Source organism: Staphylococcus nepalensis, from assembly GCF_014635045.1.
Classification (GTDB): domain Bacteria; phylum Bacillota; class Bacilli; order Staphylococcales; family Staphylococcaceae; genus Staphylococcus; species Staphylococcus nepalensis.
This window is the reverse complement of record NZ_BMCF01000003.1, coordinates 1-57,671: the sequence shown is the minus strand read 5'-3', so window position 1 is coordinate 57,671 and position 57,671 is coordinate 1. Positions and strand designations below refer to the sequence as shown.

Below are 57,671 nucleotides of genomic sequence, written 5' to 3'. Positions count from 1 at the left end.
GTATGAAGGTGGTACGCATGAAGAAGGTTTTAAACGTGCGCTTTCTCGAGTATTAAATAACTATGGGATTAATAGTAAAATTATGAAAGAAGATAAAGAAAGACTTTCAGGTGAAGATACACGTGAAGGTTTAACAGCTGTTGTTTCAATTAAACACAGTGACCCACAATTTGAAGGACAAACTAAAACAAAACTTGGTAACTCTGAAGTACGTCAAGTCGTAGACCGTATATTTTCTGAACTTTTTGAACGCTTCTTATACGAAAACCCGCAAGTGGGTCGCACAATAATAGAAAAAGGCATTATGGCATCCCAAGCGCGCCTTGCAGCTAAAAAAGCGCGTGAAGTGACACGCCGTAAGTCTGCTTTAGAAGTCTCTAGTTTACCTGGTAAACTAGCCGATTGTTCTAGTAAAGACCCTTCTCGCAGTGAAATATTTATTGTCGAGGGTGATTCTGCCGGGGGGTCTACTAAGTCTGGACGTGACTCGGAAACACAGGCAATTTTACCGTTACGTGGTAAGATATTAAACGTTGAAAAAGCACGATTAGATAGAATTTTAAACAATAATGAAATTCGTTCTATGATTACTGCTTTTGGTACTGGTATTGGTGGAGAATTTGATCTCAGTAAAGCACGTTACCATAAAATTATCTTGATGACGGATGCTGACGTAGACGGTGCGCATATTAGAACATTGTTATTAACATTCTTCTATCGCTTTATGAGACCATTAATTGAAGCAGGATACGTTTATATCGCACAACCACCATTATTCAAGTTGACACAAGGAAAACAAAAATACTATGTGTTTAATGAACGTGAGTTAGAAAAACTTAAAGGGCAATTAGACCCAAGTCCAAAATGGTCTATTGCACGTTACAAAGGTCTTGGTGAAATGAACGCCGATCAATTATGGGAGACTACAATGAACCCTGAGAATAGAGCGATGCTGCAAGTATCGTTAGATGATGCTATAGAAGCTGACCAAGTTTTCGAGATGTTAATGGGCGATGTTGTTGAGAATCGTAGACAGTTTATTGAAGACAATGCAGTCTATGCAAACTTAGATTTCTAAGACAATGAACTGAATTTTTGAAGGAGGATATCTTGATGGCTGAATTACCTGAATCAAGAATTAATGAACGAAATATAACAAATGAGATGCGTGAGTCGTTCCTAGATTATGCGATGAGCGTTATCGTCTCACGTGCGCTACCAGATGTTAGAGATGGTTTGAAACCAGTACATCGACGTATACTTTACGGCTTACACGAGCAAGGTATGACACCTGATAAATCATATAAGAAATCTGCACGTATTGTTGGGGACGTCATGGGTAAATATCACCCTCACGGAGACTCATCAATATACGAAGCCATGGTAAGAATGGCACAGGACTTCAGCTATCGATACCCTTTAATTGATGGCCAAGGTAACTTTGGTTCCATGGATGGCGATGGAGCAGCGGCAATGCGTTACACTGAAGCGCGCATGTCTAAAATCACACTTGAAATGCTGAGAGATATAAATAAAGATACGATTGATTTTGTTGATAACTACGATGGTAATGAAAGAGAGCCGTCAGTCTTACCATCCAGGTTCCCTAACATACTAGTAAACGGTGCTTCAGGTATCGCGGTTGGTATGGCTACTAATATCCCACCACATAATTTAACTGAAGTTATAAATGGTGTATTAAGCTTAAGTTATAATCCGGATATTACTATTGCAGAGTTAATGGAAGATATTCAAGGACCGGATTTCCCTACAGCAGGTATCATTCTTGGTAGAAGTGGCGTACGTCGGGCGTTTGAAACTGGACGTGGTTCAGTCCAAATGCGTGCAAGAGCTGAGATTGAAGAACGTGGTGGCGGCCGTCAACGTATCGTTGTGACTGAGGTGCCTTACCAAGTCAATAAAGCACGTATGATTGAAAAAATCGCTGAATTAGCACGTGATAAGAAAATTGAAGGCATTACAGATTTACGTGATGAAACAAGTTTACGTACTGGTGTACGTGTGGTTATTGATATACGTAAAGATGCAAACGCGAGTGTTGTATTAAATAACTTGTATAAACAAACGCCATTACAAACGTCCTTTGGCGTGAATATGATTGCTTTAGTGAATGGTAGGCCAAGATTAATTAACCTTAAAGAAGCATTAGTTGAATATCTTGAACATCAAAAAGTAGTCGTTAGAAGAAGAACAGAATACAACTTGAAAAAAGCACAAGACCGAGCTCATATCTTAGAGGGTTTGAGAATCGCTTTAGATCATATTGATGAAATTATTCGTGTGATTCGTGAATCTGACACTGATAAGGTTGCAATGGCAAACTTACAAGAACAATTCAAATTAACTGAACGACAAGCGCAAGCAATACTAGATATGCGTTTAAGACGTTTAACAGGTTTAGAAAGAGATAAAATTGAATCTGAATATAACGAATTAATTGCTTATATAGACGAGTTAAAAGCAATTCTTGCAGATGAAGAAAAATTATTACAACTTGTACGTGACGAATTAATTGATGTACGTGAACGTTTCGGTGATGAACGTAAGACGGAAATCCAATTGGGTGGTCTAGATAACATTGAAGATGAAGACCTTATACCAGAAGAACAAATTGTTATTACGTTAAGCCACAATAACTATATTAAGCGTCTACCAGTTTCAACATATAGAGCACAACATCGTGGTGGTCGTGGCGTACAAGGTATGCAAACGCTAGAAGAAGACTTTGTAAGTCAGCTTGTAACATTGAGCACCCATGATCATGTCCTATTCTTCACAAATAAAGGTAGAGTTTATAAACTAAAAGGATACGAAGTTCCTGAACTCTCACGTCAGTCTAAAGGTATTCCAGTAGTCAATGCAATAGAACTCGATAATGACGAAACAATTAGCACAATGATTGCTGTTAAAGATTTAGAAAGTGAAGAAGATTATTTAGTGTTTGCAACATTGAATGGTATTGTTAAACGTTCAGCGTTGAGTAACTTCTCACATATTAACAAAAACGGTAAGATTGCTATTGGTTTCAAAGAGGACGATGAATTGATAGCAGTACGATTAACAGACGGGGATGAAGATATTCTCATCGGTACATCGCATGGTTCGCTCATCCGCTTTAATGAAACAGCATTACGTCCATTAGGGCGTACAGCTGCAGGTGTTAAAGGTATTACGCTCAGAGATGGCGATAGTGTCGTAGGACTAGACGTTACTAAAGCAGAAACAGATGACGAAATCCTTGTAGTAACAGAAAATGGTTACGGTAAACGTACGCCAGTAAGTGAATATCGTTTATCAAACCGTGGCGGCAAAGGAATTAAAACTGCAACAATCACAGAACGTAATGGTAAAGTAGTATGTATTACTTCAGTTGAAGGTAAAGAAGACTTGATGATTGTTACAAATGCAGGCGTCATTATCCGTATAGGCGTAGAAGATATTTCACAAAATGGCCGTGCTGCACAAGGTGTGAGATTGATTAAATTAAACGAAGATCAATTTGTTTCTACGGTAGCTAAAGTAGATGAAGAAGAAAAAGAAGCTGAAGAAAACGAGCTACAAGAAACAGATGATGAAGTAATTGAAAGTACTGATAATGCAAGTGAAAATCAACAATCAGAATCAGTAGTAAATGATCATTTATCAGAGGATATTGTCCACACAGAAACAGAAGATGAGGATGAAACAGATGAAGACGGTCGCCAAGAAGTAAGAGAAGACTTTATGGACCGTATCAACGAAGACATTGATAACGAAGATAATGATGAAACGTAAATTTAAATGATGTAATCCAAGAAATGAGCCTGAGGCATATATTGAAATGTCTCAGGCTCATATAATATTGGTAGCATATGACTAGGGTTGAAAATATATATTTTCAACCCTAGTCATTTTAGTAAGGAGCGAGACAATGCATTCTTTTTAGAAAAATAGATTTTTGTCTCACTCTTTTTGTATTATTTAATTTTCTAATGATTTCATTGCATATGGAATTTCACTTATCAGTTGAGATGGCGGTACAACATACATTTTATCAGACAATGTTTCACCAATATAACTATGCGTATAAGTTGCACTTGTGACTGCTTCCTTGAGGTCATTAAATTGTCCCACAAAGCTTGTAATCATACCAGCAAGTGTATCGCCCATGCCACCTGTAGCCATTGCTGGCGTACCAATTGGAAGCTTGCATTCACTATCTTTAAAATAGATTTCAGTGCCGTGCATTTTTAACACAATTGTTGCGCCAATGTTATCAACCGCTTCACGATTACGTTCGTGAGTTTGTTCTTCTATTGGAATACCACTTAAACGTTCCCACTCTTTTTGATGGGGCGTAAAAATAACTTTACAGGTTGGAATATCTGGCTTCAATTTACTAAATATAGTGATTGCATCTCCGTCCACGATAAGTGTTTGATGTGGTTGGATATTTTGTAATAAGAACGTGATGGCATTGTTTCCTTTAAAATCACATCCTAACCCAGGCCCAATCAAGATACAATCTGTGTTCTCAATCATTTTAGTGAGCATTTTTGTATCATTGATGTCAATGACCATTGCTTCAGGGCAACGTGAATGTAACGCTGCATGGTTGGTTGGATGTGTAGCTACTGTGATTAAACCACTACCACTGTACACACAAGCACGTGCAGCAAGCATAATTGCCCCACCTAAGTTTGCGTTGCCTCCGATTAACAGAATTTTGCCATAATCCCCTTTATGTGTCTCGTCTTTACGCTTAGGAATACTTACGGATGAAATTGTTTCCAACATTGAAACCTCCTTTAGAGATATAAATTATGATCAATTTAGCTTATTTTAATGATTTGATTTTTTTATGAGTAAGTTTATTATTTTCGATAAAATAATACGTGGTTTTAAGCATTATCAAAGTGTAGTCTATTCTTATATTTACCCTAGTTACTTATTTTATAAATACAATAGAAAATATTATACCTGGTTTGCATTTTAGTCAATAGTTAGAAGTATTAAGCGTGGATTTGTTTTTAGAAAATATAAAATCACTTACTTTGCCTTATTAAAATACTAATTTAATACCATGTTACGGATATGCGTTAACCTATTGTCCTTAAAATTTTGTAAGCGTATACTCAAATTAATTGAAACACATTAAAAGCAAGGAGATGAAAATATGACATTGCAACTTAATGGAGAAAGTTTAACGATTAATAAAATAAAGGAATTACTATATCAAAGCGATGAAGTTAGTGTGACGGATGATGCATACCAGCGTGTAAAACAAAGCCGAGCAACCGTAGAGAAGATTATAGAGAATAAAGAAACGATTTATGGTATAACGACAGGGTTCGGGTTATTCAGTGACGTACGGGTTGATGAAGGAGAATACAATCAATTACAAGTGAATTTAATTCGTTCGCATGCTTGTGGGATAGGAAAACCTTTTTCACAAGACGTTGCATTAGTGATGATGGTATTACGTCTAAATACATTACTTAAAGGTCATTCTGGTGTGACCGTCGATTTAGTAGATCAACTCATATACTTTATTAACAATAGAATCATTCCTGTTATTCCTCAACAAGGATCACTGGGTGCTTCTGGAGATTTAGCGCCACTTTCACATCTAGCTTTAGCGCTAATCGGAGAAGGCAGCGTATATTATAAAAACGAGGAAGTAGACAGCCGGTATGTCTTAAATCTATTAAATCGTACCCCTTTAAGATTACAGGCTAAAGAAGGCTTAGCTTTAATTAATGGCACGCAAGCCATGACTGCTCAAGGTGTGATTAATTATATAGAAGCGGAAGATATAGGTTATCAAGCAGAATGGATTGCTGCACTCACACATCAAGCATTAAATGGTATAACAGACGCATACCATGAAAACGTACATAAAGTACGTCATTTCAAAGAACAAATCGATGTTGCAGCACGTATGTTAGATTGGCTTGAAGGTTCAAAATTAACTACATCACAAGGAGACATTCGTGTACAAGACGCTTATACATTGCGTTGTATCCCGCAAATACATGGCGCAAGCTTCCAGGTATTTAATTATGTGAAAGAAAAACTTGAATTTGAAATGAATGCAGCTAATGATAACCCATTAATATTTGATGAAGATGATGAAACGTTCGTTATTTCTGGCGGGAACTTTCACGGACAACCAATTGCTTTTGCACTGGATTTCTTAAAACTGGGTGTTAGCGAATTAGCTAATGTTTCAGAAAGAAGACTAGAAAGACTTGTTAATCCGCAATTAAACAATGGCTTGCCAGCATTCTTAAGCCCACAACCAGGACTACAAAGCGGTGCGATGATTATGCAATACGCAGCAGCGAGTTTGGTTTCAGAAAATAAGACACTTGCACATCCAGCGAGTGTAGATTCCATTCCATCATCAGCTAACCAAGAAGATCATGTGTCTATGGGAACAATTGCCTCTCGCCATGGCTATCAAATGATTGAAAATGCACGGCGTGTGCTAGCAATAGAAGCTATTATTGCACTTCAAGCAGTAGAATATAAAGATATTGAAAAATTATCACCTAAAACGTATGACAAATATCAAGCTTTACGCAAAGTAGTACCCTCTATAACACAAGATCGACAATTTCATAAAGATATCGAAGCTGTTGCACAATATTTACTAGATCATGCTTATTCAAATGAAATTTAATTGTTTCAATGTCATCAGTCTTGAAAAATGGTGCGTTATTTGCTATATTTAAAACAACTCAATAAAGTTATTGTTCGTAGGATAAGTAGTGTTGAATCGTCTGATTTCAGAGAGCTTGTGGTTGGTGAGAACAAGCAATCAGTGTCAATATGAATCTACCTACTATAAAGAAGAACAATCGGATTTAACCGTTATTTTTGTGAAAGTGCAGTCTTTTTTGACTGTTAAATAGGGTGGCAACGCGTAAAGACCACGTCCCTTGTATAGGGATGTGGTCTTTTTTGTGTTCAATCTGAAAATATTTACATTTGAAAGGATGGAAAGTGATATGTTAGACATTAAACGATTTCGTAACGAACCAACGTTACTAAAAGACAAAGTTTCAAAACGTGGTATGGACGCAAAAGTAGTGGATGATGTATTAGCACTTGATGATAAGCGTCGTGAACTTATTCGCAGTGCTGAGGAAATGAAAGCGAAACGTAATAAAGTGAGCGGCGAAATCGCTGAGAAAAAACGTAATAAAGAAAATGCAGATGACGTTATTGTAGAAATGCGTAAATTAGGCGATGATATCAAACAATTAGATGCAGATTTAAATAAAGTAGATAAAGAATTAGAAGATTTATTATCACGTATCCCAAATATCATTCATGATGATGTGCCTGAAGGCGATTCTGATGAAGAGAATGTAGAATTAAAACGTTGGGGTACGCCAAGAGCATTTGACTTTGAAGAAAAAGCACATTGGGATTTAGTTGAATCATTACAAATGGCTAATTTCGAACGAGGCGCAAAAGTTTCTGGCGCTAGATTTGTCTTCTTAACTGGGGAAGGTGCTCAATTAGAAAGAGCATTGATGAACTATATGGTAACGAAACATACGACACAGCACGGTTACACTGAAATGATGGTGCCGCAATTAGTGAACGCCGATTCTATGTATGGTACAGGACAATTGCCAAAATTCGAAGAAGATTTATTCAAAATTGAAAAAGAAGGACTTTATACAATTCCAACTGCAGAGGTGCCATTAACGAATTATTATCGTAATGAAATTATTGAGCCAGATGTGTTGCCTGCTAAATTCACTGCCCAATCAGCTTGTTATCGTAGTGAAGCGGGTTCTGCAGGTAGAGATACAAGAGGCTTAATTCGATTACATCAATTCGATAAAGTAGAAATGGTGCGCTTTGAAAAACCAGAAGACTCTTGGAACGCATTAGAAGAAATGACACAACATGCAGAATCAATTTTAGAGGAGTTAGGATTACCTTATCGTAGAGTTATTTTATGTACAGGAGATATCGGTTTTGGTTCAAGTAAAACATATGACTTAGAAGTTTGGTTACCAAGTTATAACGAATACAAAGAAATCAGTTCTTGTTCAAATATTACTGATTTCCAAGCGCGTCGTTCTAACATTCGTTTTAAACGTGATAAAACAGCAAAACCGGAATTAGTGCATACGCTCAATGGCAGTGGCTTAGCAGTAGGTCGTACATTTGCTGCAATTGTAGAAAACTATCAAAATGAAGATGGATCAGTAACAATTCCAGATGCATTAGTACCTTATATGGGCGGTAAAACAGTTATACGCCCAGTTAAATAGAAAGATGAATTAAAGTTTAAATATCATGATAAACTACGTGAATGTTTAAAATGAGCTTAGCATCATCTAGCTTTAAAAAAGCAGGATTGTAATCTTTGCGAGATTACTATTCCTGCTTTTTTAATTTGGAGAAAGGGTAGGGAGGCCTCAATTTAAATGATTAATCATAGATAATAATACAGAAAAACAGCATTTTACTTAACTATAAGAGGGACGTCTAAAATAATGATTTAAAAATTCTGAAATTAAAACTATTATAAAAACAGCATTTTAACACTGTGGTTAGTCTAACGTAAGACAAGCAGATGTCTAAAAGCATTGAATATATTTTACGAGTCGTATTAAAATAGTCATATTATTTTCTTATTACAAAAACTTTAGGAGGTGGCGTTATGGAAACACATTTAACTTTTAGGCAAGGTGTCAAAGAATGTGTGCCTACATTGTTAGGTTACGCAGGTGTTGGACTTTCATTTGGTATTGTAGCAGTAGCTTCGGGTTTTAATTTACTCGAGATTATTTTGTTATGTTTACTCGTTTACGCAGGTGCTGCACAATTTATTATATGTGCGTTAGTCATTGCTGGGACACCCATTTCTGCAATCGCATTAACTACGTTTATTGTTAATTCAAGGATGTTTTTATTAAGTATGACACTTGCACCAAGTTATAAAGATTATGGTTTTTGGAATCGTATCGGGATGTCTACACTCATTACTGATGAAACATTCGGTGTTGCTATCACGCCACATTTAAAAGGAGAAAAAATTAATGATCGCTGGCTACATGGTTTAAATATCACAGCATACCTATTTTGGACATTTGCAAGTATCGTTGGCGCTGTCTTTGGTAAATACATAACTAACCCCGATGCTTTTGGTTTGGACTTTGCGATTACCGCGATGTTTATATTTTTGGCTGTATCGCAGTTTGATACTATTAAACAATCACAAATTAGGACTTATCTAGTATTAATCGTTTGCGTGATTATACTAATGTTTGTTTTAAGCTTTTTCATGCCTTCATATGTAGCCATTATATTAGCATCCATCTTTACTGCTGCTTTAGGGGTGGTGATTGATAAATGACAACGACCCTACACATGTTATTAATCATCGTGTTATGCGGTGTGATTACTTGGTTAACACGCATCATACCCTTTATATTAATAACTAAAATTAGATTATCGGAAACAATCGTAAAATGGTTATCCTTTATTCCAATCACACTGTTTACGGCATTAATTATAGATGGTGTGTTAGAGCAACATGAAGGAACAATGATCTATAGTATTAATATCCCTTTTTTAGTTACTATGGTGCCAACAATTATTATCGCAGTCATTACACGAAGTCTAACGATGACAATTGTTGGCGGCATCTTGCTCATGGCTATTTTAAGATGGGTATTTTAAATATATGATTGAAGTACATCCCAAAATCCGTTAGAATGACAATAATTAGAAAATTATGAAATTTGAAGTACGCGTGCGTCATTGATGAAGTAAATCACTTTTATATACGTCGTTTTTTTTAACAATTAAAACTAAATCTTATTTCGAGAAGCAGAGGGACTTGGCCCGATGAAGCTTCAGCAACCGGCTTTTAAAGCACGGTGCTAATACCAACGACTCGTCGAATAATAAGTATTTTAACTTCTTACTTATTATAAATAGGTGAGAAGTTTTTTTACTAGGTAGGAGGTAAATGATGACAAATTATACAGTTGATACATTGGAATTAGGGCCATTTACAACAGAATCAGGTGAAACGATTTTAAATTTGAAATTACGTTATGAGCATGTTGGGTATCAAGGGCAACCATTAGTGCTGGTATGCCACGCATTAACAGGTAATCATTTGACGTATGGCACGGATGATAATCCAGGGTGGTGGAGAGGCATTATAGATGGTGGTTATATGCCTATTCATGACTATCAATTTTTAACATTCAATGTCATTGGGAGCCCATATGGTTCTAGTTCGGCACATACAGATGCAGACTTTCCTAAACATTTAACTTTACGAGATATTGTACATGCAATTGAATTAGGTATTAAAACGTTAGGGTTTGATCGAATTAATATTTTAATTGGAGGCTCTTTAGGTGGCATGCAAGCATTAGAATTATTATACAACCATAAATTTGAGGTCGATAAGGCAGTTATTTTAGCTGCTACAGACAAAACATCTTCATATAGTCGTGCATTTAATGAAATTGCTAGACAAGCAATTCAATTAGATCACAGCGAGGGTATGAGTATAGCAAGACAACTTGGCTTTTTAACTTATCGTTCGTCTAAGAGTTATGATAGACGCTTTACGCCGGACCAAGTTGTGAATTATCAAAAACACCAAGGTAACAAATTCAAGAAAAACTTTGACCCATTGAGCTATTTAACACTACTGGATGTCTTAGATAGCCATGATATAGATAGAGATCGCAAAGATGTAGATGAAGTATTTGGACGTCTTGATACTAAAGTCATGACGATGGGATTTACAGATGATTTATTATATCCAGATGATTTGGTATATGCGACTGGTGCTCGCTTTAAATACCATAAACACTTCTTTGTACCGGACAATGTAGGACATGATGGCTTTTTACTTAATTTTAATGATTGGGCGCCCAATTTATATCATTTCTTAAAAGTATCCAAATTCAAAAGAAAATAAATATATGGTTACGATGTACGTGGAAAAATAAGACGTCTGGAAGATGGCTTTCTAGTTGATTAAAAGAGTGAAGTGATTGCCTTACCAGGACGTCTTATTTTTATAGCATAACATCAGAAATAAATGAGGCATTTTGGTCAAATTAATGCGTAAAAGTACATTTTGAAGTATTAGTCTATTTTTGAATTTTATAGTTTGAGTGGAACTTCTATTAAAAAGGATTGTCAATAATTGTATAAAAGTTTTAAAGAGGTTAAAATAATAAACATAGACAAAATTAGTATAGGAGTGGCGAACTTGTTTTCTAAAATAGATACTAAAGCCACTATACTTAGTGTGATTACGTTAATTATAGTGGCTTTAGCTTTACATATATTACCACCACTTGGGTTGCTGTTAGGCTTATTTGCAACAATTCCAGGTATTATTTTATGGCATAAATCTGTAGAATCATTTGCTTTTACAGCGGTGGTTACAGTTGTGTTAACAACATTGCTGGGTAATATATTCGTGTTAAGCATTATGATCCTCTTGCTTGTAGTGAGTTTTGTAGTGGGTCAATTATTAAAAGAACGTACATCTAAAGAACGTATACTTTATATAACAACAACGTATATTAGTATTATTGCGTTAATTGCATTTATGATGTTACAAGCATTAAAAAAAATACCAAACGCTACATCATTAATTAAACCATTTAAAGACCAGATGTATAGTGTGATTGCTAACGCTTCTGTAAGCGCAGATTATAAACAAATGTTTGAAGAAACATTCCGCCAATCATCAGTTCAATTACCAAGTTATATTATTATTGGCGTTTTTCTATTAATATTAATCAATTTAATTATTACTTTTCCAATCTTGCGTAAATTCAAAATCGCTACGCCCATATTCAAACCATTATACGCTTGGCAAATGAAGCGTTCTGTATTATGGATATATATTATTGTATTAATATGTGTTATGTTTTCAACCGAGCCAAGCGCATTTCAAACTATCGTATTAAACTTTCAAACTGTGTTATCATTATGTATGTATATTCAGGGGTTAAGTGTGATTCACTTTTTCGGAAAGGCAAAATCAATGCCGCCAGCACTTACTATCATTCTAATGGTGGTGGGGACAATTTTAACACCATTAACACATATTGTAAGTCTCCTGGGTTTTGTAGATTTATGCATCAATTTAAAACGTATCATTAAAAAATGATTTGAGGTGGAAGAATGAACCGTCAATCCACTAAAAAAGCGTTGATTTTACCATTTATAATCATGGTATTGACAGCGATAGCGCTTGTAGTCGTTTGGTTTATTTTTAATCAATTGATTGCAGGTATAGCCACCGTTGTTTTACTTGTGATTATTATAGGGACAGCACTGATGGTAAGACAAGCTTTACAAAAACTGGATAGCTATGTAGATAGTCTAAGCGGAATAATTTCAGCAAGTAGCAACACTGCTATTAAAAAGCTACCGATTGGTATGATTATCTTAGATGAAAATGAAAACATAGAGTGGATGAACCAATTTATGTCAGAGCGTTTGGATCGAAATGTTATTTCTGATCCAGTCAACGAAGTATATCCTAACATCTTAAAGCAATTAGAAAAGACACAAGAAGTTGAAATTCAAGAAAATGAATATCACTACCGTGTAAGATATTCAGAAAAAGAACACGTACTTTATTTCTTCGATATAACAGAAGAAGTACACACACAAGCATTATACGAAGCATCTAAACCAATCATTGCCACACTATTTTTAGATAACTACGATGAAATCACTCAAAATATGAATGACACACAACGATCAGAGATTAACTCAATGGTTACGCGTGTGATAAGTAGATGGGCGACAGAATATAATATCTATTTCAAACGGTATAGTTCTGATCAATTTGTCGCTTATTTAAATCAACATATTTTAGATGAAGTTGAAGCGTCTAACTTTAGTATACTAAGTCAATTACGCGAAAAAAGCGTGGGTTACCGTGCACAATTGACGTTAAGTATTGGCGTAGGTGAAGGTTCTGAGAATTTAATCGACTTAGGAGAATTGTCACAATCTGGACTCGATTTAGCGCTAGGGCGTGGTGGTGACCAAGTTGCGATTAAGAATATGAATGGGAATGTGCGTTTCTATGGCGGTAAGACTGACCCAATGGAAAAACGTACTCGTGTCAGAGCACGTGTTATCTCCCACGCATTAAAAGATATTTTAATGGAAGGCGATAAAGTCATTATTATGGGGCATACACGCCCAGATTTAGATGCTATAGGCGCAGCGATTGGTGTATCACGCTTCGCTATGATGAATAATCTAGATGCTTACATTGTGTTAAATGATTCGGATATTGATCCGACATTACGCCGTGTAATGGATGCTGTAGATGAAAAACCAGAACTCAAAGATCGTTTCATAACATCAGATGAAGCATGGGATATTATGACATCTAAGACAACTTTAGTGGTTGTAGACACACATAAACCAGAAATGGTCATTGATGAAAATATTTTAAATAAAGCAAATCGTAAAGTTGTGATTGATCATCACAGACGTGGCGAAAGCTTTATTTCTAGCCCATTACTCGTCTATATGGAACCATATGCAAGTTCTACCGCAGAGCTAGTGACAGAATTACTAGAATATCAACCGACAGAACAAAGATTAACACGTTTAGAATCGACGATTATGTTTGCAGGTATTATCGTAGATACACGTAATTTCACATTACGTACAGGCTCAAGAACATTTGATGCGGCAAGTTATTTACGGGCACATGGTGCTGATACAATCTTGACGCAGCATTTCTTGAAAGACGACTTAGATACGTATATTAATCGTACAGAATTAATTCAAACAGTGAAGTTACAAGATCACGGTGTAGCCATTGCGCACGGTTCAGATGAAAAAATCTACCATCCTGTCACAGTTGCACAAGCTGCTGATGAACTGTTAAGTTTAGATGGCGTAGAGGCTTCTTATGTAATTGCTAGAAGAGAAGATAACCTAGTCGGTATGTCTGCCCGTTCGCTTGGTGCAGTTAATGTTCAACTGACAATGGAAGCACTCGGTGGCGGTGGTCACCTGACTAACGCAGCGACCCAATTAAAAGATGTAACTGTCGAAGAAGCAATAGAACAATTACAACAAGCAATAACAGAACAAATGAGTAGGAGTGAAAATACATGAAAGTAATATTTACACAAGATGTTAAAGGCAAAGGTAAAAAAGGCGAAGTTAAAGACGTACCTGTAGGCTATGCAAATAATTTCTTATTGAAGAAAAACTATGCAGTTGAAGCGACGCCAGGTAATTTAAAACAATTAGAAAAACAACACGAAGCTGCTGAAGCTGAGCGTCAACAAGAAATTGAAGATGCTAAAAAATTAAAAGAAACATTAAGTAATATTGAAGTTGAAGTATCTGCTAAAACAGGTGAAGGTGGAAAATTATTTGGCTCTGTAAGCACAAAACAAATCGCTCAAGCTTTACAACAACAACACGATATTAAATTAGATAAACGTAAAATGGATTTACCAAATGGTATCCATGCGTTAGGTTACACAAATGTGCCAGTTAAATTAGATAAAGAAGTAGAAGGTACAATTCGTGTACACACAGTTGAACAATAAAAACGGATTGAGATATGAGGTGTAATCATAATGGATGGAATGTATGAACAAAATCAAATGCCCCACAGTAATGAGGCTGAACAATCTGTCTTAGGTGCCATTATCATAGATCCGGAACTGATAAACAGAACTCAGGAAGTTTTACTTCCTGAGTCCTTTTATAGAGGCGCACATCAACACATCTTTAGAGCCATGATGAACCTCAACGAAGATAATAAAGATATTGACGTGGTTACAATTATGGATCAGTTGTCGTACGAAGGGCGACTAAATGAAGCGGGTGGCCCACAATATCTAGCAGAATTATCTAGTAATGTACCAACAACACGAAACGTTCAATACTATACAGATATCGTTTTTAAACACGCAACAAAACGTAAATTAATACAAACTGCTGATAGTATTGCGAACGACGGTTATAATGACGAATTAGAATTAGATACAATACTAAACGATGCCGAACGTCGTATCTTAGAATTATCGTCGACAAGAGAAAGCGACGGCTTTAAAGATATTAGAGACGTACTTGGAGAAGTATATGAAAACGCAGAATTGCTTGACCAAAATAGTGGTCAAACGCCGGGTATTCCAACTGGTTATCGAGATTTGGATCAAATGACAGCTGGTTTTAACCGCAATGATTTAATTATTTTAGCGGCTAGACCCTCTGTTGGTAAGACTGCCTTCGCACTTAATATTGCTCAGAAAGTAGCTACGCATGAAGACCATTTTTCAGTAGGTATTTTCTCACTTGAGATGGGTGCTGACCAATTAGCAACACGTATGATTTGTAGTTCGGGGAACGTCGATTCCAACCGTTTAAGAACAGGTATGATGACCGAAGAAGACTGGAATCGTTTTACGATTGCAGTAGGTAAATTATCTAGAACGAAGATATTTATTGACGATACACCTGGCATTCGAATTACAGATATCCGTTCAAAATGCCGCCGTTTAAAACAAGAACATGGCTTGGATATGGTCGTTATAGACTATCTTCAATTAATATCAGGTAGCGGCTCGAGATTTTCAGATAACCGACAACAAGAAGTATCTGAAATTTCGCGTACGCTCAAAGCGATTGCGAGAGAGATGGAATGTCCTGTCATTGCACTAAGTCAGTTATCACGTGGCGTAGAACAACGTCAAGATAAGCGACCAATGATGAGCGATATTCGTGAATCGGGATCAATTGAGCAAGACGCCGATATCGTTGCCTTCCTATACCGTGATGACTATTATAATCGTGGCGAAGATGAGGAAGACGACGATGGAGATACGAACTATGAACCTCAAACCAATGACGATAACGGCGAGATTGAAATTATTATTGCCAAACAACGTAATGGCCCAACAGGTACTGTGAAACTACACTTTATGAAACAATATAATAAATTTACAGACATCGATTATGCACATGCAGATATGGGTTAAGAAAAAGAAATAAAATTATTTTTTCCGTACAATAAATAACCAGGTTTATTTATTGTACGGTTTTTGTTTGTGTTTGATTCTTTATTATTTTATGAAGTATGTATTAGCATTTGAAAGAAAAGTCTTTGAAAACCTTGATAACAGTCAGTTTATAGTGTGTTGAGTGAAATTTGGATATTTACCAAAAACTAAAAAAACGTAAAAAATCAATGTTCGATTTTTGTTTGCAATATCGGTTTGGTATTGGTAGAATACTTAATGGTTAATTGAGAAAAACTTGGAGGTGCTCATATGTCATCAATCGTAGTCGTTGGGACACAATGGGGAGACGAAGGTAAAGGTAAAATCACAGATTTCTTAGCTGAACAAGCAGATGTTATTGCACGTTTTTCAGGCGGTAACAATGCAGGCCACACAATTAAATTTGGTGGAGAAACATATAAATTGCACTTAGTACCATCTGGTATTTTTTATAAAGAAAAATTAGCAGTGATTGGTAATGGCGTCGTTATCGACCCAGTCGCATTATTGAAAGAGTTAGACGGTTTAAATGAAAGAGGTATTTCTACAGATAATTTACGTATTTCTAATCGCGCTCAAGTTATTTTACCTTATCACATAAAACAAGATGAATATGAAGAAGAACGCCGTGGAGATAATAAAATTGGCACTACGAAAAAAGGTATCGGACCTGCTTATGTAGATAAAGCACAACGTATTGGCATCCGTGTTGCTGATTTATTAGATAAAGAAACTTTTGAAAAATTATTAAAAGAAAATATTGAATACAAATCAGCCTACTTCAAAGGCATGTTTGATAAAGCGTGTCCATCATTTGAAGAAATTTTCGAAACTTATTATGCTGCAGGTCAACGCTTAGCAGAGTTTGTTACAGACACTGCAAAAGTTTTGGATGACGCATTTGTAGCTGAAGAAAAAGTATTATTTGAAGGCGCACAAGGGGTAATGTTAGACATCGATCATGGTACGTATCCATTTGTTACTTCAAGTAATCCTGTTGCAGGTAATGTCACTGTTGGTGGCGGTGTAGGACCAACATTTGTATCGAAAGTTATTGGCGTATGTAAAGCATATACCTCACGTGTTGGTGATGGCCCATTCCCAACAGAATTATTTGATGAAGATGGAGACCATATTCGTGAAGTTGGCCGTGAATACGGTACAACTACAGGACGTCCACGTCGTGTTGGTTGGTTTGACTCAGTCGTGTTACGTCACTCTCGTCGTGCAAGCGGGATTACAGACCTTTCTATTAACTCTATCGACGTGTTAACAGGTCTTAAAGAAGTGAAAATTTGTACAGCATACGAATTAGATGGTAAAGAAATCACAGAATACCCTGCGAACTTGAAAGATTTACAACGTTGCAAACCAATCTTTGAAACACTACCAGGTTGGAGAGAAGATATTACAAGTTGCCGTTCATTAGAAGAATTGCCAATGAACGCACGCAGATATTTAGAACGCATTTCTGAATTATGTGATGTTCAAATTTCTATCTTCTCTGTAGGGCCCGACCGTAACCAAACAAACTTATTGAAATCATTATGGTAAGCTACTTAGTTAGATGCCCGAACCTTTAGAATTAAAAATAAAATTTTAAATATACAAACCCCTTGCACATGCTATTCCAAATTAGCATATCTGCAAGGGGTTTTTTGTTTAAATATTAGATTGTGTTAAGTATTGATCACGAAAGTTTAGAATATGATCAACTGCTAATTGATAACCTGTTTTATCACTAGATTGTACAGATTTAACTTTTTTAATATTTTGTTCATAATATGGTAATGCTGCTAGCATGTCCAGCACAGTTTGTTTTAATTGCTCTGGCGTTATATCTTCTGTATTTAATTGACGACCAATATTTAACTTTTCAATCTGCTGGGCGACAACAGGTTGGTCGGCACTTTGCGGAAAAGCTAACATCGGCACGTCCATCAACATAGATTCGTTTGTACTATTCATGCCTGCATGGGTTAAGAATAAGGCAGTATGTTGTAATAACTCTGTTTGAGGAACGTACTGTGCAACGGTAAAGTTAGATGGTATCATATCAAAATCTTCGAGTTGATTACGATAACCAATTGAAACGACGAATGAAGCATCAATATCTGCTAACGCCTTAAAGCAATGATTGAAAAAAGTAGCATTTTGGTTGAAAACTGTCCCGAGGGAAATATAAATGACTGGACGCGTTGTATCGATTTGGTCCATAAATCCAGAAACATTAGGTTTAAGTACTGAAGGTCCAACAAATTTATAATCATTTGGATCAAAAGTATCATAATTGATTTGGAAACCTTTCATCACATAAGCAATGTTAATATTTCCCGGGTTATTCATGACTTCAAAACGTGAAGGAACAGTGACATTATATGTGCTCTCTACGTGATTTTTTAATACTTCAAATGTTTCGTCAGCTTGTTGGATTTCCTCAGCATTCACGGTAGAAGTTAAATGATTTATAAATGTATCAAATGTTGCTTTTGTATGTGCGAAAGACGAAACAGATGAAACAGATGGTAAATTTAATTTCTGTGCAAGTATATAGCCACAACTAAACATAGAATCATGAATCATATAATCAAAATGTTCATTTTTAGTTTCTCTTAAAATGCGTGGAACAATAATATCTACTGTTCTCAATAAGCCATTAATGACATTAAATAAGTGATGATTTTCATGATGAGTGAATGCACTCATCATAGCTTCTGTAGGTAATGTTCTAATTTCAGCGCCTGTTTCACTTAATTTATCTTTGTACAAATCACTTGCATAATAAACGACTTCTTCGCCACGTTTCACTAATTCTTTAACAACTGCAATGGTTGGATTAACATGCCCAGCAGAACCTGGGTTAACAAATAATATTTTTGCCAATATTGCGCCTCCTTGTATGTTGTGAGGCCGTGACCTCAATAAAGTCTCGGTATCTCGACATCAATATGATATAGGTAGTAGATGATAAAGCGCACTTTTTATACACGAGTTTGGCTCATGAATCACTTACTTACGAAGAGGAGTAGAACTTATGTAAGCACCTTAGCACTTATATCCCCTTTTATGCTTTAGCGATTGCTACTTATACATGGGCTCATGCCTATGTCATCTTTTAGCCATAGCAAAACGTATACATAACCTTGAGCTCGTATAGTCTTCTATAAAGACGAGTAATACTTATATAAGCGATTCATCTTTTGTAACACGTCTTAGTCATCTAGCCTTGGCGGGGCGGCATCATCATTTTAGAAAATGTGACTTTTGCCCTGCTCTGATATAATTTTAGCAAAAGATATTTAAAACAAAAAGATTTTGTATTTATTATTTAGATTTTAAAATATAAATGATTTTTAAATAAAGATGAAATGAGGTTTATAACCGAAATAACATCCGTTTTAAAAAGATAAATAAGGCGGATAAATACTATTTTGTCAGTATTTAATGTTGTTTTCTTACTTTATACATTAATGTTAGAAAATTATACTAAATAAATTTTAAAAATAGCTTGTCATCCTTAATAAGAGTTGATATAATTTATCTTGTGCTTAAGAGAGGCTCCTTGGTCAAGCGGTTAAGACACCGCCCTTTCACGGCGGTAACACGGGTTCGAGTCCCGTAGGAGTCACCATTTTTTTAGGTCTCGTAGTGTAGCGGTTAACACGCCTGCCTGTCACGCAGGAGATCGCGGGTTCGATTCCCGTCGAGACCGTATTGCCCATCCAATAGGATGGGCATTTTTTTATGTGGTTTGAACATAAAACATGTCAAACTTGAACCAGATATGGGAAGTAAACGACTGAGATAAAAATACGCTTATAACAAGCTTTCGAAAAGCGACACTTATTACGGGCTTAAGCTCATGCCATCTTTTATGAATTTTGATAGTGTTTGCCAAGACAGACCAACGCACTCATTTTAGTGAAATATATTTTACTTGGTTACCATCTTGCTATAACGCTTTTTTATACAATTAAAATCAAAAAGGTTAAACTAGAAAATAATAAGTGGGATAAACGTGAGGTGAGACGATGACTGTAGATCCAAAATTAAAGGATTTAGATATGCTAGATACCATCAGTGAACGACACGGTGAATTACGAAATATTATAGAAACTAAAGCAAACGACATCAATGGCATACACAATTCTAGTTCTGAATGGTATATCATGGCTAAACTATATGAAAGCACATTAACATTTGTAGAAGTAACACAAGCTGTGAATTTAACGAGACAAGCTATTCATAAATCAATTAAACAATTAGAAGAAAAAGAATTGGTTAAAGTTAAAAATATGACCCATAATAAAAAAGAAAAATGTGTGTCACTGACATATCAAGGCATCAAATGTATAGAACACTATATGACTTATAAACAATCAATTGAAACACATATTGAAGCGATGATAGGTCCCGAGCAATTCCAGACTTTTAAAATGATTTTACAACAAGATTGGCAACTCAAAGACTTAAAAAAGAATGACCCTAAATAAATGAAACGAATGAAGTATTGAACCATTTCATAAAATGTGGCTTCAATACTTTTATTTTTAAATTTATTATCGTCAACTTAGTTGACAATAATTATAAAATTTTGCTACAGTAAGTAAGTTGATTATTCAAGGACATTGCTTTGAAGCAACTAAAATATCTATACATACCAATGAAAATGGCAATGTATAAATTTCAAAATTCAAATTGTGAATGTTCAATCATACAAATAAATTTGAATGGTAATATAGGAATAAGTTATGAACATAGAGGTTTTTAAAAAGAATGATTACTAGTCATATCGTGTACCAATGCATTACGTATACATATTAAGCATTCTTAAGTCTCTCAATGATACTTATACTTCATTTGACCATTAAAAGGAGTATATTAAATGGCTACACAAGTAAAAGTAAAAAATCCAAAAATGTACGCACTCGTACTTATGATTGGTGGATTTATGGGTCTGTTTAGTGAAACAGCGTTAAATATGGCTTTAACAGATATTATGACAGATTTCCAAGTTTCAGCTGCAGTCGTGCAATGGCTTACGACGGGGTACTTGCTCGTAATGGCTTGCTTAGTCCCCGCATCATCTTATTTAATTAAATGGTTTAATACCAAACAACTGATTATTACTGGTATTCTGTTATCATTATTAGGTGTCATTATTGGTGCACTCGCACCGAGTTTCGGATTCCTTTTATTAGGACGTATCGTACAAGCACTCGGTACAGGGATTTTATTACCAATCATGGTAACAGTATTAATGCTTATATTCCCTATAGAAAAACGGGGCGCCGTAATGGGAATCATGGGACTGGTTATTACTGCTGGACCAGCTCTTGGACCAACGCTTTCAGGTGTTATTATTTCTGCTTCAAGTTGGCATTTTATTTTTTGGATTAGTGCTATTTTATATATTATTGTATTATTATTAGCTATTTCGAAGGTAGAAAATGTAGGCGAAATTACAAAACCTAAAATCGATATCATTTCTATTGCTTTATCTACGGTAGGGTTTGCAGGGTTAATTTTTGCATTAAGTTCTTTAGCAGAAGCCTCTTTTACAAATATCATAGTATGGCTACCACTACTTATAGGCGTCGTTGCATTGGCAATCTTTATTGCACGTCAATTTAAAATCGATTCGCCCATGTTAAATTTAAATGTGTTCAAATATCCCATGTTTGTTTTAGGTACTGTAATGGTTTTTGTAACTATTTTATGCGTACTTTCTATGGGTATCTTACTCCCACTTTATTTAAAGGGCGCTTTGCTATTTAATTCCATTATAGCCGGTTTAATCTTATTGCCAGGTAATGCTATCAATTTAGTATTATCACCTGTGGTAGGGTCTTTATTCGATCGATTCGGCGCAAGATATTTTGGCATTATTGGATTTTTACTGATGTTTATTGCAGCGATGGCCTTTGCATTGATGATTTCAGTTTCTACCCCTGTTTGGGCTATTATTTTAGCGTTTATGGTGCTTTTCTTTGGTATATCTATGGTGATGATGCCAGCACAGACAAATGCTTTAAATCAATTACCTCATCACCTTTACGCAGACGGTTCGGCGACGATTACGACTTTAATTCAAGTGGCAGGTTCAGCTGGTACTGCCATCGCGATTACCATTTATACGACTGCGATGCATGCATTTGGTACAAACCATCCCAATGCTGAACAAGAAGTCATACTGGCGTACGGTATTCAATACGCATGCTTCTTTATTGTTGGATTGACAGTTATCGGATTTATCTTATCGCTGTTCGTTAAAAAAACTAAAAAAATATAACTCTATCAGTGATGCATATACAGGATCGAGGCCGTCATGTTTCAGTCATAACTAAAAGCATTAGAATGACAAAACATACGTCTTCTCTGATATGTATCACTTTATTTTTGCGCTATAGGCAATAAGGTCGAACAATGATATCATTTTATATAGACTGAATATGACTATAATTTATGATAATTACCCATTTAATAGTAAAAAATGTTATAATTTTACAATATACCAATTTTATTTTTTGTATAGAAAAATAGAATTAGCACGCTATAAATGGTAAATTATATTATAGAGAAATGCGTAGAAATTTATGTAAATGTACTACAATTTAGAAATGAGGTTTATAAATATGGCTAGAAAAGTTGTGGTAGTAGATGACGAAAAACCAATTGCTGATATTTTAGAATTCAACTTAAAAAAAGAAGGCTATGAAGTATACTGTGCATACGACGGAAACGACGCAGTAGATTTAATATACGATGAAGAACCAGATATTGTCTTATTAGATATTATGTTACCTGGCCGTGATGGTATGGAAGTATGTCGCGAAGTCCGCAAAAAATACGAAATGCCAATTATCATGTTAACAGCAAAAGATTCTGAAATTGATAAAGTTTTAGGGCTAGAGCTTGGGGCTGATGACTACGTAACGAAACCATTTAGTACGCGTGAATTAATCGCACGTGTAAAAGCAAATTTACGCCGCCATTATTCACAACCAGCACAAGAAGTGAATGATGCGTCTAATGAAATTACAATCAAAGATATTGTTATCTACCCAGATGCGTATTCTATTAAAAAACGCGGTGCAGATATCGAATTAACACACCGTGAATTTGAGTTATTCCATTATTTATCTAAACATATGGGTCAGGTAATGACACGCGAACATTTATTACAAACGGTTTGGGGCTATGACTATTTTGGTGACGTACGTACAGTAGACGTAACAATTCGCCGCTTGCGTGAAAAAATTGAAGATGATCCATCTCATCCAGAATATATAGTGACACGCCGCGGTGTTGGATATTTCCTCCAACAACATGATTAGGGGATAGTGTTAAATGAAATGGCTTAAACATTTTCAATCGTTACACACGAAACTTGTTATTGTCTATGTATTGTTAATCGTAATCGGAATGCAGATAATCGGTTTATACTTTACCAATAGTCTAGAAAAAGAATTAACGCAAACATTTAAAAATAATATTTCGCAGTACGCGAAACAAATAGAAATCAATATTGAAAAAGTCTATGACGAAGATAACTCAGTTAATGCTCAAAAAGAAGTACAAAACTTATTAAATGAGTATGCGAATAGACAAGAAATAGAAGAAATCCGTTTTATTGATAAAGACCAAATTATTATGGCTACCTCGAAGCAGTCTACGCGCAGTCTAATTAATCAAAAAGCTAATGATAGTTCTATACAAAAAGCCTTATCTTTAGGGGAAATTAATAGCCATACGGTATTAAAAGACTATGGTAATGGTAAACAGCGTGTGTGGGTCTACAATTTACCAGTGAAGACATCAAACGATGGCACGATTGGTAATGTTTATATTGAAGCAGATATAAACGATGTTTATAACCAATTAAGTAATATCAATCAGATATTTATTGTTGGGACAGGTATCTCTCTTTTAATCACAGTTATATTAGGTTTCTTTATTGCGCGCACAATTACCAAACCAATTACAGATATGCGTAACCAAACGGTGGAAATGTCTAAAGGTAATTATACGCAACGTGTTAAAATATATGGTAATGACGAAATTGGTGAACTCGCGCTAGCCTTCAATAACCTTTCAAAACGAGTACAAGAAGCACAAGCAAATACTGAGAGTGAAAAACGCCGTTTAGACTCAGTTATTACACATATGAGTGACGGTATTATCGCAACCGATCGCCGTGGTCGTGTACGTATTGTGAACGACATGGCATTGACAATGATGGGCATGAAAAAAGAAGACATTATCGGTCATTATATGTTAAACATGCTTAAATTAGAAGAAGACTTCTCATTAGATGAAATCCAAGAAAACAACGATAGTTTCTTATTGGATATCAATGAAAGTGAAGGTATTATTGCACGTGTTAACTTCAGCACAATCGTACAAGAAACTGGGTTCGTGACAGGTTATATTGCTGTGCTCCATGACGTTACGGAACAACAACAAGTTGAACAAGAACGCCGTGAATTCGTAGCAAATGTGTCACATGAACTACGTACGCCATTAACCTCAATGAATAGTTATATCGAGGCCTTAGAAAGCGGTGCATGGAAAGACGATGAATTAGCGCCACAATTCTTATCCGTCACACGTGAAGAAACAGAACGTATGATTCGACTTGTAAATGATTTACTACAATTATCTAAAATGGACAATGAATCAGACCAAATCACTAAAGAAATTGTCGACTTCAATATGTTTATCAATAAAATTATCAACCGTCATGAAATGTCTGCTAAAGACACGACATTTGTCCGTGAAATTCCAAATCAAACTATCTTTACAGAAATTGATCCAGATAAGATGACACAAGTGTTCGACAATGTGATTACCAACGCAATGAAATATTCACGTGGTGATAAACGCGTCGAGTTTCACGTGAAACAGAACGCGCTTTATAATCGTATGACAATTCGTGTTAAAGATAATGGTATTGGTATCCCTATTAACAAAGTAGATAAAATCTTTGACCGTTTCTACCGTGTGGATAAAGCCCGTACACGTAAAATGGGTGGTACAGGTCTAGGACTAGCGATTTCTAAAGAAATTGTCGAAGCGCACAATGGCCGTATCTGGGCGAATAGTGTAGAAGGACAAGGGACGTCAATCTTTATTACACTTCCATGTGAAGTACTAGAAGATGGTGATTGGGATGCAGAGTAAAGAGTTGATTAAATCTATCATACTGTTTCTTTTAGTATTGATGAGCGCTATTTTAACGTATATGACATGGAACTTTTCACCTGATTTAGCGAACGTGGATAAAGATGATAATAGTAAGAAAGAAGCAAAATCAAATACAATTGGTAAACCTTTAGACCAAGGGATGTCTCAAGTGGTTACGCCATATCAAGTTATTCACTCTAAAGGCGAAAACACAGAAGGTATGGAAGCAACACGTAGCAATGTTGAAGAAACAATTCAGCCGTTAAAAAACCACCGCGTTTTACATGCTGAACAAATGCACAGTAACCATAATTTAATTATTCCAGATTTAAGCGATGAATTTTTAGTATTAGACTTTACGTATGATATGCCGTTAGCCACATACTTAGGACAAGTTTTAAATATTAATGCTAAAGTACCAAACAACTTTAAATTTGATCGTCTTTTAATCGATAATAATCAAGATGGTAAGATTAAACTTTATGCTATTAGTAAAGATAGACATAACGTCGTACGCATGACCACGACGGTTAAAGCAGATAAATTTTCACAAGCGATGAAAAAACAACAACAACAAATGCAACCATACACAGAAATTATTACGAATAAAGATACTATCGATAAGGCAACGCATATTTTTGCGCCTAAATCACCAAAAGGGCAAAAATCTTATCACACGATTTTTAATCGAATTAGTGTAGATACAATGAATTCTATTCTATTTAATGATTCAGTTGTTGTACGTAGTTCAAGAAGTGGTTCAGTGACTTACAATAACAATACAGGCGTTGCAAATTACAACGATGAAACTGAAAAATATCGCTATACGAATCTTTCAGAAGACGAAGCTCGTTCAAATAATATGCAAGACAGTATGCCAAGTACCTATGCATATATCAATAATCACGGTGGTTTTACCGATGATTTCAGATTATTCCACACCGATAATAAACGTGGTGAATTGACATATCAAATGTTCTTAAATGGTCGACCAACATTTAACGATGACGATTTAAACACATTAAAAGTGTCTTGGGGTAATAAAGGTATTTTTGGTTACGCACGTACACTATTAAAAGCCAATGTAACCATTGATAGTGGTGAAAAGGAAGTAGACTTGCCTGGTGCTGAAACGGTCCGTTCTGAACTAGCTAATAATCCTGAAATAGAATTCGAAAAGGTAACCAATATGACTATAGGTTACAGCATGGAGGATAAGAAAGATAACGGCGATATCGAAATTCAACGCAACAGTGAATTCAATCCACAATGGTATGTAGAGTACGATGGCCAATGGCTTGCATACAAAGATGGGGGGCTAGAATAAATGAACTGGAAACACACGAAAACCTTATTTATTTTTGTATTTATTCTAGTGAACATTAGCCTCATCATTATCTATATTGATAAAGTGAATAAATCACACATTAATGACAGCGCCGACGAAAACGCAGTTAACTTTAAACAAGAAAAAATTGAAATTCCTGATAACTTACCAACCGTTAAAAACATTAAAATGCAGTTGCTGACCGCGAGATCTAACGACTTTTCATCCTATGCTAAATCACGTTCACATGTAACAAGTGAAGATTCTGGTCAGAAAATCAAAGGTGATATTAACAATCCTATTGATGTCAGTAACGATCAATATACAGATTTAAAATCTTATGTTAAAGATAGTGTTTATAAAGGCAAAAATTATGAAATGAGTAAGATTGACGATGATCACGTCACATTCGAACAGACATATAACAATTTTCCAATAATGAATAATAGCAAAGCCAAACTTGAATTTAACATTAATGATGATGGCAAAGCTTCCAGCTATAGACAAACAGCCATGAAAACCATAGCGCCTTCAGAAGGTGCCAATAATGATAAGAAACAAGTAAACACAGCGAGAAGTGCAATTGAAGCACTCTATTACAATCGCTACCTCAAACGCAACGATGAAGTGACCAACATCCGACTGGGTTACTACACCGTCGTTAAAGAGCCTAACGTTCAAGTATTAGAAGCCAATTGGGAAGTCAAAGTTAAGCATGCAAATGAGTTCAAGACATACTACGTCGAAGCTATATCAGATAGCCCGAAAATTATTGAAGAATAATAAAAGTGATATTTTTGTAGTTTTTGCAGCGTGATTAAAAACATTGTGCAGTAGTATCAATCAGTTTTATAAAACTTGTATTAACCACTGACGATAAGAGAGCGGATATACGAAATTAAACGCATCATTTTTGATTTCTATACCGCTCTTTTTCTATAAAAATAGAGAAGCGGCATTTTAAAAATGAGCTGTTTTATTAAACAATAAACTCAGTTTAAGCATCAAAGTATGTTAAAATAGATTATTGTTAAATGATAATGTATGAATGTGCAAAAACACGAGACGATATCATGTTATAAAAATGAATTCAAAACACCTATAAATGGTGAAAAAGTGATAAGTACATATTTTAAAATTCATTTTAGCTATTATAAAAACATCAATAATTAGACGGAAGGCATGCTAAGGGCATATAAACCGTAGACTGCCTTTAAGCATATAAGCAAATAGGTTTATTAGATTAGAAAGGGTGAATCGCTTGATACGGATGAGTGTATTAGCGAGTGGTAGTACAGGAAACGCCACTTATGTAGAAAGTGATAAAGGTAGTATCCTTGTCGATGCAGGCTTAACAGGTAAAAAAATGGAAGCACTATTTGGACAAATCGACAAACAAATTAAAAATTTAAATGGCATCTTAGTGACACATGAACATTCAGACCATATCAAAGGCCTCGGTGTCTTAGCACGTAAATACGGCTTGCCCATTTACGCAAACGAAAAAACATGGTCAGCGATTGAAAAGAAAGACAGTAAAATTCCAATGGATCAGAAATTCATTTTTAATCCATACGATACAAAATCTATTGCAGGATTCGATATCGAGTCCTTTAACGTATCTCATGATGCCATAGATCCACAATTCTATATTTTCCATAATAATTATAAAAAATTCACGATACTTACTGATACAGGCTACGTTTCAGACCGCATGAAAGGTATGATTCAAGGTAGCGACGCTTTCGTATTTGAAAGCAATCACGACGTTGATATGCTGCGCATGTGCGGTTATCCATGGAAAACCAAACAACGTATCCTAAGCGATATGGGACACGTATCCAACGAAGATGCAGGACATGCAATGACAGATGTCATAACAGGCAGCACCAAACGCATTTACCTGTCCCATTTATCACAAGATAACAACATGAAAGACCTTGCCCGCATGAGTGTCGGCCAAGTCCTAAACGAACACGATATCGATACAGAAAAAGAAGTCCTCCTCTGCGACACAGACAAAGCACAAGCCACACCAATATATACACTATAGAAGCGCTTGGTCTCATAGGTTGTGGGACCTAGCGCTTCTTAATGCATTAGCCTCAGCTAATGTAAACCGTAGTTTAGTAGGGTTAACCAAAAAGTTTAGCGGTTCTTAATGCGTTTGCCAAGGACTAATGTAAATTCATATAAGATGTAGGACATAGCATTTCTAAATGTAGCCAACAGCAAGTTGTTGTAATCTTAAATTTGGCATAAGTTTAGTGATTTTTTAAGTAACGAATATATATTTAGTATCTATACAAATAAAATATGATAGAAGTCTTAGTCTATATTCCAATGAGAGTATAGGCTATTTTTGTGGTTAAGAAATTAAAACAAAAGATAATTGGAATATAAAATGATTTAAAGTAGGCTAATAACATAGTTATACATATATGCATTTATCTGATAATTTATAAACAGTGGATAACTTCGCTTATAGCATGAATAACTCAGACAAAATGTAAAAAAAACGTAAATTATGTGAATAAGTATGTAAGACCCCCAGTAACTTATCCACTAAATTATGCAAAGTTATCCAGAGGTGTGCACAATTAATATAGAAATACCCACATTATACACAGAGTTATCCACAAATAAACAAGTTATACACGTATAATTGTGAAAATAACGTAAATATTTTTAAATTATCGTATACATTCCTGTTATAATAAGAGGGAATAGTGTGAATAAGTGAATAACTTGTGGATAAGTATAATAACTACTGATTCTTAAAGCTTTTACAGGAGGCAAATAATGAAAATTACTATACTTGCAGTAGGTAAATTAAAAGAAAAATACTGGAAACAAGCAATAGCTGAATACGAAAAAAGACTTAGTGCTTATTCAAAAATAGAAATTATAGAAGTACCAGATGAAAAAGCACCTGAAAATATGAGTGATAAAGAAGTAGAACAAGTCAAAGAGAAAGAAGGCCAACGTTTACTAGCAAAAGTAAAACCACAATCTACAGTGGTAACTTTAGAAATTAAAGGGAACATGCTGGCGTCTGAAGGGTTAGCTAAAGAAATAGAAGGACGAATGACTAGAGGACAAAGCGACTTCACATTTATTATCGGTGGATCCAATGGTTTACACCAGGACGTCTTAAACAGAAGCAATTACGCCCTGTCATTTAGTAAAATGACTTTTCCACACCAAATGATGCGCGTCATCTTAATTGAGCAAGTCTACCGTGCGTTTAAAATTATGCGAGGGGAAGCGTATCATAAGTGATGCGGTTTTTGGATACTTTATTATTATTGGACTTTATTTTCTAAATTTATAACTGCTATCTCTAATAAAATGAGCAACTCATTTATTGTATGGTATAAGTAATCATTGTCTCTTAGTTTTTCATATTTTTTCATATCTTTAATAAATGATTTTACTTTGGTAATAGTTAGTTTATATGTTAATAATTCAGATTGGTTCATAAATGAACACCTCCATAAAAAAAGCAGACCAATAGGTCTGCTTTGAATATTTACTTAATTGTTTTCTTCACATATTTTTAAATATAAATCATTTAGGATTGGTAAAGCCTCATTAATTTCAATATTAGATGAATATATATCTTTTACTATTTGTACTATAGCAGAGTGATTTGGATTACCAACATCATAAAGTGGTAATTTAATATTTAAATTTATAGAAAAGCTTCGCTTACTATAAGTGTTTATCATGTATTCCTCTATTACAGGTGTATTTAGTATACCACAAATATAGAAGCTTTCATCTTCAGTAATATTTCTGCCTCTTTTATCTTGAGATATATACGGAGCATGTTTTGCAGGTATGGCCATCTTAGTTTCTCCCCAAGGGGTAGTTACAGGATTAGCTAATGATGCGCGCCACTTGCTGTTATCTCGAAATACAACTTTAAAAGGTGCATAAGTATAAATACCTATTTTAGATAATGAATAGAAGTCGTCACCTTTAGATATAAATTTGCTACGTTCAGATTGCTTTTCAATAACAGTTTTCTGATTCAACAGATATTTTGCAAGTTTTGGAGATGTATCTAGTAGTTCATTGATTGAAATGGATTGTTTTTTATTCATATTGTAAGGATAAATACAATATTGATTTCGATTTTCCAAAGAAAATCGTTCAATTGTGGGACCAGTTATCAAAGGCATAATATATTTAGTCTCTACGTTTAAATCTCCAATATGATTAACTTTATGCGTCGTATTATCAGAAGTCATATTAGTGAAAACAGCTTGATTAATATTTTCATTAATTTTGTTAAAGTTTAGCATATATACCTCTTTAGGTGTAAACTCTACTCCGCTTCTAGCTTTGTATTCATTGTTACCAATAACTTTAGCTAAATTTTGGATTTGTGTTGAATCGTTAGCAAATGTAAATCCACTTCTTTTATCATCTAATTTAACTAAGTATCCTTTGTTAAAATTGAAATAGTCTTTTACATCAGAAAAATAAGATTTTGAATTTATTTTTTCAATTTTAATTCCTCTTTTTTTAATAATTCTAGTAAAGGGTACACCTTTGGTGTAATCGATATGATTATTTTGAAAGTAGTAAGATAGGAAAGCATCTTTCATAGTTATAAAAGGATGACCAGCTTTTTCCCAGTCTTCAGCATATTGTAAATAAAATCTTTCATTTGTCTCTAAATCGATAATGAAGTTTCTGAATCCTTCATATGAATCTTGTGTCATCATCGTTTTTGGCATTAAAAAGGCTAAGATTCCATCTTTATTAAGTCTATAGCTCGCATTCACATGAGATATAAGAGCACAAATGTTTAAACTAATTGCACCCATGTATGTTTGACCACTAAATAAGTGTCTTTCTAAGGAAATAGATTTAATTTTTTCAGCATAGTTTTGAGGAAGATATTCCCACTTCACCCATGGAGGATTTCCTATTACAATATTTAAATCTTTAATAGATCCTGCTTTTAAAAAGTTAGAAATAATTCTTAACCAAATTCCATCCCAATGTTTACTTGATAATTCAGCAAGCTTTTGACATAATTCTTCGATTTTATTTTTTAAAGGAAGATTAACGGTTGTGTACTTAGAGATTTTACTAATCAAGTAACTTATTACTTCTTCTAATACGCCTACATTTAAAAGTTTTTGTGCTGTAATTAAAGTAGGAGTGAACTCATGGGATTCAACAAAATCTACTGGAAAAACAGCATTTAAATTACCTTCAATAGTTTCAATAGTGTTTACATAACATTCCACATCATCAAATTTCTGGATAGTAGGTATTATAGCTGAATCGCCTAAATAAACTGGAATTTCAAATGTAGTGTATTCGTCTATAAGCGGTGATATTGCTAACATATAACTAACGCGAGAAGTGAGTACATTCAAAGGGTTTATATCTATTCCTTTTACTCTTTCATATATTTCTTTTAGTAAATTTTCTTTCATCCTAGAATCCATTTCACTTAGATTATATTGATCAAAAATTTTATTTATTAGTGTAGTTATAAAAATTCCACTTCCACAAGTTGGATCAATAGCTTTCCATTGTTTTGAATCAATTCTATTGGTGGATTCTTGGACAACATTATCAGCTAACCAAGCTGGAGTGAAATATTCACCTAATGAGTGTCTAATTGATTTGGGCATTATTTCAATATATAATTCTTTAAATATATCAATTGAAGTATGCTCATGTAAGAATGTAAAAGTTGTATATTCTTCAATTTTTGAAATTAGATTATTAAATAATGAATACAATTCATAATCCCAGTGCGTATCTAAATGATACCAGCTAAAGAAATCGCCTTCTAATAAATTATAAATTCCATTGTCAGAAAAACTATATCCATCCTCAATTTTCTCTAGGAATGATCTCAATTCTTCGCTAGATACAACTGTTAAATCATTAAAATAGTTTATATTATTAGAATTAAATAGCTTTTTATTAAGTAATTTACAAGCTATAAGTTTTATGATTATTGCATAAGTTGTTTGTAGAGAGAAGAGGGCTATATATTCACTTCGAGCATCATTGATATTTGCTTCAAATAAATCAGATAGCTCATTTCTTCTTTTCATAATATCTTGGTTCTTACCCATGTCTGTTTCAGAAAGGTGAAATAATACTTGCCATTCTTTAAATAGCATCAAAGTTTTAATATCTAAATCTTGATTATAAAGTGACTGAAATAATTTATTAGCCAATTTCATAGAAATACTATGAGGACGCAATCCAAAGTCACTTGTAATATTTTGAGAGTTTAATTTTTTTGATTTTGAGAATATTAAAGCTTTAATTATTTCATCTATATCATTAGTGGTTATATTTTTAAAAGGTAAAATATTATATTTTTCATTTACATATCCAATTTTACCTATCTTTTTGCCGTCAGTAATAATCATAGTGGTTATATCATGTGTATCTTTTAATTGATTGAAATAATTAATTAATTGTTGTTGAGCTTTTTCTTGTTGTTTAAAGGTTTTTAGAGCATTAGGTTTTTTATATTCTACTAATAGTCCATTATGTTTCATATCAATTCTTCCTGTAAAATCTTGATTGAAGTCTTTACTCGTAAATTCCTTATCAAAGTGGAAATCATTAATATGAAAATTATTTTCAATCAAATTGTATATTTCAGTTTCGAAAATAGATGAAATGGTTGATTCATTCATGCTATCTTGAATTTTATTAAATAAATTATTCTTTAATCTTTCCAAATCTAAAGAATATTCTTTACTTTTAGTGATATTATAATATTTGCTTTCGATAGACATTTTTTTTCCTCCCAACATTCATATTTTATCATGAAATTTTGGGTTACAGTATTAAAATAAAATAATGACGTCAAGTTGGGATAATATCTCTATAGATTTTTATTTAATAAACCAATTATGTCTTGCCTTTGGATTAAGGGGATGCATGATTTCATTGGTTGCTGGGTTCATGAGTTGTTTCACTTTCTTCTTATGTAGTTTCAACATTTCCAATACTTCATTGACGCGTGCTTCAACAACGGGTTTTTTAGCGTAAGCACCCCAAGCTAATATTACTACATCTGATTCTTTCACAGCTTTCATAATTTGAATATCTGTATGCTTATCATAGGCATTTTCTTCTAAATGTTTGAGATTTATAGGGGTTGTAATATTAGAGTATAGATTCACAAAATTGATTGACCCAAATTCATCCATTTCTGACACTTTGTTTATAATGAGTTGGGTTGTTAGGTCAATATTGAGAATGCCATCATAGTGCGGATACATCGTGATGATTGTAAGTGTTTGTTTTTCACTGTCCCATGTCTTTGTTAGTAAGTAGCGGTGAGTTCTCTTTTCGTCAAATATTGCAGTAGTGACAAGTGTATTTGTGATATTTTCCATTGATTTTATCTCCTTAATATTCATTTGGTAATAACATAATGTAATAAGAAAGGTCTACATCATCTTCACGGATAATGTAGACCTTATTGATATTGATAGGTTGATTGATATTTGCCTTTTGAGTTTTCACATACGCTGGTCGTTCTTGTTTGTGTTTGATATATAATTGATTGCGATGTGTATTGAACTGGAATATATGAAAATAATCTACTAAGGTATTATCTTTGGTTTGTTCTTGTTCTCGCTCAGATACGAGTTGCCATAATTGGTGTTGTAAGATATTAGGTAAGTTGTTGGCGATACCCCGGGTGATATATCTATTCATAAGAGACTTCCTTTCGTTCTGACTCTTTCATCCAAATGATGATTTCACTTAGTATTGTAATGACTAATTGTGTAATTTTGATGTATTTATGCATATTATTGTCCTCCTGTTAGTAAGTACCGTTGATCCAAAAGGGGCATGACTGTGTTGTGTAGATATAAGAAATCCATATCGTTATTTTCATCGATATAGCCGATGGCTATAAGCTGTTTCTGATAGTAGAGGATGAAGGGATAGATATTACTTTCGTGAAGTGTGTCAGAGTAGTAAGTATAGGTTTGAAGTATTTTATCACTAAGTGGACCAAGTCTTACATATTGATTGGGTAAGATATCATCAGCGATTTCTTCGATGGATTCACATTCCCATTTTTCATCCCTTGGCAGATTGAATAAGTTGGTTATATAGTGCTTGAGTTGTTTTTCTAATGTCATTGTTATGACCTCCTAATGTATTGGATTGACGTATACATGTGATACATCATTTTGATAATATAAGTTTGAAATGCCATTTGTTTCGGTTTGAAATCCCACTGAAATATAGAAAATATCCCAATCGAAAGTCATGACAATTGTTGGTATGACAAGGAAATCCCGTTATCCCGCTCATTTCTCGGGAAATATAGCTATATATTTATATATCATTTGGATTTGGTGGTGTTATTACGACTTACTTTTTCTTTTTATATTATTTATTTATAAATAATAACGGGATTTTGGGATTACGCTTGCGTAATCCTTCTCCCATATGAAGTTAGCCAATCCCGTTACTATCCCACTCATATTTTATTTTGGGATGTTCTTTCGTTATATCAATATAAGCTTCACATTGAGATATGACTGGTTAGCGTGTTGAATATATTTGTTAGATGAGTGTTATTGAATGACGAAAGGACAGTACATAGATATTAGATTTGAAGAAAGAGCGTTTGAGGCAAAAACAAAGACGAAGTGCTGAGGAGCACTTCGTCTAGATTGGTATTATTGAAAAGTTGTTTAATAATTTCATTATTGAGCTTGAGAGTGACATAGAATTGCTTTTTATGATTCTCATCTTTACGAATATCAATACGGTCAATAACCGTTAGGTACAAAGCTTTGAGCTGTGATTTATCCATGGATTCTATATTTTGAAATATTCGTTGTAATAGCGCAGCGATTTGTTTCGTATCATAAGATGGTTTCTCTTGATTTTGTTGTTGCTTAAGTTGATTGATTTGAGTTGTGATGTCATTGAGTTGTTTTTCATACTGATGAATCGTATTTTTAAGCACAGATGTTAAGTCTGGATTATCTTCAAGCGTTTTTATCAAGTTATCTAATTTGATTTGGACCTCATCATATTGTTGTTGCTTATATGCGATATCATGATTGAGTGCAGACGTATCAATTTGATGTTCTTGATTGACACGCTCAACGACTTGCTTGATAACCTTGTCGCTTTTAACAATTTCGAGTATTTGATCCATAACATATTTTTCAATTACATCGGCTCTGACACTATTCGCAGAACATACTTTTGACCCTTTATTACGAAAGTTACTACACGAATAGTAGCGAATGCGTTTTTTAGTACCATCTTTAAGTGTATTAACTGTTGTGCTCGCAGACATTGAAGCAGAACATTGGGGACACGAAATTAATCCAGTTAAAATATTGGTTCCTTTACCATGAACTTGTGGTTTTTCACTTACTTGTTTTTTACGTGCTTGGACTTTATCCCATAATGATTGGCTAATAATAGGGGTGTGTTTGCCTTCGGCGATTACTGGTTTATCATTCAAGCCTTTACGACGTTTATCATTCCAATCTTTGTATTTCGCGAATTGAATTTTACCAATATAGAATGGGTTTGAGAGAATATAAGTAACAGCTGAAATACTAAAAGGATTACCTTTCTTAGTGACATAACCTTTATGATTGAGTGCGTTGGCAATTTTACGATAACCATGACCTTTGGCGTAAGATTCAAAAATATATTTCACAATATTAGCTTCATGCTGATTAATCATCAAATCTTTTTTATTATCTGGTATGTTATTATATCCTAAAGGAAGATTACCTTGGTAATAGCCTTCTAAGGCTCTTTGATGTTGTCCGGTGTAAATATTCTCTAAAATGGTATTTCTTTCAAATTCGGAAAAACTTGCAAGTATTTGTAACATGAGTTTACCAGAAGAAGTGTTGACTTCCATACGCTCAGACAAACTGAAAAATTCGACATTTTGTTTATGCAAATCTTCGACAATTTTGAGTAAGTCTGATGTATTACGTGCGAGTCGATTTGTTTTATACACCATAACACAATCAATATGACCTTTATTCGCATCATGTAACATACGTTGAAGTGCAGGGCGGTTCATAGACTTTCCTGAAATACCACGATCAGCGTATATATCTTTGACTTCGAAATGATGGAAGTTACAATATTCTTTGATTTGATTGATTTGACCGTCGATACTATAACCCTCTGCACTTTGCATTTCTGTTGATACGCGGACATAGATACCGACACGTTTTTGTTTGAGTTGTTGCATGATTTTTTCATCCTTTCTGATTAAGCAATCGATGATTGTGCTGTTTGATTGACGATGTTTAAGGGCTCATTTTTGAAATAGATACCTGTAAGCGTTTTACTTTTGGTAATATGAATTTCATCGATGTAAGGGTACAACATGTTTAACGTGAAACGTTGTTGAATGACATTTTGTAAAGCCTTTCGAATTTGATGCGTATGGATTGATGATATAGGTTTGGATTGTTGACATAATGATTGCGTTTGTTCTCTGAACGTTTCTGCATCAATCATACCTTTGGCAAGTTTATCTATCAGTTGTTCTTGAGTTAGCATACTTTTAGCTTCTATCACTCTTTGTTTTTTGAGGCGTTGATGAATCGCATTATTAATTTTTGAATAGAGCTGTTGGTTTTGAAAGAAGTTCTGACATGTTGCTAAGACTTGAACTTCTAATTCTTGTGCATTTATCCCTTTGAATGAACAGACAAAGCGAGATTCATTCATATTTTTAGGACAAACATAATATCGCAATGTATGTTCTTTTTTTCTTATCGTCATATTTGTCAGCGTTGAGTCACAACAAGGGCATTTGATCTTTTGTTTGAGTAAATTAGCAGAAGGCGTGCGCTGAACTTGTTTATTTACTCGTATTGCTTGAGCATTTTTATACATTGCTTTACTGATAATAGATGGGAACATATTATCAAAAGTGCCGTATTTGTTATTCACACGTCCACAGTAATTAGGGTTCATAATAATGTTACGTACTTGATATGGTTTTCGGTTGATTAACTTATTATCTTTTTCCAAATATTGTGCAATCTTTTTGTAACCATACCCTTGAAGATAGTATTTGAATACTGCAGTCACCGTTTGTGCTTCTCCTGGGTTGATCACAAATGTGCCTTTATAATAATGATATCCAAAAGGTGCATGTGTGGTAATCAGTTTACCTTGACGTGCTTTTTCTTTTATTCCGTTGCTTACTTGTTCACCAATATTATTTGACTCAAGTTCAGCTAATGAAATGAAGATATTGAGTTTTAGACGATCAAATGATTTGTTTAAGTCAAAATAGCCATCGTTAACACTCAAGATATCTACATTGTACTGCTGGCATAATTTAATTAATTTTAGCGCATTTTTCAAATTACGATGAAGTCGATTCAGGCGATAACAGCATAATACGTCACATTGTCCCTGTTGAATCAGTTCAGTAATTTGTTTGTAACCATTGCGTTTATCAGTGCGTCCTGATTGCTTATCGCTATAAAAGGTAATGTGTTGAATATTATGCTTTTCGGCTAATGCCTTGATGGTTTGTTTCTGGGTTGAGAGTGATTGTTGTTTGAGTGTACTTTGACGTAGATAACCTATTGCTTGTTTCATCCTGTTTCCTCCTTCCAAATTGATAATATATATTTATGAACGAATTTATAGTTAAGCCCAACACCAGTAAGGTGTTGGGCGTTATTATTAGTCATCAGCGTGATTGATTTCTTCAATCACTAAATCAGCGAGTAATGTGATTAATTCGTCCATGTTCATCCTCCCAATTGACTTTGACAGTAGTAAAGGTGTTATACCAACATTGAAAATATTGTAATAAGTTCGATATCTCGTTTTGAGCAAAGTTTTTTTAATTCGGGATAGTCGTGGTGTAAGCCCCAAAATACAATTCTTTCAGTTTTGATATGATTATCTTTAATATCATCTACCAAGGTACTTTCTTCGTCGTAGACTTTAGCAATTTTATAACCATGTTTTTTACAATATGTTCTTAGAGTATCAATAGGTTCGTCCAAGTAGTCTTCTCTTTCATCTGTAATATTATGTGCTAATGCAATTACGTTCATAATTTTTTCCTCCGATTGATTTAATGAGCTACAACGCGTTTATAGCGTTGTAGCGGTATAACATTCAAATTTATAGTTCTAAATCGTCACTTGCTTCTTTTTCTCTGGCTTGATTAACAAAGTCATTAAGCAAATTTGGATTTGTATTATCAACGAATGGTGGTGGTATACTAGGTTCTGTTTTAGAACTCAAACCAAACATTGAAGCATAAGTCATATCTAGCTTAAGATGGTAAAAGACAATAGTCTTTTTATTGCCATTAGAATCTGGAACGCTACGTTTTGTTGTTTTACGGTTCCGATCAGAATGGATATAACCTTTGTCTCGTAAAGCATCAATTACAATATTTACATCTTGGAATTGATTTTCATTCAACATATTTTTAAATACATTTTTCAGCATTTTAACTTGTATGTGGTCTTCTTTGAGTTCAATAAGTCCATAATTCTCAATCATTGTTGATAGCTTGGCATCCTCAGAGAATTTCCCCCGGTTTTGCGCTACAAACTGAACAATGACCTCGATAGATTTCGCTTGTAGTGAGCGTTCTGAAACTGACTCTAAGTGATAACTAACCAAGTATTCTCTTACTGCATCTATATCAATAGGTACTGCAATAACACGTTCGAATATCCGAGCAGTTGTCACAATCACTGCATAGCGTTTGAACATACGAATACCAGTATTACTCGTTTCATTTTTTAGTTGGTTTTTGAACCAATCATGTTCCGCATGAAACCATTTAATTACTTCGTCTTCACGTTTTAAAAGATATTCAGCTACTAATGGCATTATATGGCCATAATTGACCGATGTAGCCCTTTTAATTGCATCTGCATTGTCAGCACTTGTTGTAAAGGCTTCAGATATTTCAATCGTACGGACGTTCAAACCATCATTACGTGCACTATCATTTAAAATACTGTGTTCTGCGGTACTTATCACTGTGGTGCCCCAATTTTTGAGTTCTTTGACATTACCATCAATATTAGAGCGTTGTCGGCCTTGTCCCTCTGCCAAACTGTACAACAACCCAGTAGTGTCTTTGAAGGTTGCAGCTGACAATTCATCTAATACGATAGGCACACCAAAGTTACTACTTAAATATCCTTCAAGCGCGTTTCTAGTACCATTCCATGATCTAAACAGGGTATTACTACCTTTAGTAGGGTTGCCGGCTATTGAAACAGCTAAAGCAGCTGCAGTCGATTTACCTGTGCTTGAATTTCCCATAAATGAGAATATGGTTCCCGCAAACTCGACCTCATGTCTTGTTTTTAGAAACGCAGTAACTAATGAAGAAGCAGCAAATACTACTGCAAGTTCTAGTAGTAAGTTCCCTTTAACTTGTTTTAAGTACATCTCCCACCAGCCTTTGAAAGTACCTTTTGGTTGTAAATCATAGTGTGTTTCACAAATGATTTCATTAGCTTGAGATTGCTCTATTTCTTTTGAAAAGTATGGTTTATCCAATGAAATGACCATACCTTCATCATCAGACTGTAATACACCTACGCCGGTATATAATTTAGATAATGGAAGTGACTGGCGCATCGATTGTAACGCATAGCTTAATGATTTAATGTACCGTTCATTGATGTTGAAGCCGTACTTAATCAATCCAGGTAGCTTGAAAGATGTTAAGATATCTGATGCTTCAATACGTTCAATATTTTTTCCATCTGTAATAATCAACTTCTCAACCCCTGTAGACGGGTCGAGAAATTTATTTTCTATAATGATGGGACTAGACAATTGAATGATTTTTTCTACATCATTGTTACTTTTAGGTGGAATCACTTCATAAAAGCCATTTGAATTTAAAAAATATGGATATTGCTTGAATATGTTGTTACTCATAATTAATCTCTCCTTTGCTATATAAGCATTAAATTTGTGTTGCTAAATACATATTAAAGGAGAATTAAAGGCAAATAAGGAGGTCGTCCATAAACAAAAAAAATGGACGACCTCCTTTGGTAGTGATATTCAAATTTTAAATTGTCTAAGGTTTCACTTAGAGTTTTTGCGATAGACCAACTAGATAAATCATTGACTTGTTTACTGACGATTTCGTCTTTAATTTGAGTAGATTTTATTTCTTCAAATAAGTAGAAAGCGTTCGTTAATTCGGTAAAGTTTATTTTTGAAAGTGGTTCAATGTCTTTATTAAATGAATATTTATCTAATAAAAGATGCATTCGATACAAGTCATTTAAGAAGCTCTCTACTTGATTTGGACTTATACCATCATCAATATAGGATTGGCGATTAGTATAAAATAGGTTAGAAAATTTAGATAATGACAAATAAAATTCTTTGTAAATATGGAAAAACTTATCGTTTGATGTTAATGGCTTGGAGCTATTTATTATATTGTCAATGCGTGATTCAAAATTTTGTAAATCAAAAGTGCTGTTTTTATATTGATTTATAGTATTAATAATTCTTTGATAGTTAGAAAATAAGTCGTTTTCAATACCGAGAAAGTATCCATTAACGTTGAATGGATATTTTACAATTTCTTTTTTTCTTAATTTTTCACGGATTTTTGATTCATCATCATTTTGTATATCATAAGTTACAATTTTATGATTGATTCTTTTATTCAAACTTGGAAGGTAGAGTTTGTTTAATATATCAATAATGAAAAAATCTAATAATTTGTTATCAGTACGTTCACTATAATCATCTATACTTGGTTCGTTTGATATATATCTAGATACTTCATGATTTACATTCGAATACTTGGAATCATCAGGTTCTACTTGGTTGTATACAATAAAATTTTCGGGATTGTTTTCTTTATTATATTGATGAACTTTATATAGTTGTTTGAAATTGAAATCATTATCAAATGTCATATTATCTTCCATTAATGTTTCAAATAGTAACTCGTCAATTCTATGTGCTAATTTTCTATATAATTTTGAACTCTTATCTAAATCTAGAGAATTTGTATAATTAAAAAATGAAGACAATGCATCATTACACTTTGACTGAGCACTAAGCCATTCTAAAGTAAAAGAATAGTTTTCAGATGCATAAATTTGCGCTTTTAATGCATCATTTTTAATATTATCAATTGAATCGCTGATATTAGTAATATAGCTAATAAATTGACTATTATTTTTCTTTAATGCCTCCTCTCTTAAATCTATGTCATCAAATTTTTTAGCAGATGTTGGAACAGGAAAGTCCTCAATAGTGTTTAGCAAAATTTTAAATAACTCTAATTCAAATAAGTTAAAGCTGTAACCGCTATTGCTTGCTGATGGATTTGATTTGTACCTATTTATATCTAACTTATAAACTCGTTCAAGTTTATCCATACTATTCTTAAACATTTTTTCACTCAAGTTACATTCCTTCATTAAATCTTTTCCAGTAAAATATTTGTAATTTTCAAAATTCAAAGTGATTGTCCTTTCAAACTTGCTTTATTGGTTATGTTTACTTTATTTATATTATAAAGTAGAATTAACAGCAATAAAGAGAACGTTTGTTCTTGTTTTGTGTGCTTTATAGGCTTAATATATAATAAAATAATATCTGAATTGAAAATCTCATCATTGGCCGATGCGCAGAGCCCTATAATAAATAAAACAAGAAATTAAGTTGTATTTAACTTAGAAGTGGATGTGAAGACTATTAATCTTTTTTAGGTAAGCTTTAACCTGTAAATATCTTTTTAGAAAAAGGTGAAGATTTATTAGATTATCAACATATTAAAGCACAAATAAACAGTAGGGACTTACAGATAAACAATAAATTTACGAAAGATCCACAAGTTGCTTTTATTCATAATGCACGTAAGTTTCTAGGAGATAAATTTATTAGAACTGCAAAACCACATAAATTACTAAGTAATAATAAATTAATTGCTGTTAAACTTCCTTAATCAAGCAATGCCTATCCTTCATTTCTATTGCTTGTGTAATCTGTTCTAGTCTATCCATCGATCGCCCACTAATTCTATTCTTGCTTATCCACCCGACGCAATTTTTCTGACTCATTCTATCTTTGCCTATCCACCTATCGCCCTTTATCTACGCACTCCACCTTTAAAATCTACAACTTCCTTGTGCTTATTCATTCACTAACCCTCCATACTCTTCTCATCGCTCTTTTAATTCACCCACCCCTTTTCCTTCGTCACTCGGTCATGGCAGTTTGTAATTTTTGTTCAATTAAGTCGATATGTGTACTGATCAAATTCCGTTGTTCATTCAAGAATTCTAGGTGTGCGCGTAACACGCTTGGGACATCTATTTGGTTTTGATAAAGCATGTCTGTGTTTTTTCGGATTTCTTTTAATGGCATATTCAAATTGCTTAAGCACTGGATAAATTTAATCATTTCGATATCGTCGTCTGTGTATAAACGCTTGTTATTGCTATCTCTGTCGATGTGTTTTAAGATATTCTTTTTCTCGTAATAACGCAGTTTGCTTTTAGGTATATTGCAATAATCTGAGACATATTCAATGTAATATTGTTTCATGTAAGCATATCCTTTCTCTTAAACCAAGGTTTAACTGATATTGTATTCTATATAAACATGAATGAGGAGGAAAGACAATGAAAAAGGCTTTAATTGTTGTAACAAACATTGCGAAATACGATAATTTAGAAAGACCTACAGGTGCGTGGTTCTCAGAGGTTACGCACTTTGCGAAAGATTTCTATGACGCAGGTTATGATGTTGATTTTGTAAGTCCGAACGGTGGGTATGTGCCTCTTGATCCTATCAGTCTTAGCCCTGAAATGATGGGAGCCGAGGACTGGGAATACTACACGGATCATGATTATATGAATAAATTGGGACAAACGTTATCTCCAAAAGAGGTTAATCCTAGCGACTATCAAGCCATTTACTTTGCAGGTGGACATGGTGCGATTTGGGATTTTAGAAATAACAAAGAACTTAACGACATTGCGTTAAGTATTTACAATAACCAAGGCGTTCTCTCTTCTGTATGTCATGGTGCGGCTGGTCTACTCGACATTAAAGAAAATGGCGATTACCTCGTTCGTGATAAAGACGTGACTGGTTTTACAAATAGTGAAGAACAAGCAAATGGTACAACTGAATACATGCCATATTTATTAGAAGACGAATTTATTAGTAACGGTGCACATTTTAAAAAAGAGGATGACTGGAGCAATTTCGCAGTCGTAGATGGTCGCATTGTGACTGGTCAAAATCCTCAATCAGGACATGCTGTTGCTGAACATGCTTTAAAAATCTTAGCTAATCAATAATTTCATAAAGGAGCGATACACATGAAATCATTAATTATTGGCGCTAATGGTGGCGTTGGTCAACATCTTGTAAGTAAACTGAAAGCACGAGATGTTGATTTTACTGCCGGTGTTAGAAAAGAAGAACAAGTTGAAGTTTTAAAAGCAGATGGTATTGATGCAACTTACATTGATGTTGCAAAACAATCTATTGATGAATTAATAGAATTATTTAAACCGTATGATCAAATCCTTTTTTCCGTCGGTTCTGGTGGGAGCACAGGTGACGATCAAACAATTATAGTAGATTTAGACGGTGCAGTGAAAGCAATTAAAGCAAGTGAACACGTCGGTCGTCAACACTTTGTTATGGTATCAACGTACGACTCACGTCGAGAAGCTTTTGATGCGTCAGGCGACTTGAAACCATATACCATTGCAAAACATTATGCGGATGACTACTTAAGACATGCAAATTTAAAATATACCATCGTACATCCAGGCACTTTAACAAACGAACTTGAAACGCACCAATTCAATATGAGTGCGCAATTTGAAAATGTACAAAATCCGTCTATTACAAGAGAAGATGTAGCAGAAGTGCTTGTTTCTGTATTAACTGATGAAGCATTACAAGGTCACGAATTCCAAATCATCAATGGTGATTTGTCATTATCAGACGCTACGACTAAATATCTGGAGGAATAATCAATAAATTGTACTTGCAAAACGACCACAAGATATCCTTCAAGACCGATGTATTTAGAGTTGAAACAATAGAAGCACGAGAACCTCAAGTAGAATCCATTTATCAGTAGATCCTTACTTGAGAGGTAGAATGAATGATACAAAAAGTTATATTCAACCTTTCTAAGTGGATGAGCCATTACAATTTGTCGTTTTCGCACTCGCGAAACTATTATAAGACTTATCATAGCAACGTCTGGAACATATATTTTGTTCCAGGCGATTTTTTTATATTTACACTTAAAATCAATGTATATCAAAATGATTTTCAACATGGGGCATGTCAATGCATATGCGCTATTTGTTTAATTATGATTATATCAAACATTTACTTTGTAATTTGACTATAGTGATAAGTCTCTAAACTAAGAAAATCAAAAGTTAAATTGCGTGTATGAATGTAAAAAGGAGTAAAAAAATTATATTTTCATATAAATATTATGTGGCATTGTAACATTAATGTAATAATGTGGCCTGTAAGACAAATATGAGGAGGGTTTTTATAAGGTTCTTCTTATTAGTGAAATTGTTAAAAAAACAAAATGCAATGAACTGACAAATTAAAATCGCTTTAAGTCGTATTCTCAAAGAATCTATAAATCACTCGTATATACTCAGCCCCTTACTATCAGTTAAAATGTCACTTTTCGGTTCTAATATTTATTATTCATAAGATATGCAATATATGATAAAATTCATTCAAATGTATATTTGAATGAGGTGCTCTATGGTTCAGACTATTATAACTGCGGCAATACTTTATATTGCAACTGCGGTAGATTTATTAGTGATTTTATTAATATTTTTTGCTAGAGCAAAGACTAGAAAAGAATATAGGGATATTTATATAGGTCAATATTTAGGATCGATTATTCTCATATTAGTCAGTTTATTTTTAGCTTTTGTGTTAAATTATGTTCCAGAGAAATGGATATTAGGTTTATTAGGTTTGATCCCCATCTACTTAGGTATAAAAGTTGCTATTTATGATGATTGTGAAGGTGAAAAAAGAGCAAAAAAAGAATTAAACGAAAAAGGTTTGTCCAAATTAGTAGGGACTGTTTCTTTAGTGACAATTGCAAGTTGTGGTGCAGATAATATTGGTTTATTTGTCCCTTATTTTGTAGCATTGGATATTATTGAATTACTGACTACCTTAATTGTATTTTTAGTTTTAATTTTCTTTTTAGTATTCACAGCACAAAAACTAGCTAGAATTCCTGGTGTGGGTGAAATTGTTGAGAAATTCAGTCGTTGGATTATGGCTGTTATTTACATAGCATTGGGCTTATTTATTATTATTGAAAATGAAACCATACAAACGATATTAGGATTTATATTATAAATTAAGGTGTGACTTAATATGAGTAACAATAAAATTTGTGACGTCATTTGTGTTCATGAGGAAAAAGTGAATTATGCTTTAAGATTTTTAAAAGAAGAAAAAACTCAACGGCTTATCAATACATTATTAAAGATAAGTGATGAGAATAAGCTGAAAATTATATTAGCTCTAATTAAAGAGAAAGAATTATGTGTTTGTGACTTATCTATAACATTAGGTTTGAGTATAGCTTCAACATCACATCATTTGAGAGCTCTGTATAAAAGAGACGTGCTGGATTTTTACAAGGATGGGAAAATGGCATACTATTATATCAAAGAGATAGAAATGAAATCATTATTAATAAAATGTATGACTTAAATATAAAGAAACGCTCACATTAAACGAGCGTTTCTTTGAATTCTTGTATTCTTTTTCCAATTTCATCTCTAACACGTTGAAATTCTGGCCATTCTTTTCCTGATGGATCATCAAAGCCCCAGTGTTCTTTTTTAACATTAGGTGGTAATATAGGGCAATTATCGTCTGCATCACTACATAATGTTACGACCAAATCTGATTGTTTTAAAATATCATTATCAATCAAGTCTGACGTATGGTTTGATATATCAATATCTACTTCTTTCATAGCTTCTATTGCTTTAGGATTAACACCATGCGTTTCTATACCAGCAGAATAGACATTCCAATCTTCACCCAATATTTCCTTTCCCCAACCTTCAGCCATTTGGCTACGACAAGAGTTACCAGTACATATAAAATAAATTGTTTTCTTATCCATAATTAAAGCCTCTTTTCTTAAAATATGATTAGTGTAAGGTATAAACCTAAGAGTGTTACAAATAGGACTGGAATAGTAATGATAATTCCAGTTTTAAAGTATGTTCCCCACGAAATCTTCACATCTTTTTGTGTTAAGACGTGTAGCCACAATAATGTTGCTAAAGAACCAATTGGCGTAATTTTAGGTCCTAAATCAGAACCTATGACATTCGCATAAATCATACCTTCTTTTAATATACCTGTAGCACTAGATTGACCAATCGCTATTGCGTCTATTAAAACAGTAGGCATATTATTCATAATTGATGATAAAAAAGCTGAAATAAAGCCCATGCCCATAATACTGCTGAATAATCCATGGCTTGAAATATTGGATAATACATCAGCTAAAATTGTTGTGATTCCTACGTTTTTTAAACCAAATACAACTAAGTACATACCAATAGAAAATAGAACGATATTCCATGGCGCACCTTTAATCACTTGTTTTGTATGAACTGCTTTTGATTTATGAGCTAATATTACAAAGATAAAAGCAATAATACCAGCAATAATTGATACAGGAATTTGGATAAACTCGCTAACAAGATATCCAACGAGTAGTACTGCTAATACTATCCATGAAAGCTTAAATAACTTAGAATCTTTAATTACACTTTTAGGATCTGATAGATTTTCTGTATCGAACGTTTTAGGTATGGATTTTCTGAAATATAACCATAAAACGAGAATACTAGCAATCAAAGAGAATATATTAGGAATGATCATTCGGCTAAAATATTCAATAAATCCAATATCGAAGTAATCTGCAGAAACGATATTAACTAAGTTACTTACAATTAAGGGTAGTGATGTAGTATCAGCGATAAAGCCACTGGCAATGATGAATGGGAAAATAACTTTTTTATTAAATCCTAGATTTCTTACCATCGCTAATACAATAGGAGTTAAGATTAAAGCTGCACCATCATTGGCGAAAAATGCTGCTACAATTGCCCCAAGTAATATAATAAAAACAAACATTTTTAAGCCATTACCGTTTGAAGCCTTGACCATATGTATTGCAGACCATTCAAAAAAACCAATTTCATCTAATATTAATGAAATAAGAATAACAGCTACAAAAGTTAAAGTTGCATTCCAAACAATCCCTGTAACTTCAATAACATCCGAGAGACTAACAACGCCTGTAATAATGGCGATGATAGCACCAATCAATGCTGTAATACCAATATCTAAACCTTTTGGTTGCCATATCACAAAGATTAAAGTTAAAAGAAAAATCACAATTGCTAATATTGTCATCAACACTCACCTTGTTTCATACTTTTACATACACATCGTTCATTAGATGTATTAATAAGATTTAAATTGTGATTAACATCATCTATAATTTCATGATTAAGTCGATACATATGTTTATTACCTTCTTTTCGTGAAAGAACTAATTGCTTATCGACTAATGACTTCATATGATGACTTAGCGTCGGCTGTGAAAATTGAAAATGTTCCAGTAAATCACAAGCACATAGTTCACCACATGAAAGTAAATCTATTATTTCTAATCTGCTTGGATCAGATAAAACTTTTAATATTGATGCTAGTTCTTGATAAGACATAGCCATACCTCCCTTACGTTATATAGATTATCATCTATATATATAATTGTCTATGTAATTTGTTCTTGTGGATCTATGGGATTGAGGAATGAGAAAAAACCGCATCATCTACCGGTAAGCAGAAGCGTATCATAAATGATGTGTTTTTCTAGATATTGAATAACGATTAGTTTGCATTTAATATTATATTTATGATCTGCAATAGCTTAATCAATATGTAATAGAACATTTATAAGTTTAATTAATAATGAAAGACTCGAACTAATCGAGTCTTTTTTATTTGAGCCTATTATTATATTAGGAATTGTTGTTATTGTATTTTTAATATTAGTAATTAAAACATAGAATCCAATTATTAAAATCAATAATGGCAAAATAATTATTAAGTAAATAGAAAATAAGCCGAAGATATTAGTAATCATAGCCAATATAGACAGGATTAATAAGATTAAATTTATTAAATACAAACCTAAAATCTTTGATATATTTAAACCTCTGTAACCTGAAGAAATATTTACACCAGTTACGTTTAGTCCTCATCATTATTATTTTTATTATTTCGCTTATTAAAGATAAAATAAATTATTACGATTGCTATAGGAATCAAAGCAGAAAAAATAGCTGAATAACTACCATTTTTAATTAAAAATGGTGAACAAATCGCTATAACTATTAAACATATGATTACGATTATAAAGACATACAACTTACTCTTATCCATTTAGAAAAGCTCCTTCAATTAGTGTTTATATCACTATAACATAAGATAATTTTTTAAATCTAGTTAGCATTTGTGGGATTTCATTTAAAGCAATTTTAATTTTAGCATTTATACTTTTTTCAATTATATACTTAGCTTTCTTACATTCATTTTGGAAAAAACGGTAATCATTTTACAACTTTGGAGGATATTGTTGTTTAAATGATACGCCTGTAATTAAATTATCTTAGCGTTTAAACAAGTATTACATTACACTGTGTTATTTTTACGTTATCCTTGGAAAAGTTATGCTTCAAAATAAGCAATAATAGATAACACTTCCAGTTTTTAATCATATTTCTAAAAAAGAATGTAAAAACTATATTTTACATTGGTTTACACCCTTCTCTCTCAAACTTCTCGAAAATAAATGGTTTGTTGATGTATTCAGTTTGGCCTAATACGTACTTAAATCCTTGGTAACATAAGCTTTTGTAATTTAGCAACCCCTAAAAAACCATTACAATACATTAATTTAATTAGGTAATCATTTACAAATGGTTTTAAAGATTACTTAATCTAAATAATTATAAAATATAAAATTAGTTGACATAAGACAATTAATTTTTAAAAGGTATCAATATTTTAGTGGGAAATGTGGGTGTAGATACCAAGCAAAACAAATTATTAACAGAATCAGAATTTATCAATTTTTGTAAAGAACGCGCGAACAACGTATTGATTGATATTGGACACGCAAATACAAATGGGTGGCATTTAGATTATGTGATACAGCAACTTCAAGACAAAATTAAATTCTATCATTTACACAATAATGACGGTAAGCATGACGATCATAATTTATTACACGATGGCACATTAAATATGGAACACTTCTTTGAGACATACCGTAAGTACACACCCAATGCCCATCTAACATTGGAATACAATTATGATATTGGAGAACAACCACAGCAAATTCAACATGATATAGACTATGTATTAAGAAAAATGAAAACAGAATAACAAGGATAAAGTTGAAAACTGTCCATCATAGGGGGAAGTCGGATTGTAGTAGATTAAGCTACACTCCGACTTGTATTATTATTGTGATACTGTATTATTCATTTTTAAATGGCTGAAGACATCATTTGTTTAAAAATAGCTAATAATAATTACTATTTTAAGATTTTTGTAATGATATAAATACAAATTAATCTTTTTAATATAAACGATACATATCAAGTCAATTTGGTAATTTTAAATAAAAACAATATTTTAAGCCATGCGCTTGAGCTGGACCCAAATAATGGGAATAAAATAAAAACACTTTCGTTGAATTCATTTAAAATGAATCATACAAAGGTGTTTTTCTATAAAAAGAGTGTCTTATTCATTACAAACAAAGGTTAAAAGTTGAGGGAAATGGAACAAATAAAATAAATATGCGTTGTCTATGTCCTACGACAAAATATGTGAATGCATTTCTGTTGTAAAGGGATAAACGATATATCCCCGAACGATAAATTGTCGGAGAATGCGTATGTATATCATATTTTTATATTTCAAATAGAGCACGATAACTTAATGTATAACTGGTATAATAACCGACAGCTATTGTAATAACAGCTTTATTAAATTCTATAATCTGAAATGTTTCATGAGAAACACTTTTTCAGCAATCTATTAACAAGGAGAAACATATCATTAGTGATACAGTTTTTGAGGTTCAAGTTTTATAAAAATTAATTGTCATTTTCAGCCATATATTGATAATTTTAGATTAAGCATATTGAATCCGTAAATCATTAAGTTGTTATTGATGCTTTGATTATTAAGAGGCACAATTATAACGTAAAAAAAGTTATTAATTTAGTTAATAACTTCAATAAAATACTTTAATTGTAAATTTCTGACATAATAACAAAAAAGATTATCTTTTGACTAACGACGCCCAAAAGTTAGTTCTTCCGCTAACTTTCGAGTATCGTACAATGATAATCTCGCTAGTTTAAGTTTGTGCCAGTTAATGAGACATCTACTTATTGTTTTACAAAAAATTACTCTTTATTTAAATGGATGGTAAAAAATCAGGTAGTTGTTGCTCATGCTTATCGAGCATAATATGTTCTGGCTTGATACCCTGTTCTCGTAATACTGCGATGTTCTGCAAAAGAAATTCATTGCTGCCGACAATATAGAAGAGGCCATCTTTATCTGCAACGAGTTTTTTCACTTCTTTATAGTAATCTTTACGATTATCGACAAACTGCGCAGTGAAATTCTTGTCAACCGCAGATTCAAAAATGGTGGGGAATAAGAAATCTTTTGATGAATCGATATTCAATGAATGAATTTGATTGACGTTGTCAGCGCGTTCGAAATAATCAAGTACAAGTGGTCTGAATGTTGCTAGACCGACACCTGAGGACAGAAGATAAACATTTTTGTCTGCTCTTTTAAGTGGTACATTTGAATGAATTTTAAATATCGCAACTTCATCCCCAACTTCAAGATTTAATAAAATCGATTTAAACTCAGAACACTGCTCTTTGATGCGCGTAGTGATACCAATCACGTTTTCTTGCGGTATAGTAGAGATTGACATATGACGAATTAAATTACGATTTGGTTTATCTCCATCATTAAACCCTTTCAGAGCGAAGTGGACATGGGAGCCTTCTTCCCACGTAAAGTTTTCTGGGCAATCCAATAAATATGTTTTAACTTCAGGCGTTTCTTCAATAATTTTATTTATTTTAGTCCAGTATATCTGCATTACATACCCTCCTTATTTAATTACATATGATAATTCATGAAAAACTTTTTTATTTGAATATTAACTTACTAACTAAGATACTTATTAAGTAAGACTTTATCACGAACTAAATAGGGTGTCAATGAGAATTCTTCTCAATAACATAGACATATTTAAACTATAAGTCTTTAGCACATAGCGTATGTAATAGGGTTTAAAAATTATGATTTAATTTACGAAAAACATCCAGAATTTGCTCTATTTCCGTTTCATCTAAATTTTCAAGCATTCCTACAAAAGTGGTAGACCGCTGTTTAATGATTTGTTCTACAATCTCTTCACCTTGACTAGTAAGAGAAAGTAAAACTACTCTTTTATCCTTATTTGACCTGTAATGGTTAATTAAATTATGTTTCAATAAGTTATTTGTTAGAACAGTACCACCGCCAGAGGAAATTCCAAGATAATTTGTAATATCAGAAACTGTACAATTACCCACTTTATTTAAGTAAGTAAGAATAAGAATATGACTAGCACTTAGATTGTATGGTGTTTTTGGAAATAAGTCTTCTTGTTTTTTCATGTAGATAAATATATTTTCAAATAAATCTTGGAACTCTTTCAACTTCCTATTACGCTCTTCAAAATCTTTTTTATATGAATCCATTATTTTCCTCGCAATCTCTTCGTTAAATGCTTTATTTCCCTTATAATCCTTGCCATTTAAGACTTCTATTTAAATGTTTCTATACGTATTTTAACATAATAATTGTTCTGTCCTTATTGGATAACCTTTCTTGCTCTAAATATAAAAATGAGTTTAATTTTTAGTTTATTTCAAGGATATATACATTGAAAGAGAGTTTTTATATATTTTTTAGGGCTGGTATTTCTAGTTGGTTTTATAATATCAGAAATAAATTATATATAAATAAACATATGCCGTTGTGACTAGTTATATTGGAAGGTAATGGTAAAAGTTATCTAAAGATAAAAGCTATTATAGCTGAAGCAAATTATTTGGCTACCATGTGTTAAATACACATAGAATTTAAGGGAAATTATGTAAAACATAAAAGTAACAAGGTTTTACCAACAAAAATTTTACTCAAAAATTGAAATTGTTTACAAAAAAGAGGGTAATATATAGGTTAAGGGGTTGATTATATTGGTAAATATAAAAAAAGATCGTATGAAAATCTATGTTTTAGATAATGGACGAATGCAAATGGATAAAAATCTTATGATAGCTAATTCAAACCAAGCGACACTCCACAATCCAAATAAAGAAAATGAACTACATGAAATTCCGATTTATACAGTTTTTATAGATCATCTTTTATAGATCATCCAGGTGCTAAAATTTTATTTGACACTGCTTGTAATCCTAATTCAATAGGAGAAGAAGGTCGTTGGATTAATGCTACACAGAAAGCCTTCCTTTATTTTTCAGATGAATCATATCATTTACCCAATAGGCTAGAACAATTGGACGTAAATCCTAAAGATGTTGATATAGTAGTCGCTTCACATTTACATCTAGACCACGCAGGTTGTTTAGAATATTTTACAAATGCAACTGTCATTGTCCATGATGATGAATTCAGTGGCGCGATGAAGTGCTACGCACGTAACCAACAAGAAGGCGCATATATTTGGAGTGATATTGATGCTTGGATTAAAAGTGATTTAACTTGGCAAACAATTGCACGCGACCAAGACCATTTGATGCTTGTATCTGGAGTGAAGGTGCTGAATTTTGGTAGTGGGCATGCTTGGGGTATGATTGGCCTTGAAATTGAAAGTGAAGCGTTAGGCACTTTAATCTTAGCTTCTGATGCCATTTATACACAAGAAAGTATGGCGCCTAAATTGCAAACATCTAGAATAATTTATGATTCAATTGGTTGGGCTAATTCAGTTGAATATATTAAGAGACTAGCAAAAGAAAAAAACGCAGAAATCTGGTTTGGTCATGGCGGCCATCAATTTGAGTCTTTTAGAAAGTCTACTGATGGTTATTATGAGTAAAGGGTGTGAAAATAAATGAAAACAAAAGCAGCAGTATTATATGACATGGGCATAGAAGGTCCTTATGAAAAAACGAAACCTTTAAAAATTGAAACTTTAAGTCTTGGCGCTCCTCAGAAAAACGAAGTGTTAATTAAAATCCATGCAGCAGGTTTATGTCATTCTGATTTATCAGTGATTAATGGAAGCCGACCACGACCAATGCCTATGGCGTTAGGACATGAAGCAGCAGGAGAGATTGTAGAACTAGGTGAAAATGTAAGCGATTTTGAGGTGGGTGATCATGTTGTTTGTACATTTATCCCAAGTTGTGGTAAGTGTATACCCTGTCGTGAAGGACGACCAGCATTATGTGAAAACGGAGCAATATCAAACGAAAAAGGTGAAATGTTAGAGGGAGGGTCTCGTTTATCTAAAGATAATGACGCCATTTATCACCATTTAGGCGTTTCTGGTTTCTCAGAATACGCTGTTGTATCAGACAATTCAATTGTAAAAATTGATTCGGACATTCCTTACGAACGCGCAGCAGTATTTGGCTGTGCTGTCATTACAGGTATAGGAGCAGTTATTAACACAGCACAGATTAGACCAGGCAGCAATGTAGCAGTTGTAGGGCTTGGCGGTATTGGTTTAAACGCTATTATAGGAGCAAAATTGGCAGGAGCTAATGAAATTATTGCTTTAGACATAAATGAAGATAAATTTGAAATTGCCAAAACTTTAGGGGCGACGTCAGTATTTAATTCAGGAGATGAAAATGTTATAGAAGAAGTTAAACAATATATTAATGGTGGAGCTGAATATGTATTTGAAACAGCAGGCGCAGTACCAGCAATGCAAGTTGCATATGCAATAACAAAACGTGGTGGCTCGACAATTACAACAGGTTTACCTAATCCAAAAGCAGAGTTATCATTTCCTCAAGTCACCTTAGCAGCTGAAGAACGAACGGTTAAGGGTTCATATGTTGGAAGCTGTGTTCCTGACCGTGATATCCCTAGATTTGTTAGTCTGTATCAACATAATCGACTTAACATTGATCCATTAATCAGTGATGTCATTTCACTTGAACAGATAAACGAAGGTTTTGATCAATTAGCAAATGGTGATGCAGGTAGAATTATTATTAAAATGACAAAATAATTACTATATTAGTTAAAGTAAATAAATTAAGCTTAGCTATGAAAAAATCTATGACGATAGATTTCTTTCATAGCTATTTTTTATAGTTATAGAGAGCAGTAGATCGATTGCGCTTTTAGGTTTTAAATCTGTATTTTAAACGGATTAGCTTTACTCTCGTCTTTTAAAATTCGCTTGAGTATGTTGGGTTCTTGAAAACGTATATAGGAGAGTGGCGTTATGCATTATTGTGACCGCGATTTTGAAAACAGACTTAAAATACAAAATAATCAAATAGAAGCTACGTTCAAAACGAGTTTTTTATGTTCAGGAAAACAAATCAATCTGATGCGCCTAAACTCGCATTACTAGCCATCAATACCAATATTTCCTATTTATAAAATTTTGTATACTAGAAAAATTATAAAAATAACTAAAGTTAGTGCAAATTAATGAATTTTTTCACGCAAAAGAGGCAGTTTTTTGGAAACCATGATATATTCACACCGTTATATTCCACGCATTTATCAATCATTTTTGAAGTTTCCTGTTTTGCTTCATTATTTAATGCTTCAATATCTTTGTCACATCAATACTGTTTACCTGCTTGTTACTCAAACCTATGGATTTCGACATTTCTGTGCCGTTTCCACCTATTATCAACTAGTGTCTTATTTCGAATATTTAATCCATTCATAATTTCTTTTATAGCATCGTTTTCAGCTTTTATTTCTATAGCTTTAATCCTAATTTCTGATAATTAAGTAACTCTTTTTATAGAAAAAGCATCTCCGTATCAATTCATTTTATGACGCATTCAACGAAAGTATTTTTATTTTACTCCCACAAATTGGAATCAGTTCATATAAACTTGTTGTGCCCGTTGATCTGAATTGACCTTCTTATAATCATTAGTTACGTCACTTTCTTTTCCTTAATACTGACACATGCAAATACTTATTTGTATCTCGTTTAGAGAGAATACCTATTAATGTTTGTATTTTGTGTTCTAGGGAAAAATGAAACTATTTAGAGAAAAGAAATATTGCACTGCTCAGTCTTTACTATTATCTAAATGTTAGGAACCTTAAAACTTGTATTATCAAAGTGAACTTAATAGCACATATGCTACATAATTAAAGACAGGATATGTGGTTGAAACCACGAATAATGAAGTCCATGAAGCACAGCTTGTTGCTCTAGATAGGTGTTTTGAGAATCATGCATCATATTGTTACTGCTATCCAAAAGACAGATGTTTCAAAGTCTATTAAAAACTTACTTTTAGTCATACAGTTGCTTGGTACTTTAGATATTAGAATCATTAAAAACTTTGATTAGCAAATTGAATAAAGAAGTTGGAAATGCGGGTGAAGACGAGCATAAAGATAGACGTTGGAGGTGGTTAAACCTACGAGCTACTTCAAAAAATGCTGAGGTAGTTGAAAAATAAATATACTTCTGAGCATTATCAAGGGATTAGGGACAGATGTAAGTGAAGAGTAAGCAGAACAGAAAAACCAAGAAATCAGTAAAAGCAAACCATCTACCTACATGTCATATCTTTATAGGGGGGATTTATTTTATTGGCATCGGTACTGTTTAAAAATGCTCTGATAACACTATATGAACTAAATTCACTCAACCAGATAAATAAGTTCTCGGCTGTTTTCAGGTCTACAGTATGAGAGCAGCCTTTTTTATGTAATTCAGTAAAGAATTGTTTTTGCCAATATATTAAATAAAAAAGGGTTTGAAATTTGCAGAAAGCCAATTACAAACTAATCAGAAAGGGTTAGGACGAACGAAAGTTTGCAGGATGAAGAAAATTGGTTTGGTAGTACTCCATCGTTTTGCTTCATATTTGCTAACAGCGTGATGATATCTCTAACTATAGGGTAAGCATCCCATTTCAGCCAAGATAGAATCATTACTTAAAAATTATATATTACTGAGTTTTGTCGAAACATCTATTGGATGTTTATAAGACATAAGATTTATTTAAAATTAATCATTAAATTAATTCAATAATAAACTTAGTTTAAATATTAATAAAAAGGATGATTAAGATAACGGTTTTAACTTTATTACAATTAATTATAAATATTACGTAAAATTTGTAATTGATGATAAACCCTACATTTGTAGTATTAGGAGGTTGAAAAAGTGTCGAAATTTAAGTCTTTGCTTCTACTTTTTGGCTCACTAATCGTACTTAGTGGCTGTTCTAATGTAGAAGTTTTAAACCCAAAAGGGCCGGTAGCAAGTGACTCGAAGTTTTTGATTATTTACTCAATCATCTTCATGCTTGTTATAATCGCTGCTGTGCTTATCATGTTTGCTTTGTTTCTATATAAATATAGATTACACAAAACAGACGAATCTGGTAAGATGCACCACAACGCTTTAATTGAAACAATTTGGTTTATTATTCCGGTGATCATTGTTATCGCTTTAGCTATTCCTACAGTAAAATCACTTTACATGTATGAAGAAACGCCGGAAAAACAAGATGATCCCTTTGTTGTCTATGCAACAAGCGCTGGTTATAAGTGGTTCTTCAGTTATCCTGAAGAAAAAGTTGAAACTGTTAACCACTTAACCATACCTAAAGATCGACCTGTTGTCTTCAAACTCCAATCAATGG

General features: G+C 33.4%; 46 protein-coding genes, 2 tRNA genes, 4 pseudogenes, 1 riboswitch and 1 other annotated feature (1 of these 54 running past the window's edge). Of the genes and pseudogenes, 32 read left to right on the top strand and 20 right to left on the bottom strand.

The window, feature by feature from the left end; all coding sequences use genetic code 11:
• Both gyrB and gyrA read left to right on the top strand, forming a co-directional pair.
• Positions 1-1,078 carry the 3' portion of a DNA topoisomerase (ATP-hydrolyzing) subunit B gene (gene gyrB / locus IEU88_RS05880; protein WP_174221775.1) on the top strand. The gene continues 854 nt to the left of window position 1, outside the view, so the window shows 1,078 of its 1,932 coding nt (coding positions 855-1,932); the start codon falls outside the window, past its left edge; its stop codon occupies positions 1,076-1,078.
• A 35-nt stretch (positions 1,079-1,113) separates the two neighbouring features.
• Complete coding sequence (gene gyrA, locus IEU88_RS05875) at positions 1,114-3,795, top strand: DNA gyrase subunit A (RefSeq protein ID WP_103373115.1); 2,682 nt, start codon at positions 1,114-1,116, stop codon at positions 3,793-3,795.
• Positions 3,796-3,981: 186 nt separating this feature from the next.
• Here gyrA and IEU88_RS05870 read toward each other — a convergent pair whose 3' ends face one another.
• Positions 3,982-4,797 carry an NAD(P)H-hydrate dehydratase gene (locus IEU88_RS05870; protein ID WP_318270733.1) on the bottom strand — a complete coding sequence of 272 codons (816 nt, stop codon included), beginning with the start codon at positions 4,795-4,797 and terminating at the stop codon, positions 3,982-3,984.
• Positions 4,798-5,176: 379 nt separating this feature from the next.
• Here IEU88_RS05870 and hutH point away from each other — a divergent pair, with 379 nt between their 5' ends.
• The 10 genes from hutH to IEU88_RS05820 all read left to right on the top strand — a co-directional run bounded on the left by hutH (position 5,177) and on the right by IEU88_RS05820 (position 17,618).
• Positions 5,177-6,685, top strand: a complete 1,509-nt coding sequence (gene hutH / locus IEU88_RS05865; RefSeq protein WP_103373114.1) for a histidine ammonia-lyase — start codon at positions 5,177-5,179, stop codon at positions 6,683-6,685.
• Positions 6,686-6,746: 61 nt separating this feature from the next.
• Positions 6,747-6,948, top strand: a binding site (T-box leader).
• Positions 6,949-7,013: 65 nt separating this feature from the next.
• Entirely contained in the window at positions 7,014-8,297 is a 1,284-nt protein-coding gene (gene serS / locus IEU88_RS05860) for a serine--tRNA ligase (protein WP_096807947.1), read from the top strand.
• Positions 8,298-8,689: 392 nt separating this feature from the next.
• Complete coding sequence (locus tag IEU88_RS05855) at positions 8,690-9,385, top strand: AzlC family ABC transporter permease (RefSeq protein ID WP_096807948.1); 696 nt, start codon at positions 8,690-8,692, stop codon at positions 9,383-9,385.
• Positions 9,382-9,711 (top strand): AzlD domain-containing protein, encoded by a 330-nt coding sequence (locus IEU88_RS05850; RefSeq protein ID WP_096807949.1) that lies wholly within the window; start codon positions 9,382-9,384, stop codon positions 9,709-9,711. Before IEU88_RS05855 ends, IEU88_RS05850 begins: the two co-directional genes overlap by 4 nt.
• A gap of 135 nt (positions 9,712-9,846) precedes the next feature.
• Positions 9,847-9,945, top strand: a riboswitch (SAM riboswitch).
• Positions 9,946-10,006: 61 nt separating this feature from the next.
• Complete coding sequence (gene metX / locus IEU88_RS05845; RefSeq protein ID WP_103373113.1) at positions 10,007-10,975, top strand: homoserine O-acetyltransferase MetX; 969 nt, start codon at positions 10,007-10,009, stop codon at positions 10,973-10,975.
• Positions 10,976-11,272: 297 nt separating this feature from the next.
• Complete coding sequence (locus IEU88_RS05840) at positions 11,273-12,184, top strand: DUF2232 domain-containing protein (RefSeq protein WP_103373112.1); 912 nt, start codon at positions 11,273-11,275, stop codon at positions 12,182-12,184.
• A 14-nt stretch (positions 12,185-12,198) separates the two neighbouring features.
• Positions 12,199-14,166, top strand: coding sequence for a DHH family phosphoesterase (locus tag IEU88_RS05835; RefSeq protein WP_096807952.1), 1,968 nt, complete (start codon positions 12,199-12,201; stop codon positions 14,164-14,166).
• Positions 14,163-14,609, top strand: coding sequence for a 50S ribosomal protein L9 (gene rplI, locus IEU88_RS05830; RefSeq protein WP_096807953.1), 447 nt, complete (start codon positions 14,163-14,165; stop codon positions 14,607-14,609). The genes IEU88_RS05835 and rplI overlap by 4 nt, the downstream gene beginning before the upstream one ends.
• Positions 14,610-14,639: 30 nt before the next feature.
• Entirely contained in the window at positions 14,640-16,043 is a 1,404-nt protein-coding gene (gene dnaB / locus IEU88_RS05825) for a replicative DNA helicase (RefSeq protein WP_096807954.1), read from the top strand.
• A 291-nt stretch (positions 16,044-16,334) separates the two neighbouring features.
• Positions 16,335-17,618 (top strand): adenylosuccinate synthase, encoded by a 1,284-nt coding sequence (locus IEU88_RS05820; RefSeq protein ID WP_103373111.1) that lies wholly within the window; start codon positions 16,335-16,337, stop codon positions 17,616-17,618.
• 108 nt (positions 17,619-17,726) lie between these two features.
• On the opposite strand, the gene IEU88_RS05815 is transcribed toward IEU88_RS05820, so the two are convergent.
• Positions 17,727-18,947, bottom strand: a complete 1,221-nt coding sequence (locus tag IEU88_RS05815; protein ID WP_103373110.1) for a macrolide family glycosyltransferase — start codon at positions 18,945-18,947, stop codon at positions 17,727-17,729.
• A 673-nt stretch (positions 18,948-19,620) separates the two neighbouring features.
• On the opposite strand from IEU88_RS05815, the gene IEU88_RS05810 reads away from it, so the two are divergent.
• The 10 genes from IEU88_RS05810 to rlmH all read left to right on the top strand — a co-directional run bounded on the left by IEU88_RS05810 (position 19,621) and on the right by rlmH (position 29,859).
• Positions 19,621-19,695 (top strand) — tRNA-Glu (locus tag IEU88_RS05810).
• An 8-nt stretch (positions 19,696-19,703) separates the two neighbouring features.
• Positions 19,704-19,776, top strand: a tRNA-Asp gene (locus IEU88_RS05805).
• Positions 19,777-20,095: 319 nt separating this feature from the next.
• Positions 20,096-20,557, top strand: coding sequence for a MarR family winged helix-turn-helix transcriptional regulator (locus IEU88_RS05800; protein WP_103373109.1), 462 nt, complete (start codon positions 20,096-20,098; stop codon positions 20,555-20,557).
• Positions 20,558-20,949: 392 nt separating this feature from the next.
• Complete coding sequence (locus IEU88_RS05795) at positions 20,950-22,356, top strand: DHA2 family efflux MFS transporter permease subunit (RefSeq protein ID WP_103373108.1); 1,407 nt, start codon at positions 20,950-20,952, stop codon at positions 22,354-22,356.
• Positions 22,357-22,699: 343 nt separating this feature from the next.
• The gene (yycF, locus tag IEU88_RS05790) at positions 22,700-23,401 is read left to right on the top strand and encodes a response regulator YycF (protein WP_096807959.1); all 702 of its coding nucleotides are present in this window, start codon (positions 22,700-22,702) and stop codon (positions 23,399-23,401) included.
• Between the two features lie 13 nt (positions 23,402-23,414).
• Positions 23,415-25,247 (top strand): cell wall metabolism sensor histidine kinase WalK, encoded by a 1,833-nt coding sequence (walK, locus tag IEU88_RS05785; RefSeq protein ID WP_103373107.1) that lies wholly within the window; start codon positions 23,415-23,417, stop codon positions 25,245-25,247.
• Positions 25,237-26,577 (top strand): YycH family regulatory protein, encoded by a 1,341-nt coding sequence (locus IEU88_RS05780; RefSeq protein ID WP_096807961.1) that lies wholly within the window; start codon positions 25,237-25,239, stop codon positions 26,575-26,577. Before walK ends, IEU88_RS05780 begins: the two co-directional genes overlap by 11 nt.
• Complete coding sequence (locus tag IEU88_RS05775) at positions 26,578-27,360, top strand: two-component system regulatory protein YycI (RefSeq protein WP_096807962.1); 783 nt, start codon at positions 26,578-26,580, stop codon at positions 27,358-27,360.
• 469 nt (positions 27,361-27,829) lie between these two features.
• Positions 27,830-28,630 carry an MBL fold metallo-hydrolase gene (locus IEU88_RS05770; RefSeq protein WP_096807963.1) on the top strand — a complete coding sequence of 267 codons (801 nt, stop codon included), beginning with the start codon at positions 27,830-27,832 and terminating at the stop codon, positions 28,628-28,630.
• A gap of 749 nt (positions 28,631-29,379) precedes the next feature.
• Positions 29,380-29,859 carry a 23S rRNA (pseudouridine(1915)-N(3))-methyltransferase RlmH gene (gene rlmH, locus IEU88_RS05765; RefSeq protein WP_103373106.1) on the top strand — a complete coding sequence of 160 codons (480 nt, stop codon included), beginning with the start codon at positions 29,380-29,382 and terminating at the stop codon, positions 29,857-29,859.
• 23 nt (positions 29,860-29,882) lie between these two features.
• Here rlmH and IEU88_RS05760 read toward each other — a convergent pair whose 3' ends face one another.
• The 10 genes from IEU88_RS05760 to IEU88_RS05715 form a co-directional block, all read right to left on the bottom strand.
• Positions 29,883-30,059: a hypothetical protein gene (locus IEU88_RS05760; protein ID WP_160148673.1), complete on the bottom strand. Its 177-nt coding sequence runs from the start codon at positions 30,057-30,059 to the stop codon at positions 29,883-29,885.
• Between the two features lie 54 nt (positions 30,060-30,113).
• The gene (locus tag IEU88_RS05755; RefSeq protein ID WP_115359541.1) at positions 30,114-33,368 is read right to left on the bottom strand and encodes a DNA methyltransferase family protein; all 3,255 of its coding nucleotides are present in this window, start codon (positions 33,366-33,368) and stop codon (positions 30,114-30,116) included.
• 99 nt (positions 33,369-33,467) lie between these two features.
• Positions 33,468-33,974 carry a DUF1643 domain-containing protein gene (locus IEU88_RS05750; RefSeq protein ID WP_103372981.1) on the bottom strand — a complete coding sequence of 169 codons (507 nt, stop codon included), beginning with the start codon at positions 33,972-33,974 and terminating at the stop codon, positions 33,468-33,470.
• A 13-nt stretch (positions 33,975-33,987) separates the two neighbouring features.
• Positions 33,988-34,299, bottom strand: coding sequence for a DUF960 family protein (locus tag IEU88_RS05745; protein WP_011302036.1), 312 nt, complete (start codon positions 34,297-34,299; stop codon positions 33,988-33,990).
• A 95-nt stretch (positions 34,300-34,394) separates the two neighbouring features.
• Complete coding sequence (locus IEU88_RS05740) at positions 34,395-34,733, bottom strand: SAUGI family uracil-DNA glycosylase inhibitor (protein WP_103372980.1); 339 nt, start codon at positions 34,731-34,733, stop codon at positions 34,395-34,397.
• A gap of 473 nt (positions 34,734-35,206) precedes the next feature.
• Entirely contained in the window at positions 35,207-36,835 is a 1,629-nt protein-coding gene (gene ccrB / locus IEU88_RS05735) for a cassette chromosome recombinase CcrB (RefSeq protein ID WP_078073162.1), read from the bottom strand.
• A gap of 20 nt (positions 36,836-36,855) precedes the next feature.
• Positions 36,856-38,205, bottom strand: coding sequence for a cassette chromosome recombinase CcrA (gene ccrA, locus IEU88_RS05730; protein WP_103372979.1), 1,350 nt, complete (start codon positions 38,203-38,205; stop codon positions 36,856-36,858).
• Between the two features lie 191 nt (positions 38,206-38,396).
• The gene (locus IEU88_RS05725) at positions 38,397-38,672 is read right to left on the bottom strand and encodes a recombinase family protein (RefSeq protein ID WP_103372978.1); all 276 of its coding nucleotides are present in this window, start codon (positions 38,670-38,672) and stop codon (positions 38,397-38,399) included.
• A gap of 70 nt (positions 38,673-38,742) precedes the next feature.
• Complete coding sequence (gene cch1, locus IEU88_RS05720) at positions 38,743-40,533, bottom strand: cassette chromosome replicative helicase (RefSeq protein ID WP_103372977.1); 1,791 nt, start codon at positions 40,531-40,533, stop codon at positions 38,743-38,745.
• 53 nt (positions 40,534-40,586) lie between these two features.
• Entirely contained in the window at positions 40,587-42,089 is a 1,503-nt protein-coding gene (locus IEU88_RS05715) for a DUF6038 family protein (protein ID WP_255312508.1), read from the bottom strand.
• Positions 42,090-42,349: 260 nt separating this feature from the next.
• Here IEU88_RS05715 and IEU88_RS13655 point away from each other — a divergent pair.
• Positions 42,350-42,568: pseudogene (locus IEU88_RS13655) on the top strand (FAD-binding dehydrogenase); the annotation flags it as partial.
• A 260-nt stretch (positions 42,569-42,828) separates the two neighbouring features.
• Here the strand turns inward: IEU88_RS13655 and IEU88_RS05710 are convergent.
• On the bottom strand, positions 42,829-43,176 hold the full coding sequence (locus IEU88_RS05710; RefSeq protein WP_075100229.1) for a MerR family transcriptional regulator: 348 nt from the start codon (positions 43,174-43,176) through the stop codon (positions 42,829-42,831).
• Positions 43,177-43,253: 77 nt separating this feature from the next.
• On the opposite strand from IEU88_RS05710, the gene IEU88_RS05705 reads away from it, so the two are divergent.
• The 5 genes and pseudogenes from IEU88_RS05705 to IEU88_RS05690 all read left to right on the top strand — a co-directional run bounded on the left by IEU88_RS05705 (position 43,254) and on the right by IEU88_RS05690 (position 46,368).
• Positions 43,254-43,937, top strand: a complete 684-nt coding sequence (locus tag IEU88_RS05705) for a type 1 glutamine amidotransferase domain-containing protein (RefSeq protein WP_103373352.1) — start codon at positions 43,254-43,256, stop codon at positions 43,935-43,937.
• A gap of 21 nt (positions 43,938-43,958) precedes the next feature.
• A complete protein-coding gene (locus tag IEU88_RS05700) occupies positions 43,959-44,624 on the top strand; it encodes an SDR family oxidoreductase (RefSeq protein WP_103373351.1) in 666 nt (221 codons plus the stop codon).
• Positions 44,625-44,631: 7 nt separating this feature from the next.
• Positions 44,632-44,787, top strand: a pseudogene (locus tag IEU88_RS13835) (NADP-dependent oxidoreductase); the annotation flags it as partial.
• 603 nt (positions 44,788-45,390) lie between these two features.
• Positions 45,391-46,008, top strand: a complete 618-nt coding sequence (locus tag IEU88_RS05695; RefSeq protein WP_049426239.1) for a CadD family cadmium resistance transporter — start codon at positions 45,391-45,393, stop codon at positions 46,006-46,008.
• An 18-nt stretch (positions 46,009-46,026) separates the two neighbouring features.
• Positions 46,027-46,368, top strand: a complete 342-nt coding sequence (locus IEU88_RS05690; protein WP_103373350.1) for an ArsR/SmtB family transcription factor — start codon at positions 46,027-46,029, stop codon at positions 46,366-46,368.
• Positions 46,369-46,387: 19 nt separating this feature from the next.
• Here the strand turns inward: IEU88_RS05690 and arsC are convergent, their stop codons facing one another.
• The 4 genes from arsC to IEU88_RS05670 all read right to left on the bottom strand — a co-directional run bounded on the left by arsC (position 46,388) and on the right by IEU88_RS05670 (position 49,131).
• Complete coding sequence (arsC, locus tag IEU88_RS05685) at positions 46,388-46,789, bottom strand: arsenate reductase (thioredoxin) (protein WP_103373349.1); 402 nt, start codon at positions 46,787-46,789, stop codon at positions 46,388-46,390.
• Positions 46,790-46,806: 17 nt separating this feature from the next.
• Positions 46,807-48,099 carry an arsenite efflux transporter membrane subunit ArsB gene (arsB, locus tag IEU88_RS05680; RefSeq protein WP_170006912.1) on the bottom strand — a complete coding sequence of 431 codons (1,293 nt, stop codon included), beginning with the start codon at positions 48,097-48,099 and terminating at the stop codon, positions 46,807-46,809.
• Complete coding sequence (locus IEU88_RS05675; RefSeq protein ID WP_103373347.1) at positions 48,096-48,410, bottom strand: ArsR/SmtB family transcription factor; 315 nt, start codon at positions 48,408-48,410, stop codon at positions 48,096-48,098. The genes arsB and IEU88_RS05675 overlap by 4 nt, the downstream gene beginning before the upstream one ends.
• Positions 48,411-48,939: 529 nt before the next feature.
• Positions 48,940-49,131, bottom strand: coding sequence for a hypothetical protein (locus IEU88_RS05670; protein WP_115359542.1), 192 nt, complete (start codon positions 49,129-49,131; stop codon positions 48,940-48,942).
• 627 nt (positions 49,132-49,758) lie between these two features.
• On the opposite strand from IEU88_RS05670, the gene IEU88_RS05665 reads away from it, so the two are divergent.
• A complete protein-coding gene (locus IEU88_RS05665; protein WP_103373756.1) occupies positions 49,759-50,136 on the top strand; it encodes a sugar phosphate isomerase/epimerase family protein in 378 nt (125 codons plus the stop codon).
• A 535-nt stretch (positions 50,137-50,671) separates the two neighbouring features.
• Here the strand turns inward: IEU88_RS05665 and IEU88_RS13860 are convergent.
• The 3 genes and pseudogenes from IEU88_RS13860 to IEU88_RS05655 all read right to left on the bottom strand — a co-directional run.
• A pseudogene (locus IEU88_RS13860) lies at positions 50,672-50,758 on the bottom strand (IS6 family transposase); the annotation flags it as partial.
• 423 nt (positions 50,759-51,181) lie between these two features.
• A complete protein-coding gene (locus IEU88_RS05660; RefSeq protein WP_103373755.1) occupies positions 51,182-51,889 on the bottom strand; it encodes a ferredoxin reductase domain-containing protein in 708 nt (235 codons plus the stop codon).
• A 193-nt stretch (positions 51,890-52,082) separates the two neighbouring features.
• Complete coding sequence (locus tag IEU88_RS05655) at positions 52,083-52,535, bottom strand: MarR family winged helix-turn-helix transcriptional regulator (RefSeq protein WP_096808054.1); 453 nt, start codon at positions 52,533-52,535, stop codon at positions 52,083-52,085.
• Between the two features lie 501 nt (positions 52,536-53,036).
• On the opposite strand from IEU88_RS05655, the pseudogene ahlS reads away from it, so the two are divergent.
• The 3 genes and pseudogenes from ahlS to IEU88_RS05640 form a co-directional block, all read left to right on the top strand.
• Positions 53,037-53,899 (top strand): annotated as a pseudogene (ahlS, locus tag IEU88_RS05650) (AhlS family quorum-quenching N-acyl homoserine lactonase).
• Positions 53,900-53,914: 15 nt separating this feature from the next.
• Entirely contained in the window at positions 53,915-55,045 is a 1,131-nt protein-coding gene (locus IEU88_RS05645) for a zinc-dependent alcohol dehydrogenase family protein (RefSeq protein ID WP_096808055.1), read from the top strand.
• A 2,145-nt stretch (positions 55,046-57,190) separates the two neighbouring features.
• A partial coding sequence (locus tag IEU88_RS05640; RefSeq protein WP_229719017.1) for a cytochrome c oxidase subunit II transmembrane domain-containing protein occupies positions 57,191-57,671 on the top strand: 481 nt, incomplete at its 3' end.

Excerpts from the sequence above, each read along its gene's own strand:
- gyrA (WP_103373115.1), top strand. The coding sequence starts at position 1,114 with ATGGCTGAATTACCTGAATCAAGAATTAATGAACGAAATATAACAAAT.
- IEU88_RS05870 (WP_318270733.1), bottom strand. The coding sequence starts at position 4,797 with ATGTTGGAAACAATTTCATCCGTAAGTATTCCTAAGCGTAAAGACGAG.
- hutH (WP_103373114.1), top strand. The coding sequence starts at position 5,177 with ATGACATTGCAACTTAATGGAGAAAGTTTAACGATTAATAAAATAAAG.
- serS (WP_096807947.1), top strand. The coding sequence starts at position 7,014 with ATGTTAGACATTAAACGATTTCGTAACGAACCAACGTTACTAAAAGAC.
- IEU88_RS05855 (WP_096807948.1), top strand. The coding sequence starts at position 8,690 with ATGGAAACACATTTAACTTTTAGGCAAGGTGTCAAAGAATGTGTGCCT.
- IEU88_RS05850 (WP_096807949.1), top strand. The coding sequence starts at position 9,382 with ATGACAACGACCCTACACATGTTATTAATCATCGTGTTATGCGGTGTG.
- metX (WP_103373113.1), top strand. The coding sequence starts at position 10,007 with ATGACAAATTATACAGTTGATACATTGGAATTAGGGCCATTTACAACA.
- IEU88_RS05835 (WP_096807952.1), top strand. The coding sequence starts at position 12,199 with ATGAACCGTCAATCCACTAAAAAAGCGTTGATTTTACCATTTATAATC.
- rplI (WP_096807953.1), top strand. The coding sequence starts at position 14,163 with ATGAAAGTAATATTTACACAAGATGTTAAAGGCAAAGGTAAAAAAGGC.
- dnaB (WP_096807954.1), top strand. The coding sequence starts at position 14,640 with ATGGATGGAATGTATGAACAAAATCAAATGCCCCACAGTAATGAGGCT.
- IEU88_RS05820 (WP_103373111.1), top strand. The coding sequence starts at position 16,335 with ATGTCATCAATCGTAGTCGTTGGGACACAATGGGGAGACGAAGGTAAA.
- IEU88_RS05800 (WP_103373109.1), top strand. The coding sequence starts at position 20,096 with ATGACTGTAGATCCAAAATTAAAGGATTTAGATATGCTAGATACCATC.
- IEU88_RS05795 (WP_103373108.1), top strand. The coding sequence starts at position 20,950 with ATGGCTACACAAGTAAAAGTAAAAAATCCAAAAATGTACGCACTCGTA.
- yycF (WP_096807959.1), top strand. The coding sequence starts at position 22,700 with ATGGCTAGAAAAGTTGTGGTAGTAGATGACGAAAAACCAATTGCTGAT.
- walK (WP_103373107.1), top strand. The coding sequence starts at position 23,415 with ATGAAATGGCTTAAACATTTTCAATCGTTACACACGAAACTTGTTATT.
- IEU88_RS05780 (WP_096807961.1), top strand. The coding sequence starts at position 25,237 with ATGCAGAGTAAAGAGTTGATTAAATCTATCATACTGTTTCTTTTAGTA.
- IEU88_RS05775 (WP_096807962.1), top strand. The coding sequence starts at position 26,578 with ATGAACTGGAAACACACGAAAACCTTATTTATTTTTGTATTTATTCTA.
- rlmH (WP_103373106.1), top strand. The coding sequence starts at position 29,380 with ATGAAAATTACTATACTTGCAGTAGGTAAATTAAAAGAAAAATACTGG.
- IEU88_RS05760 (WP_160148673.1), bottom strand. The coding sequence starts at position 30,059 with ATGAACCAATCTGAATTATTAACATATAAACTAACTATTACCAAAGTA.
- IEU88_RS05755 (WP_115359541.1), bottom strand. The coding sequence starts at position 33,368 with ATGTCTATCGAAAGCAAATATTATAATATCACTAAAAGTAAAGAATAT.
- IEU88_RS05750 (WP_103372981.1), bottom strand. The coding sequence starts at position 33,974 with ATGGAAAATATCACAAATACACTTGTCACTACTGCAATATTTGACGAA.
- IEU88_RS05745 (WP_011302036.1), bottom strand. The coding sequence starts at position 34,299 with ATGAATAGATATATCACCCGGGGTATCGCCAACAACTTACCTAATATC.
- IEU88_RS05740 (WP_103372980.1), bottom strand. The coding sequence starts at position 34,733 with ATGACATTAGAAAAACAACTCAAGCACTATATAACCAACTTATTCAAT.
- ccrB (WP_078073162.1), bottom strand. The coding sequence starts at position 36,835 with ATGCAACAACTCAAACAAAAACGTGTCGGTATCTATGTCCGCGTATCA.
- ccrA (WP_103372979.1), bottom strand. The coding sequence starts at position 38,205 with ATGAAACAAGCAATAGGTTATCTACGTCAAAGTACACTCAAACAACAA.
- IEU88_RS05725 (WP_103372978.1), bottom strand. The coding sequence starts at position 38,672 with ATGAACGTAATTGCATTAGCACATAATATTACAGATGAAAGAGAAGAC.
- cch1 (WP_103372977.1), bottom strand. The coding sequence starts at position 40,533 with ATGAGTAACAACATATTCAAGCAATATCCATATTTTTTAAATTCAAAT.
- IEU88_RS05710 (WP_075100229.1), bottom strand. The coding sequence starts at position 43,176 with ATGAAACAATATTACATTGAATATGTCTCAGATTATTGCAATATACCT.
- IEU88_RS05705 (WP_103373352.1), top strand. The coding sequence starts at position 43,254 with ATGAAAAAGGCTTTAATTGTTGTAACAAACATTGCGAAATACGATAAT.
- IEU88_RS05700 (WP_103373351.1), top strand. The coding sequence starts at position 43,959 with ATGAAATCATTAATTATTGGCGCTAATGGTGGCGTTGGTCAACATCTT.
- IEU88_RS05695 (WP_049426239.1), top strand. The coding sequence starts at position 45,391 with ATGGTTCAGACTATTATAACTGCGGCAATACTTTATATTGCAACTGCG.
- IEU88_RS05690 (WP_103373350.1), top strand. The coding sequence starts at position 46,027 with ATGAGTAACAATAAAATTTGTGACGTCATTTGTGTTCATGAGGAAAAA.
- arsC (WP_103373349.1), bottom strand. The coding sequence starts at position 46,789 with ATGGATAAGAAAACAATTTATTTTATATGTACTGGTAACTCTTGTCGT.
- IEU88_RS05675 (WP_103373347.1), bottom strand. The coding sequence starts at position 48,410 with ATGTCTTATCAAGAACTAGCATCAATATTAAAAGTTTTATCTGATCCA.
- IEU88_RS05670 (WP_115359542.1), bottom strand. The coding sequence starts at position 49,131 with ATGGATAAGAGTAAGTTGTATGTCTTTATAATCGTAATCATATGTTTA.
- IEU88_RS05660 (WP_103373755.1), bottom strand. The coding sequence starts at position 51,889 with ATGCAGATATACTGGACTAAAATAAATAAAATTATTGAAGAAACGCCT.
- IEU88_RS05655 (WP_096808054.1), bottom strand. The coding sequence starts at position 52,535 with ATGGATTCATATAAAAAAGATTTTGAAGAGCGTAATAGGAAGTTGAAA.
- IEU88_RS05645 (WP_096808055.1), top strand. The coding sequence starts at position 53,915 with ATGAAAACAAAAGCAGCAGTATTATATGACATGGGCATAGAAGGTCCT.